Raw genomic sequence first — 56716 nt, 5'->3', positions numbered from 1 at the left:
CGAAGAGGTAACGACTGGCTCAGTTTTACTTTGCGCGATCAGGCGCGAAGTGGCTCAGATTTCAAATGCGTTTGACAAAGGCCCAGCCATCAAAAGGGGGCCATTCCGTTTGCTGCTTCCTCAGCAGTAGGAGCGCTTGGCTTGCGAAATGGCAAGATTCCGCAGGTGGGGCAAAAATAGTCCGCCGCGGTTCGTGAACCCCAGCGATAGACAGATAGACTATCTAACGGCGTCTGAAGGCGGAATGCGTCCGCAGGAACGCGATAAATTAACGCCCCCCCCCGCATCGAGCAGACAGAGCAGTCGCACTGCCCGCACATGATCTATGTCGGCGTCAATCTCGAAGCGCACTGCTTTGCAGTGGCATGAGCCCTGATAGGTTCGTATCATCAACCACTCCCGGCGACAATCCAGCTGCTGTGCAACACTCGTAACCTGGTTCGATCGCTCTTACAGAATCCGCATGCACCTTCTTCTCACATCAGTCAACACGGTACTGCCCCGACGCTTACTGCGAAACGAACCACGGCGCAACAGCGGGCGTCCGTGGTGATGGTGCAGATAGTTCATTGCGTTTTGGATCTTCATACGCTGCATCACGAAATACGCCACCGCAAATAAAAAGGCGGCGTCCCGATCAATGCCAGGGGAGTGAATTCGATTTCAAGATAGTGGCCCGGTTTTCAGGCGACGTATGCGACACGGGCACTTTTGGCGAGCGCAGCAAGACGGCCACCGTGAGATGCTTACGGATGCCCTGGCAGCCGCGCGTCTTGAGTTCGTTGAACACCTTGAGCCAGAACTTAGCGCCCTCGGTCTGCTTGATCCAGAGGCCCAGCACGTCGCGCTGGCCGTCGGCCTGAATGCCCAAAGCCGGATAGACGGCCTCGTTGCTGACCACGCCGTCGTCGCGGATCTTGACCCGCAGCGCGTCGAAGAACACCACCGGATACATCGTCTCGAGCGGGCGGCTCTGCCAGCTCAGCGCCTCGGCCATCACCTCGTCGGTGACCGAACTGATGAAGTCGGGCGATACCTCGGTGCCATAGTGCTCGGTCAGAAACCCTTGAATCTCGCGCACGTTCATGCCGCGGGCGTACATCGCGATAAAGCGTTCGTCGAAGCCAGTGCAACGGCGTTCGTGCTTGGGGATCAGGATCGGCTCGAAGCTGCCGTCACGGTCGCGAGGCACTTCGCCCCGGACTGGGCCGCGATCGGTGATGACCGTCTTGCCGCTGGCACCGTCGCGTTCGTTGACCTGCCCGGGCGGCTTAGGCTGGCCCGAAGGATAGCCCAGATGCAGATTCATCTCGGCGCCCATCGCGCGCTCGATGACCGCCTTGTTGAACGCCAGCCTCAGGTCCTGCACCTCGGCAGCGTCATCGGCCCCTTGACCAATTGGTCCAGCAGTTCCTTGGGCAGTTCAGGCAGCGGCCCTCGGGCCGCTGCCTGACGCGCTACAGTTTGTCTTTTCTTCTTCATCGGCATATCCATGGCCTTTACACCTCATGATATGCCCCGCCCACAAAATCACGGATAAGCCCGTACACGAGGCCGGCATTGCTGGTTTCGTGTGCGCACCCAACGCAATCGCGCGGCGATTTCTCGGCCCATCGCTTCCATTTAGTTGAAACGACGCCTATGAATCACTCACAATACATGAGTGGACAGTGGCCCAAACTGGTCCGCTACGCCCAGAACGTCAACTGGCTGATTTCGAAACCACCCGTGAGAGAACGCGATACGGTCGTTCATCATCGGCCGCAAGAGCTGGTTGTTCTCCGATACGATCGCCAGCGCACTGGTCCACGCCAACCTGTACTCCCTCGTCAAGACATGCAAAGCAAACAGCATCGAACCGCACGTCTACCTCGTCTGACTGTTCGCAAAGTTGCCGCTCACTTGCTGCAACCTCTGACGAATATGCTGACCTCACACCGTGGAGCATGGCAGCTGCCTCCAACTCCTGAGGGGTGTTCTTAAAAGACCGGATACGAAGAAATGCGGAAGACTCTGCAATATTCCGCAGATGGATAAAGCCGTTCCCTCTTCCACATCACGGCAGTGAAGTCGATCTCATTGAGGACGTCGGCACCTTTCACCTCCAAATTGGCGTGTCTTATACGCAACAGTCGCCCTTACAGTTCAAGCTGGTGCACGAAGCTCAAATCCGTTTGATGTCATGCGACGCACGTGCGGCTCGTCGACCTCCATGCCCAGCCCTGCTCTTTCCGGAAGATGCACCACTCCATTGCGCACGAACGTCGAAAAATCGGTCGGGTCGTCCGTGAGCCGTAACGTGGACATAAAGGCGTGCCCCACATCGACGAGATTCCCGATCGTTACGGCGTGTTGCAGTGACGCAGCTTGCGTGACGCCGAATTCGATCATCGAGTTCATGTAGCAACGAATGCCGAATGCCTCAGCCACCGCCGCAATGCGCTGAGCGCGCAATGGCCCGCCATTTTTGCTGCTTTTAACGCTAAAGATATTCGCGGCACCAGCGCGCGCCAGCTCAGCCGAATGTGATAGTCCCGCCACGGCTTCGTCAGCCGATATAGGGATGCGGCTGTCTCTCGCCAGCATTGCCGCACCTTCCAGGTCCGACTTGATCAATGGCTGTTCAACGAACGCCAAGCGGGAGCCGCTCACTCCATCAAGAAACTCGCGAGCCTCTGCGCGAGTCCAGCCTTCATTGGCGTCGGCGATTAGCGTGATCGCGCTCCCGTACCGCGCTTCAAGCTCCGCCACGCGCCCGATCTCGCTTCGTATCGGAGACGTGCCCATCTTCAGCATGAAACTGGAGAATCCTTGGACCATTCGCTCGTCAATTACGCGAATGTCTTCGTCGGCCGTGCCGTTACTGAGAGGCCACAGCACCGGCAGCGATTTCCTCAGGGCCCCACCCAATAGTGTCGCCGCCGGGACATTCAGCCGCTTGCCCAGAATATCGAGAAGCGCCATGGTAACCGCTCCCTTTGCGCTAAGATGCCCGGTAAGCTGTGCGTCGAGTTCCTCATCGATGCTGCCGGGAGCAGGAGCAGGAGATGCCATCACGATAGGCAGCAGGGTGTCCCTCAGCGCTCGCGCGGCATCGCTTGCCGTGCCGCCAGTAAAGACATCGTAAGGATTCGCTTCACCCCAACCCTCCACGCCGTCGGCGTCCGTCAGCTTCACCATTACGGCGCTCGTTGAGACCAACGTGCCTTCGGTCATCTTGTATGGCGTAACCAGCCCCGCCTCGATCTCAAAGACCTCGGCTGCGACGATACGCGCCATTGTTTTGATATTAAAATCAAGCATTGAAATCCCCAGAAATTCTCGAACAACGACCATCGAGGGTATGAAATTCTAATATTCCTGATAAAGTTAAATTCCGCACATCATATAGCCGCCATCGGCGCGCACAGCGTCACCCATTACCAAACGGTCGAAATTTTTCCGTCCACTCTCCAAAGCCGAGTCCAGCGTGACGATGAAAATCGACTCATAGTGCCTCGACGCCGCCGTGCTCATCAAGTCCAAAATGCGCACCAAGGCGAGATTGGAGACGTTCTGGAGAACATGATTGCTCCAAGCCTCGTCAATATATGACTTGAATTGAGCGACGATCGGCGCACGGCACGATGATGCGCCATTGAAGTCTCCAACGCCTCGATGTAACACATCACCGAATCTCTTTTTCTCAGCCAGAAGCTTAATGGTCCACAATCTGATATTGAAAATATTTTTTCGCTAGCTTATCGAGCGTGCCGTCTTGCTTTAATGACAAAATCGCCATATTCAGTCGTTCTTTCAAATCGGAATCCTGCTTTCGAACCCCAAAGGCAACCCCACGACCAAATATTTTTTCATCAGTCAATGGTCCGCCGACGAATGCGAAATCTTTTCCCTCTGGTTTTTTCAGAAAGCTATCTTCAGCACTTTGCTGCGACTGCAAGGCTGCATCGATTCGACCGGCAGCCAAATCAGCAAATACTGCTGTTTGACTCGGATATGTAATAACGGCAGCACCAGCTGGAGCCCACTTTTTTTCCGCGTAATATTGCTGCGTTCCACCTTGCTGAACGCCAATGCGCTTTCCTTTCAGCGATTCTGCGTCCGGAAGGATGTGACTACCCGATCGCGCCACCAGGCGAATCGGAGGCGTATAAATTATCGACGTAAAGTCAATCGCCTTCTCACGTTGCTCTGTAGCCCACATGGCCGAATTGATGGCGTCAAATTTTCTTGCCTGCAATGCAGGAATCAACCCATCGAAAGAATTCTCGATCCATTTGCACTTCACCTTCAACTTGGCGCAAACAGCGTTTCCAATATCAATATCGAAACCCGTCAATTCTCCACTGGGCAGCTTATATTCAAATGGAGGATAATCCGCCTCAATACCAAAGCGCAGAGTATCCGCCGCCCATGTTGACGTCGCAAGCACACACAGTACAGCCGAAGCAACAAATTTTCTCATCTCCGCTCCTCAACTCATCAGAATTTTAATCGACCTAACAATTCAGTTAGTCATATGATTTATTATCGGGTGAATCAGCCTGGCGCAAGCTACCTTAAAGCAAAAACAAACAGCGAACTCCGCTCCTTACCGTTCGATATGATCCATCAGGCGTACAACACAAACCTAAGAAGATGTCCAATCGTTCATTTGAGAAAGCGGAAGAACCTCGATCATTCCACCAAAAAAATTTCCCGACGACGAATACCCATTTCCCGCTCGTGTGGCCGCCCCATATTCTGAGTCGATACATACTCATCGTATGCTCCGGCAAACCCGTTCGCATTGCGACTACCTGTGCACGCTATGCAAATTTGAGATAGGTGCAGCCATGTGGTAGCAGGACCGGTCCGCGTCGATTCACAATCTCCACACACCTCCTCGAGCGGGCGATCTTCCCGATTCGCTCGCGCTTCCTACCTCTCATACGACATCGGACGGTTACACAACCGCCTGAACCTGAATCTCGACGAGAAGGTCTTCACCCGCAAGGCGCGATTCGACCGTAGCGCGTGCGGGAGGACAGGCCTTGTCGACCCATGCATCCCATGCTTCGTTCATGTCGTCGAAAGTATCGATGTCCGCCAGCCAGATGTTGGCAACCGCGATGCGAGATTTGTCGGTACCGGCTGCTTTCAGATGGCTATCGATCTGATCAAGAATGTCTTTCGTTTGTTGACCGACTCCACCCGTCGTGTCTCGGGCGGTCACGCCCGACAGGAAAACAAACCCATTCACGACCAACACCCTGCTTAGCCTTCCATTCACTCCCTGACGATCGATCATGCAGTGCCTCCGTAAAGTTCGGATGTGCCGCCATCGACACCCCGGTTGCCATCATTTGGATGCTTCTCGCCGAACGCTGCTCGTGTTCCGACGTATCGTCTGTCACTGGACACACTCTGCGGCTCCGGCCAATTGACCGAGCGTGAGCGGCTTGATGGGTGCCCTGATCCTGTAATAGCCCACAACTTCCGGGGAAACCTGACGTTCTTGCGCAATGATTTCGGAAACGGTGAGCCCGCACAGGCGTCCTTGACAGGGCCCCATCCCACATCGATTGAACGCCTTCGCCTGGTTCGGGCCGACACATCCGAGCGCAACCGACTCCCGAATTGCACCAGCCGTGACCTCCTCGCATCTGCAAACCAGTACGTCATCGGCCGGGATTCGCGCGCGGTCACTGGGTCGATACAGCGCGTCGAGAAACGGTCGAATGTGAAGGTGCCCGGCATGCTCGGCGCGCAATCGGCGCACGCTTCGGTTAAATTCGACAATGTCGATCTTGCCGTGACGCCGAACGATTTCCAGCCCGCATATCCGGCCTTGCGCCGTTGCCGCCTTCGCGCCGGCAATACCCCCACCGTCGCCCACGACGAATACATCAGGCACATCCAGCTCAAATACGTCGTTACGGTTCGGTACCCAGCAAAGCTGATCGATGTCCCAACGATGCGATGCCTGAAGCGACCAGGAGATCTGCGTATTCGGCACGACGCCTTGATGCAGGAGCACGAGTTCTGCTTCGACATGCTGGCGCTTGTTGCCAGCAGTGAAGGTCAGTCCGGTTACAGCCTGCTCACCTTCGATACGCAGATCTGATGCACCTCGGTAGACCGGTACCCGCGCGATTCGCAGCGCGCGCAGCAGGTTCACACCTTTCATCAGATCGCGCCATCCAAGCAACGCACTCGTCCAGTGTCTCGCCGCGCGCATCCTGTCGGCCAGAACGGTCGTCTCGACGACAGCACGAATGGGCACGCCAGCGCGCAGGTATTGCCACGCAAGCAGATAGAGTAGCGGCCCGCAACCCGCGAGCACGACAGGGTGTCTCGGCACCGTGCCCGATGCCTTCAGCAGGATTTGCGCCGCGCCGGCTGTCATCACGCCTGGCGTCGTCCATCCGGGAATCGGAAATGGCCTTTCCATCGCGCCGGTCGCCAGCACGAGGTGACGAGCCGCCAGCGACTTGCTGCGACCGCACTGCGTGTAATGAATCTCGCGGTCCCTGCTGACCAACCACACCTGGGCCCCCGCTTCGTGACGAACATTGCTTTCGGACACCGCCGCTGCGATAGCGGCGCCAGCCGCGTAGTCCGGCCCGAGCAATGCGACACGCTCGTCGTCGGTATGGGCGATGGACCGATAGATCTGCCCCCCCAATGTCGATTGCTCGTCAAGCAGCACGACCGACAGTCCGGCATGCGCGACGGCAGTCGCAGCGGCCATGCCCGCGGGCCCTGCGCCGATCACGGCAACATCAACTGATTCGGCAATCATTGTCCCTGCCCCTTGCGGTCGCTCGTATCGGATTCGACAGGCGATTCGATCGATACCTGCCTTACGCCTTCCTGCGACCGCACACGCATGCCGTCCCGCGTGCTTTCGAGGCAACTCTGACAATTGGGCTGGCCGTCGATCTCCACCAGGCACTCGAAGCAAACCCCCATCATGCAATACGGTGCACGCGCGGCTCCGCTCACGGGCGTTCTGCGGAAGCGTCGAATGCCCACGGCAAGGAGAACCGCCGCCAGATTCATCCCGCCCGGCACTTCGTATGGCGAATCGTTGAAGAAAATTCGCACCTTTGGGGCATGCGCGGTGGACAATTGCTCGAACAGAGGTTCAGTCGACATGGCTAAATGTTTCGTATGGTTTCCGGAAGCGATCAGCGGCGAACGCGTGTAGAACGGGGGCTTCCCGCGCGCCAGTGATCCAGCCCGCAAGGCGCAGCGCATGCGCCGCGGCCAGCGTGACGCCGCTATGGCAGCTGATATTGAACGCGCCCGGGCACGCGCTGGACTCCTCGTAGATCGGGAAGCCGTCCGGCGTCATCACGCGCAGCGCACCCCACGCTCGCACGAGACGCACATCACGAAGCAGCGGAAATGCTTTCACGCCGCGCATCGCAATCTCCGCGAGCACATCCGTCGTGACGCCGTTGTCGAAACCGACGTTTTCGAGTGAGTCGCCCAATTGGACGGTGCCTTCGTTCGTCTGACGCACGGTGACGGTCGGGAAACGCAGAAACGAAGCGACTCTCTCGCTGATCAGAACCTGACCACGTATCGGCACGACCGGTGCCTGCAGCCCGACCATCGGCGCGAGGTCCTTGTTGCCTAGCCCGGCGGCGAGCACGACCCTCGCAGAGCACCAGCGCTCGCGCTGTCCATGGACGACGAATCCGCCCGATTGCGAGTCGATTCGCACGACGCGCTCGGAGGTGGCGAAGTGTGCTTTACGGTTGACCAGGCCCCTTCGCAGGCCGAGCAGCAGCTTTAGAGGATTGACGTGGCCGTCCATCGGCGTATACGTTGCGCCGGCAATCGAAGCGCCGATTTCGGGGATGCGGGCCCTCAGGTCCACCGCGTCGAGCACCTCGAACGGATAGTCGCCATCGGCATCGCCCGACAGCTGCAGCAGTTGCCTTCCACGCTCCTGGAGTTCCTCATCCGAAAAACACAGGTCGAAACCGCCAGGTTGCAGTAATTGCGCGTCCACGCCGGTTTCATCACGCAATTCGTCGGCGAACGCTGGCCAGAGCCGCGCGGATTCACGGGTCCAGGTCGTGTAGGCAGGTAGCCCGATTCCTTTGCCTTGCACCCACACCAATCCAAAATTGCCAACGGAGGCGCCAAATGCGTCGTCCCCCTCGTCTACGACCAACACATGGGCACCTTGCCGGGCGATGCCATAGGCAACTGCTGATCCGACCAAACCACCACCAACGACGATCACATCGTAGTGGGCCGTCGAGCGATGCGTCTTCATACGGTCCTTGCTCAAAATAACAATGTCACCGTGGCTTGCCGCCCATTGGGGTTCAAGCACGGAAGGAACAAGCAATTCCGACCAGCTTTACTTGAAGCCGATGTCGCGGCCCCGGCAACGCGTGCGTATTAATACGGATGTTGAGCGACCACCCTTATGCAGTCAAATACCAATCTGACGCCAACCTATGCCAAAAAGAGATAGTCCAGATGAAACTACGCCAGATCGAAGCCTTCCGTGCGGTGATGCAAGCCGGCTCGACGACGGGCGCCGCTGCGGAACTTCACACCTCCCAGTCCAATGTAAGCAGGCTGATTACACAACTGGAGGCCGATACGCGGCTCGTGCTCTTCGAGCGCTCCGGGGGTCGTCTCAATCCAAAACCGGAAGCCAAGGCGCTTTTTCGCGAAGTCGAGCGTGTCTTCGTCGGGCTGAAAAGTCTCGCGTATGCGGCCGACAGCATTCGGAATCTTGGCAGCGGCCGTCTACGCATTGCGTCGATCCCCGGCATCGGCATGAGCTTTCTGCCGAGAGTCGTGCAGCGCTTCAGACAGTCTCGACCAGACGTGACCGTGTCGATTCACACGAACACGTCGAATACGGTAGAGCAATGGGTTTCTTCGCAGTTCTGCGACGTGGGGATCGTCGCGTTCGTCTCTGCGGCCGCTACGTGTCAGGCCGTTGCGTTGCCTGACTCGGAGGTCGTTTGCCTCTTGCCGAAGAATCATCGTCTCGCGAATAAAAGCAGAATCGAGGCATCGGACCTTCGCGGCGAGCAATACATTTCGCTCGTGCATGGCGACGGATCGCGGGAGGAGACGGACCGTGTGTTCGAACAAGAGGGAATCGAGCGCACCCTGTCGCTCGAAGCGCAGTACAGCGCGACATGTTGTGAAATGGTGAAGCTCGGGCTCGGTGTGACGCTCGCGCATCCGTTGGTGGCGACGGACTATGTGGGCCATGGGATCAAGGTGTTACCGTTTTCACCATCGATCAATTACCCCAATTTCCTTTTGTATCCTCCGCATGGGGCCGCGTCACAATTGGCTGAGGAGTTCGCTGCGCTGTTGCGGGATCAGTTCGAGCGCGAGATAACGGGCTGGCAGCAGTAAGCGTCATCCGGCACGAAGGCAGCTGCAGCTGCAGCTGCAGCTGCGGCTGCGGCTGCGGCTGCGGCTGCGGCTGCGGCTGCGGCTGCGGCTGCGGCTGCGGCTGCGGCTGCGGCTGCGCCAGCGCAGCCGTGTGGGTCAATCAATATCGCTTACTGTTCGTCCGGAGACTAGAACTTGTGTCGGATCCCGGTGACTGCGACAAACTGATTACCGTTCGACGAAGCCGAGAACCCCGTGATGTTCGCGACGGCCGTCTTGCCGGTCGAGTCCGTTCCTGTCGCATGCTGATAGATGCCGCTGATATAGACGTCGGTTCGCGGCGACAGGAAATAGTCCACGCCGAGATTCACCTGATGGTAGGTTGCATGGTTGACGCCATAGCCTTTCATGTAGTCATACGAGGCGCCCACGGTCAATGCAGGCGTCAGCAGATACTTGAAGTTCATTTCGGCATTGTGGAACGCCGCCGTACCTTGATAGTGCAACGAATTCAGCGACGAAAGCGCACCCAGGCCGCGGAACTGCGTGTTCGTGTACATCGCGCCGATCGTCGCATGGCCAAGCTGATATGCCGCACCCGCTGCGATGATCTGCTGGGTGCGCGCTGACGCGTAGCCCGAATAGACCGTGCTGGCCGTCATGTTCGACGCGGTAGTGCTCGACGTGCTGTTGTTGCCGAAAAAGGAGTAATTCGGATCTCGCGCATTGAGATAACCTACGCCCAGCGACAGCGGTCCGCGGTCGTATCCGGCACCGACCGACCAGATCTGATTCGTGCCGGAATGCCCTGCAACTCCGCCAAGACTATACACACCGCCGAACTTCAGTCCCGCGTAGTCGACGCTCTTGAACTTGATCGCGTTGTTGACGCGGTTCGAATTCTGCAGATTGTCCAGATCGCCGGGATGCGCGCCGTAGCCGGTCGCCCATTGCGCCGCTGATTCGAAGCGCGCGGCAAAATCGACCACGACGTCATACTGCCGCCCCAACGTGACGGAGCCGAAGCGGTCCGACGCCAGCCCGACATAGGCCTGCCGGCCGAATTCGTCCCCCCCCTGCAACAACTTGCCATTCGTCACGTTGTAACCGTTCTCGATCGCGAACACGGCTTTCAGCCCCGCGCCCAGATCTTCGGCGCCACGAAGGCCCCAACGGCTACCCTGCATGTTTCCGCTCGACAGCTGATAGAGCCTGCTGCCGCCAGAGTTGCTGTTGAACGCAATACCGGCGTCGACGATGCCGTACAGTGTCACGCTGCTCTGAGCATGAGAAGGAATACTAATTACCGACAGTACCGCCGTGACGGCAAGCAGGTTTTTTTTCACGTTGATCTCCAGGGTTGAATGCAATCAGGCGCTTCGCGTGTAGTCCGAGAAGTCGGTGCCATTGCACTCTAGCGCTGCTCTTTCCGTGGTGCGTTCGAAATCAAACAAGCGGGCTTTGCGCGGGATGCAAAGCTCGCCCCCTACGTCCAGGGGGCACCGCACCTACGGATGTCGCGCCTGGGTTCGCTGCAGATCAGCGGTCAGATGCTCAAGGCAAAGCGTGGCAAGCTCTGTAAGCGGCCGAGCCGCAGAGGTTTTCACCTGCAGACGACGCTGCTGCAGGAGTGGATTGTCGAACGGCACCGCAACAAGGCCGTCTGCTTCGAACCGGTTTGCAACCGACATGAAACCGGAAAGCATGATCGCGCCCGGAATCACCTGCGTGAAGCGGTACAGCGAAGCCACATAACGGCTCGTGATCGGCGTCACGACATCAATGCCCTCGACGTTACAGGCAATGTCGAACAACTGCCGTATGGTCGTTCCCGTGTCCTGCAGGAGCACCGGATGGGCCTGCAGGTCGACCAAGGACAGCGTCTGGCGAGATGCCAGCGGATGATCCTGTGACATTAGCGCCAGCACCGGCGCAGGCAACGTGAGATGCGCTACCACATCGGGTTCGGGTTTCAGGCTGAACGACAGCGCAATCGCCGCGTCGCCGTCCACCAGCATTCGGCTCGCACCGTCCGACGACGTCACTTCGATCGAGATGACAGCATCCCGATGCTGCGTGTAGAACGCGGAAAGCGAGTTGGGCAGGAAGTCTAGTGCAAAGCCCTCAGTGCACGAGATTCGGAGCTTGCGCTCGCGGCGCGCCTTGTCCCCCTGGATTGCGCTCATCACGGCCTGCCCCTCCGCGAGGCTGCTCTGCGCGTAACGCAGCAGCATGCGCCCCGCGTCCGAGAGAACCATGCCGCGCGCGTGCCGCTCGAACAGCGGTGCGCCAACATCACCCTCCAGCTTCGCAATGTGGCGGCTCAGCGCCGAGACGGTGGCGCCAAGCTTTTCGGTCGCCGCGCTGAGCGACCCGCTCTGCGCCACCACTGAAAAGTAGTACAACGACGAATCAAGCAGGTTGCGCATGGCGTGTCTCCGCGGGGTTTGCGATTTTCGCAAATATACGTTGTTTGATTGCGAATACAAAAAACATTCGATGCCGGTAGTCTGAACGTCATCGATGCTCCACATTTTTCGACATGACACGCTCCGAAGCCCTCTCGCACGCCGCCCGCCACTATGACAGCGGCGCCTTTCATGCGGCGTTGAGCCGCCGTGTCGCGTTGCGCACGGAGAGCCAGAATCCGCAGGCGGAAGCGGCACTGCGCCACTATCTGTCCGACGAAATTGGACCGGCTCTGCATGCGCTCGGTTTCACGACGGAAATCGTCGAGAACCCGGTGGCCGGCATGCCACCCATGCTTGTCGGCGAGCGCATGGAATCCGCCGGGCTACCGACGGTGCTGATCTACGGCCACGGAGACGTCGTGAACGGCGACGAGCACAACTGGTCGCAAGGGCGCTCGCCGTGGGAGCTGCACATCGAAGGCGATCGTTGGTATGGCCGCGGCACTGCGGACAACAAGGGACAGCATTCGATCAACCTGACTGCCCTCGCTTCGGTGCTCGCCACGCGCGGCTCGCTAGGGTTCAACGCCAAGGTGATCATCGAAATGGGCGAGGAAGTGGGCTCGCCGGGGCTCGATGCGGTCTGTACGCGATACGCGGAACGGCTGCAGGCCGACCTGCTGATCGCGTCGGACGGCCCGCGCCAACGCGCCGCCGCCCCCACCATGTTCCTCGGCTCGCGCGGCGCACTGCATTTCCGGCTGCGCGTCGTCAACTCGTTCGGCGCGCGTCATTCCGGCAATTGGGGTGGCGTGCTCGCCAATCCCGCAACGGTGCTGGCCAATGCGCTCGCGAGCCTCGTCGACGGCCACGGCCGGATCCGCGTCAATGGCCTGTTGCCGCCACCGATTCCGCAGCGCGTGCGCGAGCTCGTCGGCAAGCTCGAAGTCGGCGCCGACGACGGCGATCCGCCGCTGTCGCAGGGCTGGGGCGAACCGGGTCTGAGCGACGCCGAACGCGTCTACGCATGGAATACGCTCGAAGTGCTCGCGATGCAGGCAGGCAACATCGGCAGACCCATCAGCGCGATTCCCGCCAGCGCGGAAGCGGTCTGCCAATTGCGCTTCGTGGTGGGCACCGACTGGTTGAACGCGCGTGAACTGCTGCTCGCCCATCTGCGTCGCGAAGGGTTCGACAATGTCGACGTCACGATCGAGGCCTCCGGCAATGCGACGCGCCTCGACCCGGACCATCCATGGTCGCGCTGGGCCGAAGCATCGATCGCGACCACCAGCGGCAAGCCGGTGACGATCCTGCCGAACCTCGGCGGCACGATCCCGAACGAGTGCTTTGCGACGACGCTCGGCCTCGCGACCATCTGGGTGCCGCACTCCTATCCGAACTGCCGCCAGCATGCGCCGGACGAACACCTTCTCGGCAGCGTCGCACGCGAAGCGCTGCAGATCATGACGGGATTATTCTGGGATCTGGGCGTATCCGGGCGGGCGATACACAACGCACTTCATACCGCCGCGGCACGCTGATTCCAGCCTGAGCCGACTTGACTCGACACTACTCCTCTCCGGACCACGCTCATGCAATCCATCGTCACAGATCAACCGGCCGTCCGCCAGGACAACGGGCCACTGAAGCGCCTGATCGTCGCCAGCAGCATCGGTAATGCACTCGAATGGTTCGACTTCGCCGCATACGGCTTCTTCGCGGTCACGTTATCGAAGCTGTTCTTCCCCGCGCACGACGACACGGTTTCGCTGCTCCTCACGTTCGGCACGTTCGGTATTTCGTACGTGTTCCGCCCGCTCGGCGCGCTGGTGCTCGGCCGCTACGCTGACCGGCACGGTCGCAAGGCGGGGCTGCTCGCCGCACTTTGGCTGACTACGGTCGGCACGCTGGTTTGCGCGCTGATTCCCACCTACGCAAGTATCGGCATCGCGGCACCGATCGGGCTGATGCTGGCGCGCGTGCTCATCGCGTTTTCGACGGGCGGGGAGTTCGGCAGCGGCACAGCGCTGATGATCGAACAACAGTCCGCACGGAAGTCGTTTCTCGGCAGCTGGCAGTTCTCCAGTCAGGGAGCCGCCACGGTGCTTGCGTCATTCGCCGGACTCGCGTTGAGCGGCCTGCTCACGCCCGCCCAGATCGAATCGTGGGGCTGGCGCATGCCGTTCGTGTTCGGCCTGCTGGTCGCGCCGGTCGGCCTCTATATTCGACGCCATATCGACGACACGCTGCAGCCGTCGCAAGCCAAACACGCCGCACCAGTACGCGACCTGCTTGCACACCATCTCGGCCGCGTCGCGCTCGCCGCGGGCATCATGGCCGTCTCGACCGCAGCCAGTTATCTGATGATTCTTTACATGCCGACTTATGCGGTCAAACAGCTGCATCTGCCTGCCTCCACCGGCTTCGCTGCAACCGTGCTGACGGGCGCGATCCTGATGATCTTCACGCCGCTGATGGGCCATTTCGCGGATCGTTACGGTCGCGGCAGGATGATGGTCGTTTCCGCCACCCTTACGCTGCTGACGATCTATCCGTGCTTTCGCTGGCTGATCGGTTCCCCGTCGTTCGCGGTGCTGATGGCGATCATGGTGCTGGCAGGTGCCTTGAAGGCGATCTATTTCGGGCCGCTCGCGGCAGTGCTGGCTTCGCTGTTTCCGACCACCGTGCGCAGCACCGGCCTCGGGTTCAGCTACAACATCGGCGTGATGGTGTTCGGCGGATTCACGCCGTGGCTCGTCACCGCGATGATCGGCTGGACTCACGATCCGGTCTCCCCCGCGTTCTACCTGATGGCCTGCGCAGTGCTGAGCCTGTGCTGCATCGGAATCCATCACCGGTCCATCGTCAAACACATCTAGTCCGACACCCGACATCCGGACGCAACCTCGACCATGACGCCATCCTCCATTGCAACCGACGACGACTTCAGCGGCTGGCTGATGTATCACTCTGTCGGCATCTTTCCCGGCCAGCAGGCTGCGGTAACGGACGCGCTCGCGCGTTTCACCGCCGACTGGTATGCCCCGGACGATCGCCGCTGGGCCGCCGGACTCGGCGCGCGCGATGCGCTCCTTTCGAGCTGGGCGACGCTGATCGGTGCAGACGCCGCACACGTGTTCGGGGCCCAGAACGTGACGGACGTCTTCGCACGCTTTCTCGACGGCCTCGACGACGCCGCGCTGGCGGGTCGGACCGTGCTGGTCGCCGCGGACTGCTTCCCCAGCCTGCATTTCCTGCTCAACGGTGTGGCCGCGAGACGCGGATTCACGCTGAAAACCGTGCCCGTGCGCGAAGGCGAGGCGTACGTGCGCGATGAAGACTTCATCGCCGCCTGGGATGCGGAGGTCGCGCTCGCGTTGGTCACATGGGTGTCGTCGCTGACGTCGAAGCGCGTCGATCTGGCTGCGCTCATCGCGCAGGCGCGCAGCACCGGCAGCCTCGTCGCGCTCGACATCACCCAGGGCGCCGGCATCCTGCCGTTCGATCTGCACGATACACCGGTCGATTTCGTTTGCGGTTCCACGCTCAAGTGGCTGTGCGGCGCGCCTGGCACCGGCCTCGGTTATGTCGCGCCGCATCTGCTGGATAACGGCATGCAGCCTGGCGTGCGAGGCTGGTTCAGTCAGCCGGATCCATTCAACTGGAACCTCGACACGTTTTCCTATGCAGCGGGCGCGCGTCGCTTCGATACCGGCACGCCATCGTTGCTGCCGTTCGTCGCGTCGCAGCCGGGCATCGACTGGCTGCTCGCTCAACGCCCGGGCGAGTTGCGCACGCACAATCTCGCGCTTTGCCATCAACTGATGGAGATCGCCGATGGGCTAGGCTACCGGCTGCTGTCGCCTCGCGACGACGGGCTGCGCGGCGGCAGTGTGATGGTCGAGATCCCGGCGGATCATGATCCTCAGCTGATCGTGACGATGCTGGCATCACGGCGGATCCATGTCGATTCACGTGGCCGTACGCTGCGGTTGTCACCGGGCGCGACGACTACCGCTGCCGGAATCGAGCGCGTCGCGGCGCACCTGCCGCGATGAAAACGCCGCACATCGTACGTTCGAAGGCACCGCGCCGCGAGGGCGTGTCGTGCGTGCTGACCGGACCGCCGCAGCCGACACGGTAAGACGCAACTACATCCCTTGTACCACGACACTCCACGGACGAATTATGGCAACGACCCTTCCCTTCCAACCGATCGTCGGCATTCGCGGCTTTCACGTGCCGATGTCCTGCACCGATCTGCCTGCGACGACGCAGTTCTTCATCGAGCGCCTCGGTTTTCGCATCGACGCGATTTTCCCCGCGGACAGCCCTCGCACGGCCATCCTGTCGCGCGGCAACCTGACACTGCGCGTGGCCGTCGGCGCGCCCGATGGCGTGACGAAGCTCGATGTGCTCTGCGACGACGAGATGCAGCTCGGCGAATCCAATCGGACGCTCGTTGCACCGAACGGCGTCGAAATCCGCTTGATCGCCGCCGAGCCGAAGATGAAAACGCCCGTCAACCGACAGGAACTCGTGCTGTCGCGTGTACAGGACGGCGCCGAATGGAGCGTCGGACGCGCCGGACTGCGCTATCGCGACCTGCTGCCGAATCGGCACGGCGGCGCGTTCATCGCATCGCACATTCGCATTCTCGAAGGCGGCCCGGTGCCCGATTACGTGCACTTTCACAAAATCCGCTTCCAGATGATCTTCTGCCGCAAAGGCTGGGTGCGGGTCGTCTACGAAGGCCAGGGCGAGCCGTTCGTGCTGAATGCCGGCGACTGTGTGCTGCAGCCGCCATGCATCCGGCATCGCGTGCTCGAGAGCTCGGCCGGCGCGGAAGTGATCGAGATCGGCACGCCGGCCGAACACATCACGATGGCCGACCACGACATGACGCTGCCGAGCAGCACGCTCGAGCCGGACCGCGAGTTCGACGGACAGCGCTTCGTGCGCTACGAGCAGGCACGCGGGAGCTGGTCCCAGTGGCGGATGAACGGCTTCGTCGCCTCCGACACCGGCATCGGTCGTGCAACCGATGGTTTGGCCGGTGTGCGCCTGGTTCGTCTGGAGGAAAGCGCGCAGGTCGAGCAATTGCAGCACGAATCGGAGTTCTGCTTCTTTTTCGTGTTGTCCGGACAGTTGACGGTCACGCAAGGGGCGAATGCCTATCCTCTGACGGCCGACGACAGCATTGCGATTCCGGGCGGGACACCGTACGGCTTTGCCGACTGCAGCATCGACCTGGAACTGCTCGAAGTAACGTTGCCGGCTGAGCTGACGCTGTCGTGAATCTTACGAGGCCGGCCGATGCATCGGCACGCCTGCCGCGGCTAACGTCATGAACTCGTTGGGATCACGGGCGCACTCTCGACCGTGATCGCAAATACGCGATTAGTTCCGCCAGATTCCCGCGCCGACAGCGGGATCGCGCGCGTGTCCGCAATGCGGGTGAAATTACCGGGGAACGCGGCGCGGATCTTGAGGAAGAAATATTCCTCGTCGCGGTACCCGTCGGCCCGACGCTTGATGACCTTGATGGTGTTGTTGATGCCTTCGACGACGCTGGTATTGAGCGGATGGCGGCAGCAGGCGAGGGTTCCGTGCCAGTAACCCCGCAAGCGCTGCGCGAACAGTTGCAGCGCGGCAATCCCGCTTTGCCGGGCTTGCTCGATCCAGTGTTCCCAGGCTTCTTCCGCCCAGACAGGCTTCCGGTAGAACCAGAGCCGTTTGAGTTCGTTGATATTCAAGCGTGAACGGTGTCTGGCTGGAACATGTCACTGAATCAATTCCAGGTGGGTCCGATGTATATCGATTCGCCGCGACCAGCCCCCTAAAAACGTCGCACTTCCCGCAATTGATTCGAGTTTTGGTGCGTTCGGCTGAAAGGTTCTTTCCGCCCTTTCATGCATCTTTCACAAAGCCAACATATCGTACGCGCTCTCTTGACACTTCGTGGAACATACTTGTCATGCCATTGCGTCGACGAATCTCACGCCATACGCTCGCCATCGCGGTTACCGCGACCTTCCTCGTCGCCGCATGCGGCGGCGACGACATCGGCGGGGCCGAACCACCTGCAATCGTTGCACAGATCCCAGCAGCTCCTGCTGATCCAGGCTTCATCGACAGTGCACCCGTGCCTGCTGGCGTGCCCGCATTCGTCGACACCGCGGCGACGAATCAGCGCGGCGACGCGCGCTACGCGTCGATGAATACGAATGCTGGCGTGCGCGTGCTAAACGGCTTTCGTGCGCTGTGGCAACCCCTCACGGACCTCGTCGATGCGGGCGTCAGTGCTCCCGCTGCCGGGGGTTTCCCGGCGATCGCGCCGTCGCTTTGGACCGGTCTGCCAAACGACGGCTCGCCCGGCGGAACCGCACTCAATGCGGCGGTGCTGAATGCAAACGTTCAGTATGTAGTCAATGCGACGATGCAACGCACCGCCGCGCAAGCAGAGGCCGCGTATTACGACGATCGTCGCGGCAAAGGTTACAGCGTATCGGATGGCATGGGTCCGCTTACCGACGCATGGCGCAGCGCCGCACGGCAAACGACCAGCATCACGTCGGTGCCTTCCGACGCGACGACGAAGCTCTACAGCGATACCGGCAACAACACTGGCGTAGGGGGTAGCGCCAACGCACAGTTCGGTTCCGTCGTCGACTTCATCAATACCATGGGCAACAACGGCTCCACCGAGCCTGCAAAGCGCTTCTACAAGTATGCGCGTCCATACCGATGGAGCACGAGCGTGATGGTCGCACCGACGCTCGTTCCGGCCGAGAGTTCGGCGCCCGCAACCGACGGCGGTTTCCCGAGCGGCCATTCCGCCGAAGCCATGCGCGACGCCCTTGCGATGGCCTATGTGCTGCCCGAGCGGTTTCAGGAGATGATCGGTCGCGGGCTCGAACTCGGCGAGAACCGCATCCTCGCCGGCATGCATTCGCCACTCGACGTGATCGGCGGCCGCGTGCTCGCACAGGCGGTGGTCGCCGCCAATCTCGTCGATCCGGCGAACACGGCGCTGAAGCAAGCAGCACTGCAGCAGGCGCACACCGCGCTGTACTCACTGACCAACACAACACCCGCAACCTTCACTGCTATCGCGCATGCCGGCACGGTATCGAATGATCGCTTCTCCGATTACGCGGCGGGCAAGGCAAACTATGCGCGCAGGCTGACGTTTGGCTTCGCACCGATCGGAACGACGACTGACGGCGCGGTCGTGCCGAAAGGCGCCGAAGTGCTGCTCGAAACACGGTTGCCGTATCTGAGTGCCGATCAGCGTCGAGTCGTACTGAAGACGACCGCACTGGCATCCGGCTCTCCGGTGCTCGACGATACCGAAGGCTGGGGGCGGCTCAACCTGTTCGCGGCCGCGGATGGCTACGGCATCTTTACCGGCAACGTCAGCGTAACAATGGATGCGTCGCAAGGCGGGTTCAACGCAATCGATACATGGCGTAACGATATCGGCGGCGAAGGCAAGCTGACTTTCGCCGGCACCGGCATGCTGACACTGGCCGGCGCGAACGGCTATCGGGGAGGCACCGAGGTCCGCGGCGGGACGCTTGCAGCGGGATCGACCCAGGCATTTGGTGCGGGTGACGTATACATCTCCGGCGGGAGCCTCGCGATCAAGGCCCCGGCACGCGCCAACATCAACGGCCAGTACACCCAGATGAAGGGCGCCACTCTCGAGATCGACCGCGGTACAGGTGACACAGGTCGGCTCGCGGTCGCCGGAAAGACGACCCTGGTCGGCGGCACCCTGCATGTACGGTTCGCGGCCGGCACCACCCCGAAGGTCGGCGACGTCGTTTCGCTCATCGATACGAGCCGCTTGCAGGGACGCTTCGATACCGTCGTGGTGGACGGATTCAAGGCAACCGCGCTTTACAGTTCGTCTGGCGTACAGATCCGGCTCGATGCCTAATGGCGTTGCCGGGGCGCACCTACCGCCCCGGCAATCCTGGGCAATCGGACGGGCCGATCGCTCGTCCGGTCACCTGTCGCAGCCGTGCCCCGCGTTACGGACAGTTGCCGATGACGTAGTATCCAGCCGATGTCTGCGCCAGCGTGTTCGAGTAAAAGACATTGTCCAGCCCCATGCTCTGGTTCGACCCGTTCGCATAGGCCGTACCACCCGAATCATGCGCACGGCCGGCCTGAACATGTGCATAGTTCGTTGCCGTCGTCTCGGTGCATGCGAAACTCGATTGCGTGGTTGCCGATACCGAAGACGACTGTGCGCTCTCCCCCGCACTTGGATCGATCTCGCTCACCGTATAGGAATAGGTCGTTCCCGCAATCAGCCCTGAATCCGTATAGCTCGCGGAAGCGGAAGAGCCGACCTTGCTTCCATTGCGATACACGTTGTAGCTCGTTGCGTTGGCAACGGCATTCCACGAGAGCGAGACGGTCGTCTGGGTGGTGCCGGCGACCGCCAGGCCGGTCGGCACGGAGCCAGACTGCGCCGGCCCCGACACCGCGCGAAGGTTGTTCTTAACCCAATAATCCATCAGGAAAACAGGATAGTTGATATGGGTGGCATCCACGTAGTTCGAGTTGTTTCCGCCTGATCCGGCGGGCCACGCATGCGACATCCCGGAAACGGAGATCTCATGCGTCCGAACCTTGCCGCTGCTGTCCGAATACGGTGTGTTCGTTCCGCCGCCAGGGATCGTGACTTTCGTGCCTTGGGTAAAGGTGCCGCCGTAAATGCTCCGGAAAGCTGCGGTATCGATCGGACCATAGGCCTGAGCAACCGTGTAATCCGATGTCCCCCAAACCGCGCCGGCGATCTGCGTCGAAAATTTGCTCAAGTTCGATCCCGCCCACGCCTTGCACTGATTCGCCGCCGTCGTTGCCGTGTACCCGCTCGGCACGTACCCGATCTGTGCAGTCGTCGTTCCCGGCGGCGGCCCAGCATTGATCCCGATCCCGGCGAAAATGTCCGGTGCGATACAACCCAGCACCATTGTCATGCCACCACCGGAAGACAGACCCGTGACGTACACCTGATTGGGATCGATCGCGTATTGCGAATTCGATACGAAGCGATTCACCAGATCCAGCAAGACGCCGACATGCCCTGCGCTCCGGCTCGGCGAAGTGTTCGCGTAATCCCAGCAGTGGTTGTAGTAAACGTTGCCAGTCGCGTTCGGTGCCAATATGATCGCGCCGTACTGATCGGCAATCGCCTTCCAGTTGAAGCCGGCCGTGCTGCTGTTGTTGATGACGTCGCCTGACGCGGTCTGCTGACAACCATGCAATACCAAAATCAGCGCCCGTTGACCGTTGGATGTGGTTGGCTGACTCGCCGGCCAGTAGAAATAACCCGTTAGATTGCCGCCATTGACGGAATCCGCAGCCCAGGTCTGCTGCGCGCTCCAGGTTCCAGGGCCTGGCGTGACAGCGGCCAATGCAGAAGTCGTTGCGAGCGCGACGAAGAAACCAACAAGCCACCGCCACTGGCGTCGTGAAAGCAATTGCATGACGTCTCCTTTACTTGTTTGGATACTGCATACGAAGCTGGCACGTGAGACCGTTCCGTCGTGAAAGGCCAGCCGATTCGGATCAAGCAGACCGACACAACACCGGCCGCGCCAGAGAACGGTCGAACGAACCGCGGTCGATTCCTGGCGCCGAGCGAATCATAAGCAGCATCCATGCCTGCTACCGGTCGATATTCCGGGCCCTCTCACTGACACGTATTGCAGCGGCGAGCTGCTCCTCCAGCCCGTAGCGCGTCATGCCGCCTTTCCATGGCCGGTGCGATCCATAACTGAAAGCGAGGAATCGAGACTTCATTTCCATGAATACGTCCACACAAGAAACGAAATTGATCAGGGGAACTCCCACTCCCGCGCGAATCTGCAAGTTGAGACACTGCTTCCCTTCGTCTCCAATCCGAGACGATTCGCAGCAAGCAGGACCGGACGGCACTGTCACACAACAAGGAGAAGATCCGAATGGCAACCGAGGTCGGCACGAACCTGAGCGACTACAACTACGTATGGGGGCGCGCGATGCGCTCACTCTTCGAAACCTTTAACAATTCTAGCGAGGGCACGCTGATCGTCGACCGACACGCCAAGGTCGTCTGGATCAACGAAAAATATGCCGCCCACTTCGGCTTTGCCGATCCCAAGATCGCGATCGGTCTCGATTGCGAGGCGGTCATCCCGAACAGCCTCATGCGAGAGGTCGTCGACACCGGCAAACCGATTCTGCTGGACATCATGGAAACCGAGCGCGAACCCTTCGTCGTGACGCGCTTGCCGCTGAAGGACGACAACGGCGCGATTATCGGCGCCATCGGTTTTGCGCTGTTTGGGGAGTTGAAGGCGCTCACACCGCTGTTCAGCCAGTACTCTCGCCTGCAGGCGGAACTCATCGCGGCGCGCCACGCACTGGCCCAGACGCGGCGAGCCCGATACGGGCTGGCGAATTTCATCGGCACAAGCCCCGCCAGCCTGGAAGTAAAGCGTCTCGCGCGACGTGCGGCCCAGGTCGATTCCCCTGTGCTTCTGCTCGGCGAGACTGGGACAGGCAAGGAACTGATCGCCCATGCGATACACGGTGCATCGGCGCGCGCCGACAAACCGTTCGTCGCCGTCAATGTCGCGGCAATTCCCGATTCGCTGCTCGAGGTCGAATTGTTCGGCGCGGCTGCGGGCGCCTATACCGGCGCCGACCGAAAAGGCCGTGTCGGAAAGTTCGAACTGGCTCACGGCGGCACGCTTTTCCTCGACGAGATTGGCGACATGCCGCTGTCGCTGCAGAGCAAGCTCCTGCGCGTACTTCAGGAAAAGGAATTTGAACCGCTGGGCTCGAACCGCGTGGTCGTGAGCAATGCAAGGATCATTGCGGCAACCTCGGTCGCACTGCCCGAGCTCGTCGCCGCACGTCGCTTCCGCGCGGACCTCTATTTCCGGCTCAACGTGCTTACCATTCAAACGCCGCCGCTGAGAAAGCGCACCCACGATATCGCCGCACTGTCCGACATGATCCTCGATGATCTGGCAGCGCATCACCATATAGATCGGCCGACTCTCAGCGACGACGCGCTGCAACTGCTGCGCGAGCATGCGTGGCCGGGAAATGTGCGCGAATTGCGCAACACGCTCGAGCGTGCGCTGATGTTTTCCGATCGCTCGTGCATCACCGCGAACGTGCTGGCGGCACATGTCGGCGGGAATATCGAAGCCACGCTCGCCGATGTCCTATGTGTCCGGGAGCCGCACGCGACACAGGACATGGACATCGACGGTACAAGCTACGAGGACGCAATGAAGATGTTCGAGAAGCGCTTTCTCAGTGCCGCGCTGCGATCCGAAGACGGATGCGTGTCGAAGGCGGCCGCACGCATCGGCATCGGGCGCGCAACCCTCTACAAGAAGATGGCCGCCCTCGGGATGTGACGTTGATCGACGTTAGCCGTCTTGTTCCTGTTTGAGCGCATGCCGGACCATCCACTGCGAAGCAGCCTGCACGCAGGACGCGTGTGGCGGCGTTGGCATGCGCCATTCGTCTCCGTTCGTGGACACCGCGTCTCACGCAAGAGACTTCGTCGTCGCGCTTCCGCGACCTTGCCGTCGAGGCGCGGTCGGCCGCCATGAGCGCTGCTCAGCATGGCACCATGGCCCGTAAATTGCTGATTCATTCGCCTACGAAGTCCGACACAAACACTACGACGAATCGAGACATGCATGACACACGATACGCCAATCACCGGGCAACGCGATCGCGCCGCAGCAATCGCGACCGCCTGTGCCACCGCGATGGCAACGATGGTCCTGGCGGGATGCGGTGGCGATGACACCGTCAAGCCGCAGTCCAATCAATTGCCGGCATTCGTCGCCGGCGACGTTCGAACCACGACTTACGACGGCAATACGGACGACCTGCTGACGGGTGGCCTGGGCAAGACCGGCCTCGCGTCGGCAACGCCGCCCGCATTCGCGAATGCCGCCAGCCCCACTGCGGCCGAATTGCGCCGGCTGGCCATCTGGTCCAACTATCGTGCGCTGGTCGACATGTCGTCCAACGGTGGGTATGGCCGCTTCTGGGGACCCAACGTCGATCTCGCCGGCAACGACACGCTTGGGGAAGGCAAGGTCCCCGGCACCGAATATCTCGCGTTCGCCGACGACGGCAGCGGCATTCAAAATGTCAGCCTGCTGGTACAGATTCCGACCGGGTTCGATCCCGCCCATCCGTGCATCGTCACCGCGACCTCGTCAGGCTCACGCGGCGTATACGGCGCGATTTCGGCGGCCGGCGAATGGGGCCTCAAACGCGCCTGCGCGGTCGCTTATACCGACAAGGGCACCGGGAACGGCGCGCACGAACTCGCGACCGATACCGTCACACTGATCGACGGGACACTCGCCGGCGCCGGATCAGCCGGGCATCGCAGCATCTTCACCGCCAATGTGGGTGCGGCGGCACTCGCGGCATACAACCGCGACTTCCCGAACCGCTACGCGTTCAAGCATGCGCATTCGCAACAGAACCCGGAGCAGAACTGGGGGAAGGACACGCTTGAGGCCGTGCAGTTCGCCTATTGGGCAATCAACCAGCAGTTCGGGCCGTTGCTGGACGGCTCACGTCGTGGCGTCCGCTATCTACCCGGTAGCATTGCAACGATCGCTGCATCGGTCAGTAACGGCGGCGGTGCATCGCTCGCTGCCGCCGAACAGGATACGCAAGGCTGGATCACGGCCGTGGTCGTCGGCGAACCACAGGTCAACGTGAACATGGGTGCAGGCGCACAGGTCCGCGAAGGCGGGTCGGCGATCAGTTCTGCGGGCAAACCGCTGGCGGACTACATGACGCTCGCGAACCTGCTTCAACCATGTGCCGCAGCCGCCAGCGAACTCGCTACGGCACCGTATCTAACCGCGTTGCCGCGCGCCACCACGAATGCGATCCGTGCGGCACGCTGCTCGTCACTCGCCGCTGCCGGCGTCATTTCCGGCAGCGACCTGCAAAGCCAGGCATCGAGTGCGCTCGCACAATTACATGCGGCGGGCTATGAAACCGATTCGGATTTCCTGCAGGCACCGATGTGGGATTCGCAGGCCGTACCAGCCGTTGCGGTCACCTATGCGAATGCCTATACGCGTTCGAGCGTGACCGACAACCTGTGCGGTTTCAGCTTCGGCACGACGAATGCTTCGGGCGCAGCCGCAGCACCTGCCGGTAGTTCACCGATGCTCAACGTCTTCGGCACGGGCAACGGCGTGCCGCCGACCAACGGAATCAATCTCGTTTACAACACCGGCACGAACGGGGCGGCTGACCACCGACTCGCCACCGGTGACGCGAGCTACGCGGGCGCCGCGTGCCTGCACGCGCTGTGGACGCAAGGCAATCCGGCGATGGCGACCAGCGTCTCGGCCGTGCGGGTGACCGGGAAATTGCAGAACAAGCCAACCATCATCGTGCAGGGCCGCAGCGATGCGCTCGTTCCGGTCAACCATGCGTCGCGCGCGTACCTTGCGCAGAACAGCATCGCCGACGGTACGCATAGCCAGTTGTCATTCTACGAAATCACGAATGGTCAGCACTTCGACGCATTCCTGTCCGTGGCCGGCTTCGATACGCGCTTCATCCCCGTTCACTACTACTATCTCCAGGCGCTGAACCTGATGTGGGATCACCTGACGCACGGGACGCCGCTGCCGCCGTCGCAGGTGGTTCGAACGACGCCGCGTGGCGGCGTGCCCGGACAGGCGCCGCAACTTGCCGCGGCGAACCTGCCGCCGATCATGAGCGTGCCTGCCGCGAATGCGATCCAGGTAGCGAACGGTATTGTCGATATCCCGCACTGACAGAATGATCCCCTACCCGGCGTCTTTCGCACCTCAATCCCGACGCCGCAAACAGGCAGTTGGTCTGGATGGCGGCGGGATATAACCAATCGCCAACGCACTTGACTGCTCGCCCATTCACTCGCGGCCGCAAGCCTCCGCTTGCGGCCGGCTCGGCACTCGGTGCGTTACGCGGGTGTGAATACGCCACGGAAGCGCATCTTCCCTGATGCCAGTCGATCGTATGCGTTCGTCGCTCCGTCAAGCGTAAAGGCTTCGACGATTGGCTTGACCTTCCCTTTCGCGACAAGCTCCAGCACCTCGCTCAGATGATGCAAACCGGCGTGCGTGGAGCCGACGATCCGCTGGTGCAGCATGTGGAACGGCTTTCCCTGCGACGAAATCGAGAACGGCCGGGTGAAGTCGATCCCGCACAGGACGACTCGACCATCGGGCCTGACTCCCGTCATCGCTTCCTCCGCGGACCGGAAATCATTGGTGGTCACGAGCAGAACGTCGGTGCCGCCCAGATCGCGCAATTCCGTGCCGCGTCCAACGACTTGGTCCGTGCCCAATTGCCGCGCCAGATCGTGTTGTTCGGCGAATGCGCCTGGATCGTTTGCACAAATGTCGCGCACAGTGCGGCTTCTACCGCATTCGATGCAATGCGGTTCGATACGTCGGCACAATGCAATTTGCTTGCGTAGTCAGATGGCCTCGCACCAGCACATCGCACGCCCGTCTCGCAGCGTCCCATGAGGCTCATTCATACGACGCGGGGAATTTTTCACGCACGAGCTTGAGCCATTCCTGCGCCGCGACCGAAAGTACGGCGTCTTTACGCCAGACAAAAGCAAGCCGCCAGTCGAGCTCTCGCGCTGTAAGCGCGATCAGCGTCACCCCGTCGTTGACGTGGCGATCCGCAACGAGCTTTGGAATGCACATAATGCCGGCGCCAGCTGCAACCAGCGCCAGCGCGAAATTCGGATGCGCGCTATGTGCGACCTCCCGCGGCGTAAATCCATTCGCCGCGCAAGCGTCGCGAATCCGCCGGTTAAGCAGGAAGCCCGGCTCGAGCATGACGAACGGCGCGTCGCGCAATTCATCAAGGCGCACGCGCTTGCGCGCCGCCAGCGGATGATTGCGTGGCACCGCCAGTACGATGGCGGCCCGAACGACAAATAACGATGCGAGGTCGGGCCGCACTGGCAGCAGCGTCACGGCAACTTCGATCTCTCCGGAACGCACGGCTTCTTCGAGATCTTCGCTGCCTTGCTCGCGCAGCGCGAGATCGATGCACGGAAAGCGCTCGTGATACAGCGCGATCAAATTCGCAAAGACTTCGGCGCTACCCACGGGCGCCACGCCGATTCGCAGCGTGCCGCGCCGAAGGCCGCGCAGCGCCTGCAGATCGGAGAGCAGCGTGTCCCGCTCGTCGAGCATCGCCTGTGCGCGCCGCAACACGACCTCTCCGGCCGCCGTAAGCCGGACATTCACACCTCGTCGACCGCGCTCGAGCAGGCGTTCGCCGAGTTCCTCTTCGAGTGTATTGATCGACTTGCTCAGCGCCGGCTGAGAGAGCGGAATGGCTTCCGAAGCGCGCGCGAAGCTGCCGTGTCGAACGATCTCGGTAAAGTAGCGCAGCGCCTTCAGATCCATTGATTTCACCTCGATGCGAGTGTCGACTCTGATCGCATTTGACTAGCGCCCTGTGGGGGAAAAGCCATATGCTCTGCACGCTCATGCAAATGTTACCCGAATCTCCGGCCGGCACATCGGGGTGACACCGCTATTGCATGAACCAGCCGTGACTGACGATGAACGACTGTCCAGTCATTGCCGCAGTCGGAAAGGCGGCGAGGAATTCCACCGTGTGCGCGACGTCGTCCGTGGTGGTGAAAACGCCGTCGACAGTCGTTGCGAGCATGACGCCCCTGACAACTTCCTCTTCGCTGATGCCGAGTTCCCGCGCCTGCTCGGGAATTTGCTTCTCGACGAGCGGTGTCTTCACATATCCAGGGCAAACGACATACGAGCGCACACCTCGGGATCCGCCTTCCTTCGCGAGCACGCGCGCCATACCGAGCAGTCCGTGCTTGGCTGTCACATAGCCGACCTTCAGCGGCGACGCCTCGTGCGAATGCACCGAGCCGATGTAGATTACAACGCCCCCGCGATCGTCGCGATACATGTCGGCGAGTGCGGCGCGTGTCGTGAGAAAGGCACCATCGAGATGGATACCCATCATCTTCTTCCAGTCGGAAAACGCGAACGACTCGATCGGATTCACCATCTGTATCCCTGCATTCGATACCAGAATGTCGATCGGGCCCAGTTGCGCACGAGCGGCTTCAAAGCCACGTTCAACGGCGCCCTCACTTGCGACGTCCATTTCGACGGCAATAGCGCGCCCACCGGCCGAGACGATTTCCCGCGCGACAGTCTCCGCCGCACCTGGATTTAGATCGGCAACCGCGACAGTTGCACCCGCACGCGCGAGACGCACCGCGATCGCCTTGCCGATTCCACTTGCCGCCCCCGTCACGAGTGCGGTCTTGTCTTTCAGATTCTGCATATCAGTTCTCCATGAAGCGCATTGGCGCCTCCAAAACGACGGCGTGCGATGGCACGCGGTATGGGACGAATCACGCGTGCTCGAGCAGCGCTTCTTCAGTCTTTGACGCGCTTCGCGCGCGATTCAAATCGGATGCAAGATAGTCGTACGCAACCTCGCCAAGCCCAAGCGTCAGGTCCGCGATGAGGTGCGTGCCCGACAGCACCTCAAGCACCGGCAGATCCGCGACCGGCGCAAGCGCATGAGCATTCAGTTGAAGGGCGGCCGGGCCGGACCACGCTCCTTTGACTTCGACGTCAACGCAGTTGTATTCGACCAGTTCGAGCACGCGCGGCGTTCCGTCGACGTGCGGCACGATCTTGAGCAAAAAACCCGGTGCTTCGATCGACCGGCGTGCTTGCGCAGCATCGAGTTGCGCATATTTGAATCCCATCGTTGCCGTCGCGACGAGCGATTTCCCGTAGCGCAACTCGCCGATCAGCGCATCTCCCTGTACTTCCAGCGTCGGCGACGCGATCTTCTTCGGGAACCCCCACATCTCGCGCCCTCCTGCCGTGGGCGCATGGCAGTCGAGATACATCGAGTGCACGTACATGCCTCGCCGGCCCTCATAGGTCACCGGGATGACCTGCCCTGACTCCGTGTAGTCGCCGAAGCCCGACGAATCAGGCATGCGGATGAACTCGTACTTGACGATCGGGTTGTCGACATCGATTTGGAGCGGTTCCGGCACGAGCGCCCGCAAGCGCCTCGGGTCGGTCCGGTAGGTGACGATCAGGAATTCCCGATCGACGAAGCGGTACGGCCCGCGGGAATAGGCAGGGCTCGTCAGGGGCATCGCATATGCGTTCGCCCGAACATCACTGATTTTCATGGCTCTTTCCTGTCGCGAACGACACGGCCTTTACAGTCGAATCGTCCGTCGCATGGTTGGACATTTCGAAGGCACGATGCTTCGCGTCGCGATATCGACGCTCAGCACGTGTCGTTTCGATGAACGACAATTTAGACGATTCCCATACCATTAAAAATTGAATGTTTTTTACCTATTCAATTTCCAAAAGAAATTGAATCCATGCTGTGCGCACTCTGCCTCATTGCATGAACGAGAGAAATCGAATGCTTGAATTTCTTTCATGCATCGCACGCGATGCAGTCCTTAGACTGATCCCGTCCATTTCCACCAATATGCTCCATGAATACACCCGTCTTACGGCCGCACGTTGTGATCATCGGCGGAGGCTTTGCCGGCCTGGCAACGGCAAGGGCACTGGCTCACGACGACGTCGAGATTACGTTGATCGACCGACAAAACCACCACGTATTCCAACCTCTGCTCTATGAGGTCGCCACGGCCGGCTTCTCATCGACGACCATCGCCGAACCGTTGCGGAGCATCCTCGCGCAACAGCGCAACGTGACGGTACTGATGGACGAAGTGCTGACCATCTCGACCAACGATCACACTGTTCTGTGTGCGGGCGGCACGCTGCATTACGACTATCTCGTCGTCGCGGCAGGCGCGGGCCAATCGTATTTCGGTCATGACGAATGGGCACCTCACGCGAGGCCCCTGAAGACGGTTGACGACGCGCTCGAACTTCGAACGCGTTTGCTGACGGTGTTCGAAACGGCTGAACGTGAGCATTGGAGCGTTGCGCCGACGTTCGTCGTCGTGGGCGGCGGCCCGACTGGCGTCGAGCTCGCGGGGCACATTGCGGAACTCGCGCGCCAAACGTTACGAAACGACTTCCGCCGTGTGACGCCGACGACGGCACGCGTGGTGCTGGTCGAGGCGGCCGAGCGCATATTGAGCGCGATGTCCGCAGCCGCCTCCCGCCGCGCGCGGGTCCAGCTAGAGCGTCTAGGCGTCGAAGTCGTGACATCCGTCGGGGTCACCGATATCGACACACAGCAAGTGCGGCTGTCCAACGGCACGTCGATCGCCGCCCATTTCGTCACATGGGCTGCCGGGGTCGCGGCGTCACCGCTCGGACGCGCGCTTGGCGCCGCAGTCGATCGAGGTGGGCGCGTGATCGTGCAACCGGATTTGAGCGTGCCCGGCCATCCCGAGATATTCGTGATTGGCGATTTGGCCGCGTGCCGACAGTTGGAAGGACGGCTGGTGCCTGGCGTCGCGCCGGCCGCGAAACAGATGGGGCGCTACGTCGGCACCGTGATTGTCGCTCGCCGCAATGGCACGCCAGCACCCGGTCCGTTCACCTATCGCGACTATGGCTCGCTCGCAACCATTGGACGCAATGCTGCCGTCGCCGATCTCGGGCCCATTGCACTGTCGGGACGGACAGCGTGGTTGTTCTGGCTGTTCGTGCATATCCTTTTTCTCCGCGGCGCGCGGCTACGGATCGCGGCTACCGCCACGTGGCTATGGCGCCTGACTGTCGGGTCGCGTGCGGCTCGCCTCATCATCGCCCCCTCCCCACGGACACAGACTATGGCCCGTCCCACCCCAATCATCGATTCGGTCGAAGACAATGCATGATGTCGCGCGCGTACACAATCGATCGGACACACCACCATCGAGCCGAGGATGATATCGGGACAGTAAGGAACGAGCGACTCCCGGAGTCATCGATTACCCGGCGAGCGCGGTCACTGTAGAAACTCTGCAGTCCATGCGACTTCATATTGATCACGAAGATGGATACGTTACAAAACATGCGGGCGTTCGTCCGCGTTATTGAAGCTGGTAGCTTTACTGGTGCTGCCCAGTCACTGAACTCGAACACCGGCGCAATGTCGCGTGCGGTTTCGGAACTCGAAGCGCACCTGCGTGCGCGCTTGCTCAATCGTTCGACAAGAAGACTGGCGTTGACAACGGCAGGCGACCGATATTTGAAGCGCTGCCGACAGATTCTTGCAGACATCGACAACGCCGAAGAGGAAGCAGGTTCCGCACATGAGAGGCCGATGGGTGCGTTGCGCATGCACAGTTTTGCCAGCATCGGTCAGCACTATGTTTTGCCGGCGATCTCACGCTACCGCGCCCTGCATCCGGAAGTCACGGTCGAACTCGCACTCTCGCAACGCATGCCGGATTTGTTCGAAAGCAGCGCGGACGTTGCGGTGATCACGGCCGCATCGCTGCCCAACTCGGATCTCGTCTCGCAAGAACTTGGCACTACGTTCAGCATACTCTGCGCATCACCAGCGTATATCCATGCGCGCGGCGTACCGCAGGCGCCAGCCGATCTCGCCCGTCACGAATGTCTGATTCTGAATACCCCGGTGTTTCCAGCGCGCGAATGGGTCCTCGAGGGGCCAGGGGGCAATGAAAGGCTGGAAGTTGACGGGCCGGTCCAAGTGAACATTGCGGAGTCACTGGCCGTTGCCATTCGGGAAGGCATGGGAATCGGCATATTGCCGCTCTGTGCCGCGATCGCCGGACTGCTCGACGGCACACTCGTGCGCGTGCTGCCGAAGCACACGCTGCAGAGAATGAACATTTATGCGCTTTATCCATCGCGCAAGTTCGTGGACGCGAAGACGAAAACATGGGTGGCGTTTCTCCGCAACCACTTGCCGACGGCTCTCGCGCGCGACAAGGCGCTGCTCGATAAAGTCACGCACAAGCAAGCGGATGAACCGAACATTTCAGTTTCGGAGGCGAAGGCAAACGAGCCGTAACCGGCATTCGCAACGAAAGCACGAGGTATCAAGCAGCGATCGGCCGGGCGGCGTATTTCGCATCATCCGGCCGCCCTGAATTGCCGCAGGGTCTCCACCGGCACGATTGCATTCGCTTTCGCTTCGACAGTGGCGCAAGCTACCGATCGCGGTGACAGTGTGCATGGGGTACATGTCGGCGCAGGAAGCACATCGGGACAACAACCACTACCTGATGCACCGGTACAACTGGATACGACCGCATCAGTTCAACGACGGACTGGCGCCGGCCGTTGCGGAAGAAAAACTTAACGCAGTGTCCGGGATGAGTTGACCACTTCATACTGATGCTGCCAACTCGACAGGACTTCGATGCAATGGGCTACGCTAGCGGAATTAAAGGACACAAGAACCACACTGACGAATGACGTAATTCCGATCCTATAATTGCGGCCCTCTATATCCCATCTACGCAACGGATGTCATTGACCTGCATTCTCGAAGACTGCCGCGATGCCCTGCCCCCCGCCGATGCACATCGTAGCAAGCGCGTATCTTCCCCCGATGCGCCGCAGTTCGTGGACGGCCTTCGTGACGATGATCGCACCCGTTGCGCCGATGGGATGGCCAAGCGAGATCCCGGATCCGTTGGGATTGACCTTGTTGGCGTCGAGTCCCAGCTCCTTTGTAACGGCGAGGGCTTGGGCCGCGAATGCCTCGTTCGCCTCGATAACGTCCAGATCCGCAACCTCGATTCCAGCCCGCGCGAGCACAGCTCGCGTCGCCGGCACGGGACCGATTCCCATGTACCTTGGGTCGACGCCCGAGTGAGCATAGGCAACCAGTTTCGCAAGGGGCTTCAATCCATACGACGAAACGGCACGCCCGCTCGCCAGTACAACGGCGCTCGCGGCGTCGTTGATACCTGAAGAATTCCCCGCCGTAACGGTTCCGGACTCGCGCTTGAATACCGGCCGCAAGGCCGCGAGGTCCGCCACTTCACAGTTGAACCGGACATGCTCGTCGGTATCGAAAGTGGTCTCTCGCCCCTTGCGGTTCAAGGTAATCGGAACCATCTGCGTGGCAAATCGGCCTTCCTGAATTGCTCGCTGCGCTCGCCGGTGACTCTCTAGTGCGAGTTGGTCCTGCTCGATGCGGCCAATCTTCCACTGCTCGGCCACGTTCTCTGCCGTGACACCCATGTGGATCCCGAAGAACGGGTCATGCAGCACACCGGTCATGGCGTCGATCAGGGTGGCATCTCCCGAGCGGACACCCCAGCGGGAAGTTTGGCTCAGGTACGGCGAGCGGCTCATGCTTTCTGCGCCGCCGGCAATGGCGATATCAACGTCCCCCATCGAAATGGACTGCGCTGCGCTGACGATCGCCTGGAGCCCGGAGCCGCACAGGCGGTTGACATTGAACGCTGAACACGCGTTGTCGCAGCCCCCGTTGAGCGCCGCTACCCTGGAAAGGTACATGTCGGCAGCCTCGGTGTTGATGACGTGACCGAAGACGACTTGCTCGACACGTTGGCCGTCCAGACACGCGTGCTCCAGTGCGGACCGAACCACCTGTGCCGCCAGCATTGTGGGAGGCACCGACGCCAGCGACCCGCCGAATGCGCCAATGGCCGTTCTGACCGCGCCGATGACAAAGACGTCGTTCTTCATGCAGATTCCTGTTGGTTGACTACTGGGCCGTCCATCCGCCATCCATTGGAAGGCTGATGCCCGTGATGTTGCTTCCTGCTTCGCCCACAAGAAAGAGCACGGCGGCAGCAATGTGTTCCGGAGTAGTAAAACGCTCGCTTGGTTCTTTCTCTGATAACAGCGCCGCTATTGCGCCGAGATAAGAGAGGTTTGCGTGACCCATTTTCCTGTCGATTTGAGCGTCGAGAAGCGCAGTCTTGACCCACCCGGGACAGATCGCATTGCAGGTGACGTTCGATTTGGCGTTCTCCAGTGCGATCGTCTTCGTCAAGCCGACCACCCCATGCTTGGCAGCGACATATGCGGCCTTCTCCGTGGACGCAATCAGTCCGTGAACGGACGCCATGTTGATGATGCGACCATAGTCCCGTTCTCTCATTCCCGGCAGCACGGCCGCGCAGGTGTGAAATACCGAGGAAAGATTGATCGCGATGATGTCGTCCCACTTCGTGATCGGAAAGTCTTCGACTCGAGCGGTGAACTGGATGCCAGCGTTGTTGACGAGCAGGTCAACGTGGCCAAACGAATCCTCAACGTCCGCAATAAGACGTCGGGCTGCCGACGCGGTCCGCAAGTCAGCATCGAAGTGCCTCGGCAAGTCGGCGTGGGTCGCACGAGAGGCGACCTGGTCGACGGCGTTCGCAATTTCATTGGCCGTTCCCAGGCCGTGAAGCGCAATCCGCCACCCAGCCGCTGATAGTGCGTCGGCGATCGCCAGGCCGATTCCGCTGGTCGAGCCTGTGATGAGTGCGGTCTTCATGTGGCAGCCCGAACGATTCATGCGAGATCCTGCATGTTCAGAAGAACGGCACCCATGCGCTGTTCGTTCTCGACGATCTCGTGCGCGCGTGCACAGTCTCGAAGTGGCAGTGCCGAATGGATCGGCACATCAAGCTTGCCGTGCTCGAGAAGACGATTGATGTGTCCAGCTGCGTCGGCCCGCTCCTTGGGCGTCAGCAAATAGACCAACAGGAATTGAAGCCGGATGCCCTTGAAGAGGAATTTGTAAAAAGGCATCTCGGGCCGCATTACCCTTGCCGAACCATAAGTGACAACCGTCGCACGCTCCGAGAGGAGATCGCCCAGATACTCCGCGTTGGCACCAAACTCAACCTCAACGGCGTGATCGATTCCTCGTCCGTTCGTCGCGGCGAGCACGTCTTCGACGAAGGTGGAACTCTTATAATCGATGAATGCGTCGGCACCCGCGCTTTCGATACGCTGCTGCTCGATCGAATCATGTCCGGATGCGACAACAAATGCGCCTGCCTGCTTCGCGAACTGCACCGCAAGCCTTCCGACTGTGCCAGCGCCGCCACTGATCAGGACCGTACGTCCGGTCAGATACCCAAAAGCAAGCGTCGCGTGGCATGCGGTAAGCGCGGGAATGCCAAGCGCCGCTCCAGTCAGATACGACGTATTGTCCGGGAGCGGAAAGACGAGCTGTTCGTCGATCGCGATGTATTGAGCAGCCGTACCCATCGCGCGACGCCACTGCCCGTTGCTTACCCAGACCCGGCTTCCCGGAGAAAACCGGTTGCTTCCGGGGCCCGATTCGACAACGATCCCGGCACCGTCGCTGTGCGGAATCACGAAGGGGAAAGGAAGCTCGCTCTTCCCGGCACGAACCCCTGCTCTGGCCTTGACGTCCGACGGGTTGACACCCGACGCATACAGTTGCACGAGGACCTCACCCGGACCAGGGGACGGCATCGGGCGATCCCCGGTCACCAGAACGTCGCGTGCAGCGCCAACGCGCTCATACCATACAGCCTGCATCATTAACCTCCAAAGTTGCTGAGTTGCAAGGGGAAATTGTAGGCACGCCCCGTCGATCGAAAAAGCGCATAATACGGATCGCAGCTATCTGACTAATCGATTGATATGCGAGATTTAGATATTGACCTCGTCCGCTGCTTTGTCGCCGTAGCGGATACGCGGAGCTTCACGGGGGCGTCGAAGCGTCTTTGCAGATCCCAGTCTGCGGTGAGCACACGGGTTCAGCGGCTTGAGGAACTGGTCGGCGTCGAACTTTTTACGCGGAGCAGCCGCCAAGTAGCGCTAACCGCGGCAGGTGAGCAGTTCCTCAACTACGCCATGGGACTGCTGCGCCTGAACGACGAGGCCGTAGGCATGCTCGGCCGCAGCAGTCTGGAAGGTCAATTGCGGCTCGGCATTGTCGAGTATCTGGTTCCTCACCGCCTACCGGAGCTGCTCGCCCGGATCCGCAGGCTGATGCCGCGAGTCGAACTCACTGTCCGGGTGGCGCTCAGCGAGGCGTTGCTCCATGCGTTCGATGCGGGAGAACTTGATGTAGTCGTAGTGAAGGAACTGGAGGGGCGCGGTTCCCCCCGGCTGTTCCGCGAGGAAAAGATGCTTTGGGTCGCTGACCAAAACCTGGAGCAGCCATCGCCCATCGTCAACCTATGCTTGCTGACCGCGCCCTGCACGTTCCGGACTACGGCAATCTCAGCGCTCAATTCGAGCGGAATCCAATGGCGTGAAGCGCTAACGTTGAGCAGCATCGTCGGTGTTCAGTCCTGTGTCGGCGAGGGTCTCGGCGTGTCGGTGCTATGCGAATCCGCATTGGCCTCTGGGCTGGTCGCCCTGCCACAAAACGATTCAGCCTGGCCAATGTTGCCGACGATACGCCTCGTAACCTACGATCGCAGTCCTAATTCGCTTACCCGAGCGTTGATTGATCTGCTGAAGGCCTAGGCGGCGCTCTGGTATATCCAGTGGCCCGGCCGTAAATGGGTGCGGGGAGCGCACAGTCAGCGCAAGCGGCTTGAATTGGCACATTCTCCATGTCACAAAGCGAAAGCGCGGGGCCCGTCGGCGCGACGTGCGTGCGCGCTGATGTTGGTGGCGCGGCCGGCACGGCATTACGAATCCAAACTCACTGCACGGGATGGGCCGGTGCTGACGGCGATAACCGTTCTGTCGGGGCAAATTACCCGCTATGGGTACCGGCGGATTCAGATCTTCGTGAAACGGTAACCCGCCGAGTTTCTATTCGCGGTGGTCTGCGCGAGAAAGTCGACCAGCGAATCGTACAGGCGACCAAATATATCATTCGCGACGCCAACGTGGACCTGTCGCCCGAATATCAACCCGCCTTGCGCGAGTCGCCCGTTGTTGACATCGAAGCCGCTCTCCCCTTGAGACCACCACCGAGATCTCCGGCACCCTTCAGCCCGCACCGGCTGCCCTGAACGTAGACTCGACTTCGGACACGGCTTACGCGTGCGATCGATAGCCGCCGTCTCGCTGAGCTCCCTGGTGCGTAAGGTGCAGGCGCACGCAAGCGCTCGACGCAAAATCCCGACGAATCCCGCTCAATCACGCCCCTTACGGCGTCTGCAGCGTGCCGTCCTTCAGCCGTGTCTGCGTCCAAGTCGTCACCGTGTTCTCGCACGGATATTTCGCGGCTTCCGCTTCATCGATATCGACGCCCAACCCCGGTCGCTCGTTGGCGTACACATATCCATCCCGAAATTCGGGGAGGCCCTGAAATACATCGAGCAATGCAGCCGTCGGCCCCTTGAGCTCCTGAATCACGAAATTGGGCGGCTCAGTCCCGGACCATTCCTGCACACCGAAATTGCGCGCGGCGAGATCGATATGAATGTTTGCTGCATGCCCGAGGGGCGACATGTCGCCCGGGCCGTGCCAGGCTGTTCTCACGCCGAACTGCTCCGCGAAAATCTGCAGTTTGCGGCCGGCGGTAATGCCGCCGATCTGGCTGAGATGAACCCGGATGAAGTCGATCAACCGCTCAGTTATCAGGAAGCGCCACTCGTAGGGGTTGTTGAACAACTCGCCTTGCGCGAGCGGCGTCGATGTCTTTTCCCGGAGCTGGCGAATCCATTCGCCCTCTTCAAGCGCGATTGCATCTTCGAGAAAGAACAGGTCGAATGGCTCCAGTTCACGCGCAAAGCGAATGGCCTCGATCGGCTTCAGGCGCTCATGAACATCGTGGCACAGCTCGACGTCAAAGCCGATCCTGCTGCGAATGCCATCGAACAACTTCAGCGTGTCACGCATGTATTGCTTGCTGTCCAGATAGACGCCAGCGACCGCCCCGCGCGGCGCGCTCGTCGGCGCCTTGCCGTATCCGCCGCCGCCATAACCGCCACTCTGGCAGCGAATGTGCGTGATGCCTTGCTCACGATACTTCTGGATGTTCTCGCACAGCTCGCCGAGATCGCGGCCGTCCGCATGCCGGTAGACCGGCACGCCTTCACGGCATTTCCCCCCGAAAAGCTGATACAGCGGCATGTTCGCCATCTTGCCCTTCAGGTCCCACAGCGCCATGTCGACGCCCGAAATCGCATTGTTCTCGATCGGGCCGTTACGCCAGTATGCGTTCTGGTGCATCAACTGCCAGAGTTCCTCGATGGCCTCCGCATCGCGGCCGATCAACAGCGGTCGCAAATATTCTTCGATGACATACTTGACGGCGACATGCCGGTACGCGAACGTCGCGCATCCAAAGCCATGCAAGCCGGGCTGGTTGGTCTCGATCTTCACGACGATCAGATTGATACCTTCCGGCGCGGTCAGGATGACCTTAACGTCAGTAATCGGAGTGGTCATTTCTGTCTACCAATAGCGAGTCAATGAATCGGGAGATGCGGCACACTTCACGTGCGGCGCAGCGAGACGGCCGGTTCCTCGTCCGGACGCTGCCCGGAACGGGCAGGAACGGTAATCATCAGGATTACCGATAGCAGCAGTGCAACCGCCATGAAAATGTACGAAGCCGACGGGCTACCGGTTGCGCCATTCAGATAGCCGACGACCCACGATCCGAGGAACGCACCCAGTGCGCCGCTCGAATTGATGATGCCGATTGCACCACCCAGCACGTTATCGGCACCAGTTCGGGCACCAGCGCGAAGAATGGCCCGTACGGCGCATACATCGTCGCGCCTGCAATCACGAGCAGCGTGAACGAGATCCAGAAGTGCGAGCCGCCGACCAGGAACGACGCAGCGAGCGCAATCGTGCCAATCAGCAGCAGCGGCCAGACGAACAGCTTGCGGTTGCGTGTTTTGTCCGACAGCCACGACGCGAGCAACATCAGGATGATCGCGGCGAAGTACGGAACAGCGGCGAGCCAGCCGACCGACACGATGTCGATTTTCGATGCACCCTTGAGGATCGACGGCAGCCACATGATGAAGCCGTACACCCCGATGCTCCACAGCGTATGAATCGCGCAGCATTTCAGTACGATTGACGAGCGGAATGCGGCCTTGTAGTCGCGAACCGGCGCGATATGCGCCTGCTCTGCTTTCAGACGCGTGTCAAGTTCGGCCTTTTCGTCATTCGTCATCCATGGCGCATCGGCCGGACGATCCTTGACGGTGAACCACCAGACCACCGCCCAGGCAAGCGCGGGCAATCCTTCGATGACGAACATCTCGCGCCACCCGAAGCTGCGAACCAGATAGCCCGACACAACCGACATCCACAACACGGTCACCGGATTGCCGAGAATCAGGAACGTGTTCGCGCGCGAGCGTTCCGTGCGCGTGAACCAGCGGCTGATGTACATCAGCATCGACGGCATGACTGCGGCCTCGACGACACCAAGCACGAAGCGCAGGACCATCAGCATCGGTATGTTGCTGACCATCCCGGTCGCTGCCGCGCACAGGCCCCACAGGATCAGGCTGATGAAGATCAGTTTCTTCACGCTGTTGCGCTGCGCGTAGATCGCGCCCGGCACCTGAAACAAGCAGTAGCCGAGGAAAAACAGCGAGCCGATCAGCGACGACATGCCATGGGTGATGCCGAGATCCTTGTCGATCCCGGCGGCCACGGCGAAACCGTAATTCGCGCGATCTAGATAGGCAAGGCTATAGGTGACAAAGATGATGGGCATCAGATACCACCATCTTTGGGGAGCTACAGGTTTGGCGCTTTCCATGATGTCTCCGGATAGGTGTGGTGCGTGAACGCTTGGCGGATGCGCGGGCTGCTTTTGGTATGCATGTTCTTCGCGCGAATCTGATTTCAAAGGACGGCCAGCCAGCCGCCATCGACATAAATGATCTGACCGTTTACGTAGCTCGACGCAGCCGATGCCAGGTACACCGCCGTGCCGACGAGCTCTTCCGGCTTGCCCCAGCGCTGCGTCGGATTGCTGCTTTTGACCCACGCGTCGAACGCCACATTCTCGACGAGCGGTTTGTTCATGTCGGTCAGGATGTAACCGGGGCCGATCGCATTCGCCTGAATGTTCGACGCGGCCCATTCGGCGCTCATCGCACGGGTCAGCATCTTGATTCCGCCCTTGGCGGCCGTATACGCCCCGACCGTCGCGCGCGCGGCTTCGCTCGTGAGCGAGCCGATATTGACGATCTTGCCGCCGGTGCCGCGCGCGATCATGCGTCGTGCCGCCTGCTTTGCGACGATGAACGCGCTCGTCAGGTTGGTATCGATCACCCGTTGCCAGTCGCCCAGTTCGAGTTCGACGAGCGGCTTGCGAAACTGGATACCGGCGTTGTTGACAACGATGTCGATCTGCACGCCGTCCTGGTCCCATTGCGAGAACGCGTCGGCAACGGCCTGCTCGTCCGTCACGTCGAACGCCCGACCCAGCACGTCGAATCCCTTGTCGGCAAGCTGGCTGACCGCCGCGGCAACCGTGTCGGGCTGCGTTCCGTTCAGGACGACGCGCGCGCCTGCCGTTGCGAGCCCCTCCGCCAGCGCGAAGCCGATGCCGCGCGCCGAGCCGGTGACGAGCGCCGTGCGGTCGCTCAGGTCGAATAGTGAATTCATTTGATCGTACTCCTCTCTATAATGCGAGATCGCGCACGCTTACTCGTCGCGATCATCGCCGGTCGCGATGATGTCGGCGTCGATCTCTCGTAAGGGTGTCAGGCGCGCCGGCCGGCACCAGCCCGATTCAGTGCAGCGCGATCCTCGAAGTCCTGCTCAGCGCGCCTGATGAGCGTGAGCACTGCTTCTTCCGCGGCGGCTTCATCGCCCTTTTCGATCGCGACGCAAAGCGCTTCGTGCATCGGCAGCGATCGGGCCGGGCCGCCGGCGATCTCCGAACTGAGCTCGAAGCTCGTCAGCAGGATCGACGACAGCGCGTTCTGCATCTGCTGGACAAACTGATTGTGACAAGCGGTAAGGATCGCACCGTGGAACGCGAGATCGGCAGGAACATATTCGCCATTGCCAGCGACCGCACGCTCCATTGCCCGATAGGCGCGCCGGATCGCGATGCGGTCTTCGTCAGTCGCGCGTTTCGCGGCGAGTTTGGCCGCGTTCGGTTCGATGATCAGGCGCAATTCCATCAGGTCCTGAATCAGCCCTTCATCAACCATGCCGGCCCGCGCGCGCCAGGTAATGACGTCGGGATCGAACAATTGCCATTGCGCGCGTGGCAGCACAATCGTGCCATATCGGCGACGCACTTGCAGCATGCCCTTGGCGGACAAGGACTTGACCGTCTCGCGGATGGTGATTCGGCTGACCTGCAACTCTTCGGCCAATTCGTCTTCGGAGGGCAGGATGTCGCCGGGTGCCAACTGGCCGGAGCAGATTCGCTCGCCTATCTGATTCAGTACTTGCCGATGAAGGGTAGCCATGTTGCCCCTCTAGATCATACGTATGATGTAGAAAGATAGGCAAGTTGCGGGACTCCGGCAATCCGGGTAGACCCGGAGTTGTGCGGAGTGGGGGCCGTGCCGCCCATCTCACGGCCCAACCGTCTGACTGGACTGCGACCCTCGGCACAATCACGCCCCCCTCCCGGCATGGTCGCGCAGGCCCGTCCAAACGCTGCATCGGACACGGCGAGCTGACACGCTCCGACCGAGGATCCACCGGAGCGGTCGTGTCAGTCAGTGGGCATCAAGCTCCGCGGACAACTAGCTCCGGCACTTGACGGCGGCGGTTGTTCCTTCCAACTGCTCATCGTGGTGAACCATGTCTCAGCTGACGCGAGTGACTCCGTCGGCCGCCTCGAACAGGCATCGGTCGTAAAGGGCATACCGATCGCATCGGAGCAACATACCGTCGGTGGCGACATTGTGTCCTGCGCGCCAATTGCGGCCGCACAGGTGGGCAATGGCCCATTAAAAGGAAATGACCGGCTCTGCATTCAAACCGACCATTTGCTATTTGACTCTGAGAACGGCTGGAGGGCAGGTCAGCACGACCATACCGCAGGGATGCTCCTGGACCGGTGACTGGTAGGTGTTCGCACTGTCGCGCAGTGTCCCATCGACGGCCACACTAGTTTTGTGATCACAAATTCAGTGATTTTTGCGATAATACGCAAGAATTCAAATTTTTGTGATCACATATGAGTGACATGCCATGAATGCCGCTTTGAGCAACTTCCTGACCCAGCACCGCATCCATGAGGTGGAGTGTGTCATCCCCGACATGACCGGCATCGCGCGCGGCAAGATCCTTCCGCGCGATCTGTTCACGGCGTCGGGCGAGATGCGCATCCCGAAGAGCGTGCTGCTCAATACCGTGAACGGGCAACAGCCCGACAACGGTCCCTTCGTGGGCGATACCGACCCCGATATGGTCTGCAAGCCCGACGCCGCGACCGTGCGCATCGTGCCCTGGGCAGCCGAACCGGTGGCCGTGGTCATCCACGACTGCCTCGAGTGGGACGGCCAGCCGGTGCAACTCTCGCCCCGCGCGGTACTACGCCGCGTGCTGGCGCTGTACGAAGCACGCGGCTGGCGGCCCATCGTGGCACCCGAGATGGAGTTCTATCTGGTGGCGCGCAATCAGAACCCACATGAGCCTCTGCAGCCGCCGCTGGGGCGCACTGGAAAGCCCGAGGTGGGGCGGCAGAGCTACTCCATCGACGCGGTAAACGACTTCGATCCCTTCTTCATGGAACTCTCCGCCTTCTGCGACCAGCACCAGCTCGGCGTGGAAACGCTGATCCATGAGGCCGGCCCGGGCCAGATGGAGATCAACTTCAGCCACGGCGAACCGCTCGACCTGGCCGACCGCGTTTTCCTGTTTAAGCGCACGGTACGCGAGACGGCGCTGCGCCACGGCGTATTTGCCACTTTCATGGCCAAACCCATGGAGGGCGAACCGGGCAGTGCCATGCACATCCATCAGAGCATCAACGACGGCGAAGGCCGCAACATCTTCAGCAACACCGACGGCACAGCCAGCGAACTCTTCCACCACTTCATCGGCGGTCTACAAACCTTTATCCCGCAGGTGATGCCAATGCTGGCGCCCTACGTCAATTCATACCGGCGGCTGGCGCCCTACATGTCGGCACCCATCAATGTGCGCTGGGGCCACGACAACCGCACCTGCGGCATCCGCGTTCCCAAGTCCGGCCCCAGCGCCCGCCGGGTTGAAAACCGCGTGCCCGGCGTTGACGCCAATCCCTATCTGGCCATGGCCGCCACGCTGGCCTGCGGCTACATCGGCATGCGCGACCGGCTGCATCCCAGCGAGCCCACCGACGGCAGCGCCTGGAACGTCGCCCACGAACTGCCGCGCCATCTCGAAAGCGCTATCGAGGCCATGCGCGCCTGCGATGCCATGAAGGAGGTACTGAGCGAAACCTTCGTCGACGCCTTTTGCGCCGTGAAGGAACTGGAATTTTCCACCTACAACCGGGTGATCAGTTCGTGGGAAAGAGAGCACCTGTTACTGCTGGTATGAGGAGCCCACAATGAACCGCATCATTCAACATACCGGCATTGAGCGCGAACGCGTACAGGCCTTGCTCGCACGCGAACGCACCGAGTACACGCAACGCAACCCGAAGTCGCAAGTGATGTCCACACGCGCCGCACCGCAGCTGATGTTCGGCGTACCGCTGCACTGGATGAACGACTGGTCCACGCCTTTCGCGCTGCACGTGGCCCAGGCCCAGGGGGCACAACTCACCGACGCTGACGGCCACACGCTGGCCGATTTCTGCCTGGGTGACACCGGCGCCATGTTCGGCCATTCGCCCGCCGTCGTTACCGAGGCACTGGCGACCCAGGCACAGCACGGCCTGACCACCATGCTGCCCAACGAGGACGCATCCGTCGTAGGTGAATTGCTGGCTCAGCATTTCGGCCTGCCGAAATGGCAGTTCGCCATGACCGCCAGCGACGCCAACCGTTTCTTGCTGCGCTGGGTACGTGCCGCCACCGGGCGGCGTACCTTGCTGGTGTTCAACGGCTGCTATCACGGCACGGTCGACGACGTCTTCGTCGACCTGGTGGACGGGCAACCCACGCAACGCGCCAGCCTGCTGGGCCAGGTGCACGATCTCACCGCCACCACACGCGTGGTGGAATTCAACGATCTGGCCGCGCTGGAAGCCGCGCTGGCACCGGGTGACGTGGCCTGTGTCCTGGCCGAGCCAGTGATGACCAACATCGGCATGGTGCTGCCCGAACCGGGTTACTGGGCGCAAGCGCAAGAGATCATCCACCGCCACGGCAGCCTGCTGGTACTGGACGAGACCCACACGCTCAGCAGCGGCCCCGGCGGCTACGCGCGCGCTCACGGCCTGCAGCCCGATGCCGTGGTCGTGGGCAAGGCACTGGGCGGCGGCATGCCGTGCGCGGCCTATGGCTTCAGCGCCGCGCTGGCCGAGCGCGCCGAAAACGCCAAGCGAACGGCACCGTCGGGCCACTCGTGCATTGGCACCACGCTTACCGCCAACCTGCTGGCCATGGCGGCGATGCGCGCCACCCTCACCCACTTGATGACGCCCCAGGTCTTCGCCCCCATGCATGCCCTGGCCGAGCAACTGGCAGCCGGGCTGAGCACCATCCTCGCCCGTCAGGGCTTGCCGTGGTGCGTCACCCAGGTCGGCGCCCGGGTAGAGTTCCAGTTCTGTCCGCAGCCGCCGCGCAACGGCAGCCAGGCCGAGGCGGTCATGGATGCCGAGCTGGAGCACGCCCTGCATCTGGCCTTGCTTAACCGCGGCGTGCTGATCACACCCTTTCACAATATGATGCTCGTTTGTCCCGACACGACCCCGACGCACGTGCAGCGCCTGCTCACCGCATTCGACGCTGTGCTGACTTCGCTCACCGCCACTAGCGATTCATGAGTAACGACATCGAGCCCACCACCACTCAGCAAGACACGACCTACGCCACATTGCGGCAATGGGTCACTGTAGGCCGCTTCCTTCCCGGCGAACGCCTGAAGATCCGCAACGTGGCAGCCGAGATGGGGGTGGGTCAGATGCCGGTGCGCGCCGCGCTGCAGCGTCTGGCTGCCGAAGGTGCGCTGGTGAACGTGCCCAACGCCGGGATGATCGTCCCCAAGCTTACGCTGCCCGAGTTCGACGATCTGCTGCAAATGCGCATGCTGCTCGAAGGCGAGGCCACCGAGCGTGGCTGCCTGAGGCTGGAGCCAGCCGAACTCGCCACACTGCGCAAGCTTTGCCAGCGCATGGCGCAAGCGTTGAAAAACCTCACGGATCACCCGCCTCGCAGCAGAACGCCCGAGGGAGGTAAACACACGCTGAAGCAGCCCGCCGCTTCTTTGAGAGCCGACCAAGCCACCGATTACCTGGCCGCCAACGAAGACTTCCATGTCCTGCTCTACAAGGCGGCCGGCTCGCCCTTGCTGTTCGAGCTGATCGATACGCTGTGGCTGAAGGCCGGCCCAATCTCGAATCGCCTCTTCGACACGTCGGAAGCGTCCGCCGTGTTGAACGACGCACACGAAGACCTGATGGATGCGCTGGACAGGCGGGATGCCGCAGCGGCGCGGCGAGCAGTGGAGCGCGACATCTTCGTAGCGGGACAGTTTCTGAGGTCAACGCTAAAACGCGCTTGACCGCAGTGACCTGAGGCGGAATGTTGTGACCAATCAGGCAGTGAGTCTCGCTTCGATATTATCGGAATCCAGCCAGGCTCGACGGACCGTGGCAGGAGGTTGATAACGATGAGCGCTATGGGGCCGACGCTCGTTGTAAAACTGTCGCCAGCGTTCGATGAGTACCTTGGCCTCGGCCCGGCTGCGGAACCATTCGCGATTCAGCAATTCGTCGCGCAGCTTGCCGTTGAAGCTCTCGACGAATCCGTTTTGCCACGGGCTGCCGGGCGCGATGAAGGCCGGGCCGATTGCAGCATCTCTCAGCCAGCGCATGACCTTGGCGGCGGTAAATTCGGCGCCGTTATCCGACCGCACAAACGCCGGCTTGCCGTACAGGCGCATCAGTCGCGACAGCGTTAGGATCACATCCTGCGAACGCAGGCTGGCGCCGATCTCGATCGCCAGGCACTCGCGGGTGTAGTCATCGATCACGCAAAGCATCTTCAGCGCTCGCCCATCCACCAACTGGTCGTGCACAAAGTCGTAGCTCCAGACCGAATTGGGCTGGGTGGCACCAGGCAGGCGTATGTCGTTGCCGCAACGACGTCGGCGAGGGCGCCGCCGCGGAATGTTGAGCTGCAAGGCTCGCTACATTCGTCGCACACGCGATTCGCCCAGCGCCAGCCAAGCCGACATCCGTCGGTAGCCGAAGCGCGGCACCTCCTGCGCAGCCGCAATCAGTTGCTCGCCCAGACGCCGGTCTTTCTCCGGTTGCTTGAGCGTATAGGTCGCCACCCGGCGACTCAGTCCCAGGTAGCAACATGCCTTGCGTCGCGATAGCCCCCGCCGAGTCAGGACTTCCACCGCCTCGCGCCGGCCCGTCGGGGTGGACATTTTTTTCGACTGAATTCCTTCAGGCCGTCGATCAGCATCTGCTCGGCGATCTGGCGCTTAAGCCGATCGTTCTCCGACTCCAATTCCTTGAGCCGACGTGCGTCGGCCACGTCCATTCCGCCGAACTTGTTGCGCCAGCGATAGTACGTCTGTTCCGAGATGTTGTGGCGCTTGCATAGATTCTTCACCGGTTCATCCCGGCTCTCGGCCTCGCGCAAAATGCGAATGATCTGCTCGTCGGTAAATCGCTTCTTCATCGAGTTCTCCTTGCCTCTAGGATAAAAGAGAACTCACTTGCCGGATGGCTACAAGAAACGTCTCAGGTCACTCACGCCCGAGCCACATCCCATTTCCGCAGGAAGATCGCGCCAGCGAATGCCGGTCTTCAGCACAAACAGAATGCCCGTCAGCGCTGCGCGATTCGGCACGGGCTTGCGACCCGGGTACTTGAACCGACGGGGCTTGACAGGTGGTAGAAGTGGCTCGATTAGTTTCCAAAACTCGTTGTCTATGATCGGCTTGCCCATCTCCCTGATCCGGTTGTCACGACGGCTCAGGTTAACAGGTCAAGAGAAAAGTTAACAGTAGCTACGCGTCTTTTTGAAACCGTCTCTAAATCAAATCCAACAAGCAACAATCGCACCATCCCGAACAATCGGGAAACTTATCCACGGAAGGAGCGTCATATCGACACGCTCGCGAATCTTGCATCTACACATTTCAATTTAGCGCCACCTCGGGTTTTGAACACGATCGCGTTCCCAACATCGCAACGTTACTTTGGCCTCGATACGTATAAACCAGGGATAGCTTCACTTGCTTGGAGTGGTTTCTGCCGGCAGAGTGCAACGTATTGCAGTGGAAGAAAACCACATCTCCTGGCTCAAGCTCCGGGGCTACTGCCCGTCGAAGCTCCTGGTCGTTCTCCGGTAGATCGGCACGAAAAAATCTCGCATCGTCGAGCTGGTTTGATGCCAACATCAGTCTGTGCGACTCCGGCACAAACCAAAGCCCTCCGTTCTCCGCAGACTCCTGGCCCAACGCAACCCATACGGAGACAAGGTCATCGCGCTCAAACGACCAGTATCGCGAGTCGCGATGCCAGCCCGTCTTGCTTCCAAACGCAGGATGCTTTGTCATGATGCAATTGTGATGCGCGAGCGAGAGGTAAGGCGTCTCGCCAAAATACATCTCCATCCAGTTGCGAATATCGGACGATGTTGCCAATCTGGCGTATAGTAGATCGCGACTATACGCGTCCAGCAAGCGACGCACGGTGCCCCCTCCGGGCGCGCTCTTAGACTCTGGAGCACCAGGGTAACGCAAATCTGCTTCGAACTCGAGCGGATACCGTGCAGCGACTAGTTCCCGCTGTGACGCTATGAGCAGGGAATGCAAACACGTTTCATCAACAAAGCCCTTTGCTACAACGAATCCACGTTCGCGCAGTTCCTGCACCTGCGCCTCCCTCGACTCCGGATTTTTTTTGACCATCTTAGATTCTCGACTGTCGATCGATTTCTTGTTCATTTTTCAGGGACAAATTCCTTGGGTCCCATCGAAGTGAAATTGTGACGAACTATAGAACTCTCCTCCGTGTGCCCAGTTTTGCCTCTCGACATCAACGAACAGGAGATCAACGGTATCGATTGGACACTTCAAAATCTGCGCCGCGAGTCTCGTTACCTCTTTCACAAATAACGCTTTCTGATCCAGTGTGCGTCCGGCTGTGAGCTCTACTCTAATAATCGGCATTCCAGAATCCTCACCTTTCGTTTATGAGTGCAAGGGCAACACTTCGGCGCCTCACAAGACATGACGACCGCGCGAAAAACATCCGCAAAGCAAAGTTTCATTCGTCAATTTTAACAAGCGCGAGTCACACTCTGAAGACAAGCCACCTAACAGTAGGATATGCGCCCCAAATTATACCCTCGATGAATCTTCCAACCATCGTACATATAACGCCATCAATTCAGACTGCGTCGCTATATGAAGCTTTGCATATGCATTCTTGCGATGGCTCTTGACAGTCGTTATCGCAATATTCAACCTCAAGCTAATCGATACTGAAGAGTGACCCTGAAGAATCAGACGAACCACTTCCGCCTCACGCAAGGACAAGAGATCCTTACCGAATGATTCAAATGCAACGTTAACCGTACTATCGTCAGCCGGTTTCGCCTCCCGGGCGAAGCGCGCCCAATTTGCACGCGTGATTGCTGAGAGAAACGGCGCCACCTTCTCGAGATTAGAAACCTCCCACGCCTCGAAGCCGGACGATGAGTTGGGTCGGAGAAAGCTCATCTCGGCCATGTCTCCTTCCGAAAGCTCAACGAGAAGCAACAGCTCCTCTCTTTGCTCAGGCCAACCACGGGTGATGTAACGCATTTCCTCTTTCTCAGACCATGCCGCAGGAACGCTCTTGAATGTTTGCGAGATTGGGTATTCCTCAGACACCAGATCCTTCATTCTGTAGACACCCGGCGATATACCATCAAGGTATGCTTGATAGCATGGGCTCAGTACATACGAGTACTCGACATAGTTGGTCAACCCTTCACGATATGGGGTATCGCCGAAGGTATCGAACAGGAGCACTGGTCGAGTCTTGCCCCGATAGGCGACGATCGAAACCATCTCGAACGCTAAATTCATTTTCACCAGCTGAAAGGCCGCATCGTATGACCTGTCAGTACCAATGAAATCGATTGCCTCGCCGATTCGTGTAAATTCGGGCCCGGCTCCGAGAAGGTTGATCGACATAAACCGCCCTCGAGTTGCAGTGGTGCGTGAATCGCGGCGCCGCTCTAGCGACCGTGTACATTCGTCAACGAACACCTTCGTCGATAAACGACGCCAGCGAATACAGCCAGCGTTAGTCCAAGACAGCCGCGGTAACGACGATCTCAACTGTACAACCGGCAACAGCCAGTTTACCCTCGACCGTGGCACGCGGAGGAGGATCGCTCCGACTAACCCACGCGTCCCAGGCTACGTTCATCGCCGAGAAATCCGCCATGTCAGCAAGGAAGATTTGAGCGAAAAGGATCTGGTGCTTGTTGCTACCCGCCTCTTCGAGAAGAGAATCAATTGTTTCCAAGATTCTCGCGGTCTGCTTTGTTGCATCCTGATTCGGCTCTTGTGTGACTTGTCCCGCGAGACGAACCACCCCCGCGTGGACACTGGCCGCTGACATCCTGGGCCCCGGATAGAAACGTTTCACAACCATGTTGATAACCTCAACACTAACGACATCATAAATTCAAGCGGTTGAAGCCCGCTTACTTCAACGCCCCAGCGAGAAACTTCGCCAATCGTTCACTTTTTGGATGCCCGAATATATCGGCTGGTGCGCCACGCTCTTCCACAATTCCCTGATGGAGAAACATCACCTCGCTCGAGACTTCCTTCGCAAACGCCATCTCGTGCGTGACAACGACCATCGTTCGCCCGTCCTTAGCGAGTTCCTTCATGACTGAAAGCACTTCGCCAACCAGTTCTGGGTCGAGTGCTGATGTCGGCTCATCGAACAGCAGAACCTCAGGATCGACAGCGAGCGCTCTAGCAATCGCGACACGCTGTTGCTGACCACCAGACATGTGCGAAGGGTACATATGTGCGACCTTGTCCGGGTCTAGCTTCACCTTTCGGAGCACATCGAGTGCACGCTCCTGCGCGTCCTTTCGGGAACGCTTCTGCACTCTGATCGGCGCCAGCATCAAATTCTCCATCACTGTCAAATGCGACCAGAGATTGAAGTGCTGAAACACCATAGCGAGTCGCGTTCGCATTCTCTCAAGTTGGCTATAACTGACAGGAATGATTCCGTCTGGAGTTTCCTTGGTTTGCAGTAGTTCGCCGTTCAGTCGAATCACGCCAGCGTTTGGCCGCTCGAGCATGTTAATGCAACGTAAGAAAGTGCTTTTACCTGATCCGCTGGAGCCGATGATGCTAATCACATCGCCCTTCTTAGCATCAAGCGAGACACCTTTTAGGACCTCGTGCGCGCCGTATCGCTTATGTACGTTTTCAACCGAAAGTGCATTCATGATCGTTACTCTTGTTCCGATTAATACTGTCACGCGTCCTGGAATTTGGCGGCCGACGAACTTGTCGATGCCATCGCAGTGCGCTCCGAACCGCGCGGCCGGACGTGGGCCATATATCGCCTTTCCAGAGCACGGAAAATTCTCAGAATTACGAATGTGCACAAGCTATACAGCAACAACGCAAACAGGTACGGCTCAAAAGGTGCCGCATACTGCATGCTAATCGCTCGTGCGACACCGCCCATGTCAAGCAGCGTAATACCTGATGCCAAAGCTGTCCCGTGTAACGTAAATACGACCTCATTGCAGTACGCCTGCATCGCACGACGCAGCGCGCTCGGATAGATCACGTATCGAAGCCTCCCCCACTTGCTCATCCCAATCGCCACAGCTGCCTCCACCTCGCCGGATGGAGTTGCCTTTAGCGCGCCCGCGAATATTTCACAGCTGTAAGCAGCAGTATTCAATCCAAATGCAACCCACGCGCAGACGTATGCTTCCTGCAAATATGTCCAAAGCCAACTATGACGCACGAATTCGACTTCGGCGAGACCATAATAGATGACGTACATCTGAACGAGGAGTGGGCTTCCGCGGAACACATACGTGAAAAGCCAAACCGGGGTTGATAGCCAACGCGATCTCGAGATGCGCATTACAGCAAGCGGCAATGCCAATACAAGCGCAAACGCAAGCGAGATTAGGAGAAGCTGCACGGTCAACCATAACCCCGTCGCGACATCGCCGTCGGTCCATAAGAATAGCCTGAGATTATCGATAACAATGTTGAAATTCACAGCATCACCTCTCGAACACCGATCGAAAATTTCATTTCGAGTCGCCTCAGAACCCAGAGCGAGACAGTCGTAAGAGCGAGATAAATCGCACCAGCGATGCAGAAAAACATTAGAATATGATGCGTCGCACGACCAGCTGCTGTAGACAGGAATACCAGTTCGTTCAGGCTTACCATGGAGGTAATAGCGGAGGCCTTCACGAGAGCGAGCCAGTTGTTACTTAGACCAGGGATCGCGAATCGCATCATTTGGGGGTAAAGGATGCGAAACAGCACCGTCCGCTTGCGTAATCCAAATGCGTAACCAGCCTCAAGCTGGCCAGTTGGAACTGTGAGTATTGCGCCACGAAAAGTCTCTGCGACATATCCCCCGTAGACCACCCCGAGGATGATCACGCTTGCCGTATAGGAGTCGATATCGATCGATCGCCCTGGGGATATCTTGCTCACTGCATAGTTAAGCGCGGCTTGACCGCCGTAATAGAGGAACAACAACCATACAAAGTCAGGGGCGCTTCGTGAGAGCGAAGTGTACAGCGACGCGGCCGCATTCAGCACGCGATTCGGTGCAGACTTACACATAGCTGCGACGAATCCTAGAACAACAGCTACAACCAACGAAGCCAATGCAACGTTGATCGTTGTCATAGCGCCAACTCCGATCGCGTGGGCATATCCGTATAGCATGAAGCATCTCCACAAACAGCGGGGGAGAGGAGTCTCCGCGCAATGGCCAACTCTCCGCCCCCTTCAACTTTCGTACCGAAGCCAAAAACGCTGCGGATCAGATTCCCGAATAGATGTCGAAATTGAAGTAACGCTTCGCGATACGATCATATTCGCCGCTCGCACGGATCGCATTGATTGCGCTGTTCAAACGATCTCGAAGCTGGGAATCATCCTTGCGCACGCCGATCGCGATACCAGAGCCGAAGTATTGTGAGTTTGTGACGGGCTTTCCGGTAAAGGCGAAGCCGCTGCCTTGCGGTTGGTTGAGGAACCCGGTTGCGAGCATCGTGCTGTCCGCCAGGACGGCGTCGAGGCGCCCGGCGGCGAGATCATTCAAGCCGTCCTCATCAGACGGATACGTAACAATCTTTGCACCTGCAGGAGCCAAGACCGCCTTCGCAAACGATTCGTGAGGACTAGAACGCTGCATCCCGACCTTTTTCCCTTTCAGGGTTTCCGGTCGGGTAGGATCAAATGAGGAACCGGAACGCGCGACCATGCGAGACGCCACGCTATAGTACTTCTCGGTAAACGATATCTTCTGGCGACGTTCCGCTGTATCTGTCATCGACGACATGATCGCATCGAACTTGTTACTCGTGAGAGCCGGAATCATGCCATCCCAATTCTGGACGATCCATTCGCATTTCGCCTTGAGCTGCGCACAGAGCGCATTTCCGATATCGACGTCAAAACCACGCGGCTTTCCATCCGTACCCATTTCGTTAAATGGAGGAAATGCCCCCTCGACACCCATACGGATCACATTGCTCCCCTGTGCATGGGAAGCCGTCGTTAAAACGCAGGCAATAAGTGCCAGCATCGATACTGATTTTTTCATCGCTTGTCTCCTATTTTTCCTCAACATGGACGTTAAATTAATATTCATCCACACATTACAATTTACAACACTGACTTTCGGATATTTTACCGATCTCTATCGTCGATATTGAACTACCGAAGCGCGAGTCGCCAACGTGTTATACAGGTTTTGCGCCCGCTCATTCGTCTCGTCGGTCTGCCAGTATGTACGGTAACAGTTTCGCAGCTCCGCTTCCTGAAAAACCATATCGAGAAGCAGACGGGCGATTCCATGCCCCCTATTTTCTTCCGATACGAATAAATCCTCGACGAGACAATTCCATGTCTCGGCCCAGCTTGAGCGATGAAAGAGATAGATGACAAATCCTGTCATCCGCCCTGCTCTGTCTTCGCTAATTGCGCACAGATGATCTCCACCCAGCGTCGTAATCCGAGCCCATGTCGCCTCAGTGACCCGCATAGGTATGTCCGCTTGGTAAAATCGAAGATACGAGTTCCAAAGCGGCAGCCATTGTTCAAAATCCGAACGGACGGCTGCTCGTACAATTACACTGTCCATACCCTCACCTCTTGATAACCCGACTTATCGGCCATGCGACGCTGCTTTTTTCCGCCATACGCGCGGATCCACGACCTGTTTGTGGCGAATTGAAATGAGATGCCGAAGCCACTAAACAGCACATGGCTTCGGCGTCTCTGAGTGATTACTTCCATTCCCGAGGTCGGAGCTGCAGGGAGCGGCCACTATAAGTTGCGCGCCACTCCCCCACGCGCTGGAGTGCGGCTTCGCGTCACAGTTGCTCTCTTACGGCCGCGGAAATGCCTGCCAGCCCCTTTCGGAGTTCATCTTCCGTCGGCCATGCAAAGCCGATGCGCATGTGCAGCTTCGACATTTCGAACCAGTTTCCAGCACCGACGTACGTATGGTGGTTCTGCAGCAGCGATCGATAGAACTCGTCCGCATTAAACGTCGACGGCACTTTCAAACGCGGAAAGCAAACGACTCCGCCCTGGGGCTCCACCCATTCGACGTTCGGATCCGAGTTGATCCAGTCGCGAGTGATTCCTAAATGACGAAGATTCCTCTTGTTGCTCTCGGCCAGCCAACTGTCGCGCTCTTTGAGAACTGCAAGCCCGATCGCTTCGTCAACGACCGACCCGCAAATGCCGATTTGTTCTTTGGCTGCGAGAAACAACCGGTAAAGCGCCGGGCTGCGCGTCGTTAGCCAGCCGAGACGAATGCCGGGGGTACCATACGCCTTTGACAGGGACGAAACCGAGATGAAACGATCGCTGATAGTTGCCGCAGTAGGGTACGGGGTACCGTAGGTCAGATCGCGATACGTTTCATCGACAAGCACGAGGCAGTCGTGCTTGTCGGCGATCGCTTTGAGACCGACGATTTCGTCCCACGTCATCATAGTGCCTGTCGGATTGTGCGGGCAGGTCACACTGATATATGCCGTGTTCGGCCGCACCGCGCGTTCGATCGCTTCGAGGTCTACCTTGAACCCTTCTTCAAACTCCAGATCGATGTACGTCGTTTCGCAACCAATCGCGCGCGGCGTCTCGATGTTCGTCGCATAATTCGGGCGCACGACTACCAGATGTGAACCCTTGTCAAGCAAGGATGTAGCGATGATGAACAGAGCGCCCGCTGCCCCGTTGCAAATCAAAACGTCATCCGATGTGACAGACTGAGCGCCACTTTGTTTCGCGATAAGCTCTCGCAGTTGCTTGTCACCTCGATGTTCGCCATACAGCAGAACGAGGTCATCGAGATTTTCAACATTAAAATCCCGGAACTTTCGGTCCGAGATCGAACTTTCTGACAAGTTGTACTTGATCTTCTCATAACCCAGTTCTTCCGGCGATTCCTCTTCGAGGATCATACGCACGTATTTCATAAACCCTTCCTGTTAGTTTGTGAATCGGACTGATGCCTTTTCGTCGAAACAATTGCACCGTGTTCGACCAATCTTCACCGGACATAACTCTTTGTTCCATCCCCCCAGAGGAGGAGTCAATGCCATAGCGATAGAATCGCGCAAGGCTATCGGATACTCTCTCTAGCCCCTAAGTTATGTCCAACGATTGATCTGACGTTAGCCCTAGCTCGGACTTCCGTCGCATAGTGCCGGAGCGCAGAGCTTCACATGCGCTCGACCGATAAGATCTCGAGGTACGCGATACCGCTAGCCCTTCATGTGGGGGTACCGATAGTCCGTTGCAGGCACGTAAGTCTCTTTGACTGTGCGAGGAGACACCCAACGCAAAAGGTTGAGCATCGAACCGGCCTTGTCGTTGGTACCACTCCGGCGCGCGCCACCAAAAGGCTGCTGTCCAACGACCGCGCCCGTCGGTTTGTCATTCACGTAGAAGTTGCCGGCAGCAAATCTGAGAGCCGCGCTTGCTTCGTTGATTGCTGCCCTGTCAGTCGAGAAGATGGAGCCGGTGAGTCCGTATGGCCCGGTTTCGTCGACGAGCTTGAGGATCTCAGGCCATTCTTCATCGCGATACACATAGACAGATAGGACCGGCCCGAAGATCTCCTCCTGCATCGTCGGGAATCGAGGATCATTAACCTCGATGACCGTAGGCGACACAAAGTAGCCCTTTCTCGCGTCACATTGGCCACCGGAGATGATTGTCGCCTCTCCGGAACGCCGGGCGATATCGATATAACCATTAATTCGGTCGTAGGCACGTTGATCGATAACAGCGCCCATAAAGTTCGAGAAATCGCGGATATCCCCCATTTTCAAGGAGGAAAGGTCGTCGAGCAGACGTGATTTAACCCGGGGCCAAAGCGATACAGGGATATACGCACGCGACGCCGCGCTGCACTTTTGCCCCTGGTATTCGAATGCACCCCGCAGCAATGCGGTGCTCAGTGCATCCGCATCCGCCGACGCATGCGCGAGAACAAAGTCCTTCCCCCCCGTCTCGCCGACCAGCCGCGGATAGCTTCGGTAGTTGGGAAGCTGCTCCGAGACAGATCGCCAAAGACTATCGAATACGGCAGTCGAACCCGTAAAATGGATGCCGGCAAATGAGGCGGAGCCGAGTACAACAGACGACACCGTTTTCGCGTCCCCGGGGACAAAGTTAATAACCCCAGGTGGGAGGCCGGCCGCCTCGAGGAGTTGCAGAACAAAGTAGTTGCTAAGAGCGGCAGTGGCTGCCGGCTTCCAAAGCACGGTATTGCCCATCAGCGCGGGGGCACAGGCCAGGTTGCCTCCGATGGCCGTGAAGTTGAATGGTGCGACCGCGTAAACAAAGCCTTCGAGAGGGCGATACTCAAGCGCATTTCGCGCGCCTGCCGCGGAGATGGGTTGGACTTCCTGCAGCTCTCGCGCGAACTGCACGTTCCACCGCAAGAAGTCGATCAGTTCACACGCCGAGTCAATTTCAGCCTGGTGCACAGTCTTGCTCTGACCAAGCATTGTCGCGGCATTCAGTTTGTGACGCCACGGGCCTGAGAGCAGATCGGCCGCCCGGAGGAACACAGCCGCACGCTCCTCGAGCGACCAGCGGGACCATTCCAGTTGGTTTTCACGATGCGATTGGATGGCTGTCTGTACGTTTTCCGCCGATGCCTGTTGCACGTTTGCTAGCACATGATGATGGTCGTGCGGGCACCTGACCGGTAGTCGTTCTCCACCTCCAATTTTCGTACCATTGACGACGACCGGGATGTTTACCACCTCTGCAGCCTGGCGCAGGAGTTCGCTTTCGAGGGCAGCGCGCTCGGACGAGCCGGGAGCGTAGGTGAGAATAGGTTCGTTCTGTACGTGTGCGGATACCATAACTCGTCTCCAATTCTCTAAAAGTTCAGGGAAATCGGAAACGTATCCAATACTGCCACCCACGACCATCCTTCCAAGGGATGAGACGATCGCCGACGCGGCCGGCAGTCGCAGTGGCAAGACGAATCTACCATTCGTCCTTAGACGGGGTGCTGAAGGAAGCCGATGCAGGCATGAAGGTCGCAGACCTGTGCCGCAAGCACGGCATATCGGACGCGACGTTCTATATATATGGACTGCTCCCAATAGCAAACGGAAGTTGACGGACACGGAAGTCGATTGCGTACATATATCCGGCGTCAGG

46 protein-coding genes and 9 pseudogenes are annotated in these 56716 nt (G+C 59.6%); 18 read left to right on the top strand and 37 right to left on the bottom strand.

The genetic code is table 11. The features are described 5' to 3' along the window. Positions 1-751: 751 nt before the first annotated feature. From DIE17_RS33415 to DIE17_RS33375, 8 genes and pseudogenes are all read right to left on the bottom strand, one after another. Positions 752-1488 (bottom strand): annotated as a pseudogene (locus tag DIE17_RS33415) (IS256 family transposase); the annotation flags it as partial. Positions 1489-2145: 657 nt separating this feature from the next. Beyond that, positions 2146-3303 (bottom strand): enolase C-terminal domain-like protein, encoded by a 1158-nt coding sequence (locus DIE17_RS33405; protein WP_124489165.1) that lies wholly within the window; start codon positions 3301-3303, stop codon positions 2146-2148. Between the two features lie 66 nt (positions 3304-3369). Then, positions 3370-3711 carry a hypothetical protein gene (locus DIE17_RS33400; RefSeq protein WP_124489164.1) on the bottom strand — a complete coding sequence of 114 codons (342 nt, stop codon included), beginning with the start codon at positions 3709-3711 and terminating at the stop codon, positions 3370-3372. After that, complete coding sequence (locus DIE17_RS33395) at positions 3698-4465, bottom strand: ABC transporter substrate-binding protein (protein ID WP_124489163.1); 768 nt, start codon at positions 4463-4465, stop codon at positions 3698-3700. The genes DIE17_RS33400 and DIE17_RS33395 overlap by 14 nt, the downstream gene beginning before the upstream one ends. A 480-nt stretch (positions 4466-4945) precedes the next feature. Further along, positions 4946-5290: a RidA family protein gene (locus DIE17_RS33390; protein ID WP_124489162.1), complete on the bottom strand. Its 345-nt coding sequence runs from the start codon at positions 5288-5290 to the stop codon at positions 4946-4948. A 102-nt stretch (positions 5291-5392) separates the two neighbouring features. Further along, the gene (locus DIE17_RS33385) at positions 5393-6784 is read right to left on the bottom strand and encodes an NAD(P)/FAD-dependent oxidoreductase (RefSeq protein ID WP_124489161.1); all 1392 of its coding nucleotides are present in this window, start codon (positions 6782-6784) and stop codon (positions 5393-5395) included. Further along, positions 6781-7140: a (2Fe-2S)-binding protein gene (locus tag DIE17_RS33380; RefSeq protein WP_124489160.1), complete on the bottom strand. Its 360-nt coding sequence runs from the start codon at positions 7138-7140 to the stop codon at positions 6781-6783. Before DIE17_RS33380 ends, DIE17_RS33385 begins: the two co-directional genes overlap by 4 nt. Continuing rightward, a complete protein-coding gene (locus tag DIE17_RS33375) occupies positions 7130-8275 on the bottom strand; it encodes an NAD(P)/FAD-dependent oxidoreductase (protein ID WP_124489159.1) in 1146 nt (381 codons plus the stop codon). Before DIE17_RS33375 ends, DIE17_RS33380 begins: the two co-directional genes overlap by 11 nt. 209 nt (positions 8276-8484) lie before the next feature. Between DIE17_RS33375 and DIE17_RS33370 the strand changes: the two genes are divergently transcribed. Then, positions 8485-9387: a LysR substrate-binding domain-containing protein gene (locus DIE17_RS33370; protein WP_124489158.1), complete on the top strand. Its 903-nt coding sequence runs from the start codon at positions 8485-8487 to the stop codon at positions 9385-9387. 167 nt (positions 9388-9554) lie between these two features. Here the strand turns inward: DIE17_RS33370 and DIE17_RS33360 are convergent, their stop codons facing one another. Next, entirely contained in the window at positions 9555-10712 is a 1158-nt protein-coding gene (locus DIE17_RS33360; protein WP_124489156.1) for a porin, read from the bottom strand. Between the two features lie 162 nt (positions 10713-10874). Then, the gene (locus DIE17_RS33355) at positions 10875-11795 is read right to left on the bottom strand and encodes a LysR family transcriptional regulator (protein WP_124489155.1); all 921 of its coding nucleotides are present in this window, start codon (positions 11793-11795) and stop codon (positions 10875-10877) included. Positions 11796-11908: 113 nt separating this feature from the next. Here DIE17_RS33355 and DIE17_RS33350 point away from each other — a divergent pair, with 113 nt between their 5' ends. From DIE17_RS33350 to DIE17_RS33335, 4 genes are all read left to right on the top strand, one after another. Further along, positions 11909-13321, top strand: a complete 1413-nt coding sequence (locus tag DIE17_RS33350) for a M20 family metallopeptidase (RefSeq protein WP_124489154.1) — start codon at positions 11909-11911, stop codon at positions 13319-13321. Positions 13322-13372: 51 nt separating this feature from the next. Next, complete coding sequence (locus tag DIE17_RS33345; RefSeq protein WP_124489153.1) at positions 13373-14659, top strand: MFS transporter; 1287 nt, start codon at positions 13373-13375, stop codon at positions 14657-14659. A gap of 33 nt (positions 14660-14692) precedes the next feature. Continuing rightward, entirely contained in the window at positions 14693-15838 is a 1146-nt protein-coding gene (locus tag DIE17_RS33340) for an aminotransferase class V-fold PLP-dependent enzyme (RefSeq protein ID WP_124489152.1), read from the top strand. A gap of 130 nt (positions 15839-15968) precedes the next feature. Next, a complete protein-coding gene (locus DIE17_RS33335) occupies positions 15969-17078 on the top strand; it encodes a cupin domain-containing protein (protein ID WP_124489168.1) in 1110 nt (369 codons plus the stop codon). A gap of 167 nt (positions 17079-17245) precedes the next feature. Here DIE17_RS33335 and DIE17_RS33330 read toward each other — a convergent pair. After that, positions 17246-17527: pseudogene (locus DIE17_RS33330) on the bottom strand (transposase); the annotation flags it as partial. Between the two features lie 230 nt (positions 17528-17757). Between DIE17_RS33330 and DIE17_RS33325 the strand changes: the two are divergent. Beyond that, entirely contained in the window at positions 17758-19725 is a 1968-nt protein-coding gene (locus DIE17_RS33325) for a phosphatase PAP2 family protein (RefSeq protein ID WP_124489151.1), read from the top strand. A 94-nt stretch (positions 19726-19819) separates the two neighbouring features. On the opposite strand, the gene DIE17_RS33320 is transcribed toward DIE17_RS33325, so the two are convergent. Then, complete coding sequence (locus tag DIE17_RS33320) at positions 19820-21286, bottom strand: PHB depolymerase family esterase (protein WP_124489150.1); 1467 nt, start codon at positions 21284-21286, stop codon at positions 19820-19822. Positions 21287-21763: 477 nt separating this feature from the next. Here DIE17_RS33320 and DIE17_RS33315 point away from each other — a divergent pair, with 477 nt between their 5' ends. Continuing rightward, positions 21764-23215 (top strand): sigma-54-dependent Fis family transcriptional regulator, encoded by a 1452-nt coding sequence (locus tag DIE17_RS33315; protein WP_124489149.1) that lies wholly within the window; start codon positions 21764-21766, stop codon positions 23213-23215. 360 nt (positions 23216-23575) lie between these two features. Continuing rightward, the gene (locus tag DIE17_RS33310) at positions 23576-25630 is read left to right on the top strand and encodes a D-(-)-3-hydroxybutyrate oligomer hydrolase (RefSeq protein WP_260430312.1); all 2055 of its coding nucleotides are present in this window, start codon (positions 23576-23578) and stop codon (positions 25628-25630) included. Between the two features lie 167 nt (positions 25631-25797). Here DIE17_RS33310 and DIE17_RS33305 read toward each other — a convergent pair whose 3' ends face one another. The 4 genes from DIE17_RS33305 to DIE17_RS33290 form a co-directional block, all read right to left on the bottom strand. Next, positions 25798-26247, bottom strand: a complete 450-nt coding sequence (locus DIE17_RS33305; RefSeq protein WP_260430310.1) for a zinc-binding dehydrogenase — start codon at positions 26245-26247, stop codon at positions 25798-25800. A 124-nt stretch (positions 26248-26371) separates the two neighbouring features. Beyond that, positions 26372-27268, bottom strand: coding sequence for a LysR substrate-binding domain-containing protein (locus tag DIE17_RS33300; protein ID WP_124489147.1), 897 nt, complete (start codon positions 27266-27268; stop codon positions 26372-26374). A 130-nt stretch (positions 27269-27398) separates the two neighbouring features. Then, positions 27399-28184, bottom strand: coding sequence for a 3-hydroxybutyrate dehydrogenase (locus tag DIE17_RS33295; protein WP_124489146.1), 786 nt, complete (start codon positions 28182-28184; stop codon positions 27399-27401). A gap of 70 nt (positions 28185-28254) precedes the next feature. Continuing rightward, positions 28255-29058: an acetoacetate decarboxylase gene (locus DIE17_RS33290; protein ID WP_124489145.1), complete on the bottom strand. Its 804-nt coding sequence runs from the start codon at positions 29056-29058 to the stop codon at positions 28255-28257. Positions 29059-29379: 321 nt separating this feature from the next. Between DIE17_RS33290 and DIE17_RS33285 the strand changes: the two genes are divergently transcribed. The 3 genes and pseudogenes from DIE17_RS33285 to DIE17_RS33270 form a co-directional block, all read left to right on the top strand. Next, positions 29380-30687: an NAD(P)/FAD-dependent oxidoreductase gene (locus DIE17_RS33285; RefSeq protein WP_124489144.1), complete on the top strand. Its 1308-nt coding sequence runs from the start codon at positions 29380-29382 to the stop codon at positions 30685-30687. A 158-nt stretch (positions 30688-30845) separates the two neighbouring features. Beyond that, entirely contained in the window at positions 30846-31832 is a 987-nt protein-coding gene (locus tag DIE17_RS33280; RefSeq protein ID WP_124489143.1) for a LysR family transcriptional regulator, read from the top strand. Between the two features lie 163 nt (positions 31833-31995). After that, positions 31996-32145 (top strand): annotated as a pseudogene (locus tag DIE17_RS33270) (IS3 family transposase); the annotation flags it as partial. Between the two features lie 148 nt (positions 32146-32293). Here the strand turns inward: DIE17_RS33270 and DIE17_RS33265 are convergent. From DIE17_RS33265 to DIE17_RS33255, 3 genes are read right to left on the bottom strand one after another with little or no spacing between them, the layout of a single operon-like run. Then, positions 32294-33484: an acetyl-CoA C-acyltransferase family protein gene (locus DIE17_RS33265; protein ID WP_124489142.1), complete on the bottom strand. Its 1191-nt coding sequence runs from the start codon at positions 33482-33484 to the stop codon at positions 32294-32296. Between the two features lie 19 nt (positions 33485-33503). After that, positions 33504-34304 (bottom strand): 3-hydroxybutyrate dehydrogenase, encoded by an 801-nt coding sequence (locus tag DIE17_RS33260; RefSeq protein WP_124489141.1) that lies wholly within the window; start codon positions 34302-34304, stop codon positions 33504-33506. Beyond that, the gene (locus DIE17_RS33255; protein WP_124489140.1) at positions 34301-35305 is read right to left on the bottom strand and encodes an NADPH:quinone reductase; all 1005 of its coding nucleotides are present in this window, start codon (positions 35303-35305) and stop codon (positions 34301-34303) included. Before DIE17_RS33255 ends, DIE17_RS33260 begins: the two co-directional genes overlap by 4 nt. Before the next feature lie 102 nt (positions 35306-35407). Between DIE17_RS33255 and DIE17_RS33250 the strand changes: the two genes are divergently transcribed. Both DIE17_RS33250 and DIE17_RS33245 read left to right on the top strand, forming a co-directional pair. Continuing rightward, positions 35408-36241 carry a LysR substrate-binding domain-containing protein gene (locus DIE17_RS33250; RefSeq protein WP_124489139.1) on the top strand — a complete coding sequence of 278 codons (834 nt, stop codon included), beginning with the start codon at positions 35408-35410 and terminating at the stop codon, positions 36239-36241. A 99-nt stretch (positions 36242-36340) separates the two neighbouring features. Beyond that, a pseudogene (locus DIE17_RS33245) lies at positions 36341-36520 on the top strand (IS3 family transposase); the annotation flags it as partial. Here the strand turns inward: DIE17_RS33245 and DIE17_RS38460 are convergent. The 5 genes and pseudogenes from DIE17_RS38460 to DIE17_RS33220 all read right to left on the bottom strand — a co-directional run. After that, positions 36511-36743 (bottom strand): annotated as a pseudogene (locus tag DIE17_RS38460) (porin); the annotation flags it as partial. The pseudogenes DIE17_RS33245 and DIE17_RS38460 overlap by 10 nt on opposite strands. A 131-nt stretch (positions 36744-36874) precedes the next feature. Further along, positions 36875-38122: an enolase C-terminal domain-like protein gene (locus DIE17_RS33235; protein ID WP_124489138.1), complete on the bottom strand. Its 1248-nt coding sequence runs from the start codon at positions 38120-38122 to the stop codon at positions 36875-36877. Positions 38123-38169: 47 nt separating this feature from the next. Further along, a pseudogene (locus tag DIE17_RS33230) lies at positions 38170-39461 on the bottom strand (MFS transporter). Between the two features lie 86 nt (positions 39462-39547). Further along, complete coding sequence (locus DIE17_RS33225) at positions 39548-40315, bottom strand: SDR family oxidoreductase (protein ID WP_124489137.1); 768 nt, start codon at positions 40313-40315, stop codon at positions 39548-39550. A 98-nt stretch (positions 40316-40413) separates the two neighbouring features. Further along, positions 40414-41133 (bottom strand): FadR/GntR family transcriptional regulator, encoded by a 720-nt coding sequence (locus DIE17_RS33220; protein WP_124489136.1) that lies wholly within the window; start codon positions 41131-41133, stop codon positions 40414-40416. Between the two features lie 258 nt (positions 41134-41391). On the opposite strand from DIE17_RS33220, the gene DIE17_RS33215 reads away from it, so the two are divergent. The 4 genes from DIE17_RS33215 to DIE17_RS33200 all read left to right on the top strand — a co-directional run bounded on the left by DIE17_RS33215 (position 41392) and on the right by DIE17_RS33200 (position 45331). After that, complete coding sequence (locus DIE17_RS33215) at positions 41392-41736, top strand: hypothetical protein (protein WP_124489135.1); 345 nt, start codon at positions 41392-41394, stop codon at positions 41734-41736. A 130-nt stretch (positions 41737-41866) separates the two neighbouring features. Beyond that, positions 41867-43201: a glutamine synthetase family protein gene (locus DIE17_RS33210; protein ID WP_124489134.1), complete on the top strand. Its 1335-nt coding sequence runs from the start codon at positions 41867-41869 to the stop codon at positions 43199-43201. A 10-nt stretch (positions 43202-43211) separates the two neighbouring features. Beyond that, on the top strand, positions 43212-44594 hold the full coding sequence (locus tag DIE17_RS33205; protein ID WP_124489133.1) for an aspartate aminotransferase family protein: 1383 nt from the start codon (positions 43212-43214) through the stop codon (positions 44592-44594). Continuing rightward, entirely contained in the window at positions 44591-45331 is a 741-nt protein-coding gene (locus tag DIE17_RS33200) for a GntR family transcriptional regulator (RefSeq protein ID WP_124489132.1), read from the top strand. The genes DIE17_RS33205 and DIE17_RS33200 overlap by 4 nt, the downstream gene beginning before the upstream one ends. A gap of 33 nt (positions 45332-45364) precedes the next feature. On the opposite strand, the pseudogene DIE17_RS33195 reads toward DIE17_RS33200, so the two are convergent. The 13 genes and pseudogenes from DIE17_RS33195 to pruA form a co-directional block, all read right to left on the bottom strand. Beyond that, positions 45365-46461: pseudogene (locus tag DIE17_RS33195) on the bottom strand (IS3 family transposase). Between the two features lie 57 nt (positions 46462-46518). Beyond that, positions 46519-46731: pseudogene (locus tag DIE17_RS33190) on the bottom strand (transposase); the annotation flags it as partial. Between the two features lie 193 nt (positions 46732-46924). After that, positions 46925-47734, bottom strand: a complete 810-nt coding sequence (locus DIE17_RS33185) for a phytanoyl-CoA dioxygenase family protein (RefSeq protein ID WP_260430309.1) — start codon at positions 47732-47734, stop codon at positions 46925-46927. 3 nt (positions 47735-47737) lie between these two features. Further along, complete coding sequence (locus tag DIE17_RS33180) at positions 47738-47959, bottom strand: 4-oxalocrotonate tautomerase (RefSeq protein WP_124489131.1); 222 nt, start codon at positions 47957-47959, stop codon at positions 47738-47740. A 171-nt stretch (positions 47960-48130) separates the two neighbouring features. Then, positions 48131-48970 (bottom strand): response regulator transcription factor, encoded by an 840-nt coding sequence (locus DIE17_RS33175; protein ID WP_124489130.1) that lies wholly within the window; start codon positions 48968-48970, stop codon positions 48131-48133. Between the two features lie 112 nt (positions 48971-49082). After that, a complete protein-coding gene (locus DIE17_RS33170; protein WP_124489129.1) occupies positions 49083-49436 on the bottom strand; it encodes a RidA family protein in 354 nt (117 codons plus the stop codon). Positions 49437-49488: 52 nt separating this feature from the next. Then, positions 49489-50256 carry an ATP-binding cassette domain-containing protein gene (locus DIE17_RS33165; protein ID WP_124489128.1) on the bottom strand — a complete coding sequence of 256 codons (768 nt, stop codon included), beginning with the start codon at positions 50254-50256 and terminating at the stop codon, positions 49489-49491. A 29-nt stretch (positions 50257-50285) separates the two neighbouring features. Continuing rightward, positions 50286-51053 carry an ABC transporter permease gene (locus tag DIE17_RS33160; protein WP_124489127.1) on the bottom strand — a complete coding sequence of 256 codons (768 nt, stop codon included), beginning with the start codon at positions 51051-51053 and terminating at the stop codon, positions 50286-50288. Next, the gene (locus DIE17_RS33155; protein ID WP_124489126.1) at positions 51050-51739 is read right to left on the bottom strand and encodes an ABC transporter permease; all 690 of its coding nucleotides are present in this window, start codon (positions 51737-51739) and stop codon (positions 51050-51052) included. The genes DIE17_RS33160 and DIE17_RS33155 overlap by 4 nt, the downstream gene beginning before the upstream one ends. Before the next feature lie 97 nt (positions 51740-51836). After that, the gene (locus tag DIE17_RS33150; protein WP_124489125.1) at positions 51837-52622 is read right to left on the bottom strand and encodes an ABC transporter substrate-binding protein; all 786 of its coding nucleotides are present in this window, start codon (positions 52620-52622) and stop codon (positions 51837-51839) included. Positions 52623-52718: 96 nt separating this feature from the next. After that, positions 52719-53162 (bottom strand): GNAT family N-acetyltransferase, encoded by a 444-nt coding sequence (locus DIE17_RS38455; RefSeq protein WP_124489124.1) that lies wholly within the window; start codon positions 53160-53162, stop codon positions 52719-52721. A gap of 232 nt (positions 53163-53394) precedes the next feature. After that, the gene (locus DIE17_RS33140; protein WP_124489123.1) at positions 53395-54510 is read right to left on the bottom strand and encodes a pyridoxal phosphate-dependent aminotransferase; all 1116 of its coding nucleotides are present in this window, start codon (positions 54508-54510) and stop codon (positions 53395-53397) included. A 288-nt stretch (positions 54511-54798) separates the two neighbouring features. Beyond that, complete coding sequence (gene pruA / locus DIE17_RS33135; protein ID WP_124489122.1) at positions 54799-56412, bottom strand: L-glutamate gamma-semialdehyde dehydrogenase; 1614 nt, start codon at positions 56410-56412, stop codon at positions 54799-54801. 113 nt (positions 56413-56525) lie between these two features. Between pruA and DIE17_RS38450 the strand changes: the two are divergent. Continuing rightward, positions 56526-56639 (top strand): annotated as a pseudogene (locus tag DIE17_RS38450) (transposase); the annotation flags it as partial. Between the last annotated feature and the right edge of the window lie 77 nt (positions 56640-56716).

This window comes from Burkholderia sp. Bp9099 (assembly GCF_003857805.1).
In the GTDB taxonomy this organism is placed as follows: Bacteria; Pseudomonadota; Gammaproteobacteria; order Burkholderiales; family Burkholderiaceae; genus Burkholderia.
Note: the sequence above shows the minus strand (reverse complement) of the source record. Positions and strands in the feature narration are given on the sequence as shown.

Coding starts and splice junctions, on each gene's coding strand:
- DIE17_RS33210 (WP_124489134.1), top strand. CDS start 41,867: ATGAATGCCGCTTTGAGCAACTTCCTGACCCAGCACCGCATCCATGAG.
- DIE17_RS33175 (WP_124489130.1), bottom strand. CDS start 48,970: ATGTCGATCAACCTTCTCGGAGCCGGGCCCGAATTTACACGAATCGGC.
- DIE17_RS33300 (WP_124489147.1), bottom strand. CDS start 27,268: ATGGATCTGAAGGCGCTGCGCTACTTTACCGAGATCGTTCGACACGGC.
- DIE17_RS33170 (WP_124489129.1), bottom strand. CDS start 49,436: ATGGTTGTGAAACGTTTCTATCCGGGGCCCAGGATGTCAGCGGCCAGT.
- pruA (WP_124489122.1), bottom strand. CDS start 56,412: ATGGTATCCGCACACGTACAGAACGAACCTATTCTCACCTACGCTCCC.
- DIE17_RS33320 (WP_124489150.1), bottom strand. CDS start 21,286: ATGCAATTGCTTTCACGACGCCAGTGGCGGTGGCTTGTTGGTTTCTTC.
- DIE17_RS33185 (WP_260430309.1), bottom strand. CDS start 47,734: ATGAACAAGAAATCGATCGACAGTCGAGAATCTAAGATGGTCAAAAAA.
- DIE17_RS33395 (WP_124489163.1), bottom strand. CDS start 4,465: ATGAGAAAATTTGTTGCTTCGGCTGTACTGTGTGTGCTTGCGACGTCA.
- DIE17_RS33250 (WP_124489139.1), top strand. CDS start 35,408: ATGCGAGATTTAGATATTGACCTCGTCCGCTGCTTTGTCGCCGTAGCG.
- DIE17_RS33375 (WP_124489159.1), bottom strand. CDS start 8,275: ATGAAGACGCATCGCTCGACGGCCCACTACGATGTGATCGTCGTTGGT.
- DIE17_RS33255 (WP_124489140.1), bottom strand. CDS start 35,305: ATGATGCAGGCTGTATGGTATGAGCGCGTTGGCGCTGCACGCGACGTT.
- DIE17_RS33290 (WP_124489145.1), bottom strand. CDS start 29,058: ATGAAAATCAGTGATGTTCGGGCGAACGCATATGCGATGCCCCTGACG.
- DIE17_RS33260 (WP_124489141.1), bottom strand. CDS start 34,304: ATGAATCGTTCGGGCTGCCACATGAAGACCGCACTCATCACAGGCTCG.
- DIE17_RS33405 (WP_124489165.1), bottom strand. CDS start 3,303: ATGCTTGATTTTAATATCAAAACAATGGCGCGTATCGTCGCAGCCGAG.
- DIE17_RS33325 (WP_124489151.1), top strand. CDS start 17,758: ATGCCATTGCGTCGACGAATCTCACGCCATACGCTCGCCATCGCGGTT.
- DIE17_RS33285 (WP_124489144.1), top strand. CDS start 29,380: ATGAATACACCCGTCTTACGGCCGCACGTTGTGATCATCGGCGGAGGC.
- DIE17_RS33335 (WP_124489168.1), top strand. CDS start 15,969: ATGGCAACGACCCTTCCCTTCCAACCGATCGTCGGCATTCGCGGCTTT.
- DIE17_RS33180 (WP_124489131.1), bottom strand. CDS start 47,959: ATGCCGATTATTAGAGTAGAGCTCACAGCCGGACGCACACTGGATCAG.
- DIE17_RS33350 (WP_124489154.1), top strand. CDS start 11,909: ATGACACGCTCCGAAGCCCTCTCGCACGCCGCCCGCCACTATGACAGC.
- DIE17_RS33265 (WP_124489142.1), bottom strand. CDS start 33,484: ATGAAGAACGACGTCTTTGTCATCGGCGCGGTCAGAACGGCCATTGGC.
- DIE17_RS38455 (WP_124489124.1), bottom strand. CDS start 53,162: ATGGACAGTGTAATTGTACGAGCAGCCGTCCGTTCGGATTTTGAACAA.
- DIE17_RS33370 (WP_124489158.1), top strand. CDS start 8,485: ATGAAACTACGCCAGATCGAAGCCTTCCGTGCGGTGATGCAAGCCGGC.
- DIE17_RS33345 (WP_124489153.1), top strand. CDS start 13,373: ATGCAATCCATCGTCACAGATCAACCGGCCGTCCGCCAGGACAACGGG.
- DIE17_RS33380 (WP_124489160.1), bottom strand. CDS start 7,140: ATGTCGACTGAACCTCTGTTCGAGCAATTGTCCACCGCGCATGCCCCA.
- DIE17_RS33355 (WP_124489155.1), bottom strand. CDS start 11,795: ATGCGCAACCTGCTTGATTCGTCGTTGTACTACTTTTCAGTGGTGGCG.
- DIE17_RS33150 (WP_124489125.1), bottom strand. CDS start 52,622: ATGAAAAAATCAGTATCGATGCTGGCACTTATTGCCTGCGTTTTAACG.
- DIE17_RS33140 (WP_124489123.1), bottom strand. CDS start 54,510: ATGAAATACGTGCGTATGATCCTCGAAGAGGAATCGCCGGAAGAACTG.
- DIE17_RS33310 (WP_260430312.1), top strand. CDS start 23,576: ATGGCAACGATGGTCCTGGCGGGATGCGGTGGCGATGACACCGTCAAG.
- DIE17_RS33390 (WP_124489162.1), bottom strand. CDS start 5,290: ATGATCGATCGTCAGGGAGTGAATGGAAGGCTAAGCAGGGTGTTGGTC.
- DIE17_RS33340 (WP_124489152.1), top strand. CDS start 14,693: ATGACGCCATCCTCCATTGCAACCGACGACGACTTCAGCGGCTGGCTG.
- DIE17_RS33225 (WP_124489137.1), bottom strand. CDS start 40,315: ATGAATTCACTATTCGACCTGAGCGACCGCACGGCGCTCGTCACCGGC.
- DIE17_RS33155 (WP_124489126.1), bottom strand. CDS start 51,739: ATGCTATACGGATATGCCCACGCGATCGGAGTTGGCGCTATGACAACG.
- DIE17_RS33165 (WP_124489128.1), bottom strand. CDS start 50,256: ATGAATGCACTTTCGGTTGAAAACGTACATAAGCGATACGGCGCGCAC.
- DIE17_RS33205 (WP_124489133.1), top strand. CDS start 43,212: ATGAACCGCATCATTCAACATACCGGCATTGAGCGCGAACGCGTACAG.
- DIE17_RS33200 (WP_124489132.1), top strand. CDS start 44,591: ATGAGTAACGACATCGAGCCCACCACCACTCAGCAAGACACGACCTAC.
- DIE17_RS33295 (WP_124489146.1), bottom strand. CDS start 28,184: ATGCAGAATCTGAAAGACAAGACCGCACTCGTGACGGGGGCGGCAAGT.
- DIE17_RS33280 (WP_124489143.1), top strand. CDS start 30,846: ATGGATACGTTACAAAACATGCGGGCGTTCGTCCGCGTTATTGAAGCT.
- DIE17_RS33220 (WP_124489136.1), bottom strand. CDS start 41,133: ATGGCTACCCTTCATCGGCAAGTACTGAATCAGATAGGCGAGCGAATC.
- DIE17_RS33315 (WP_124489149.1), top strand. CDS start 21,764: ATGGCAACCGAGGTCGGCACGAACCTGAGCGACTACAACTACGTATGG.
- DIE17_RS33385 (WP_124489161.1), bottom strand. CDS start 6,784: ATGATTGCCGAATCAGTTGATGTTGCCGTGATCGGCGCAGGGCCCGCG.
- DIE17_RS33235 (WP_124489138.1), bottom strand. CDS start 38,122: ATGACCACTCCGATTACTGACGTTAAGGTCATCCTGACCGCGCCGGAA.